The following is a 57671-nucleotide window of genomic DNA, read 5'->3' on the forward strand; positions in this document are numbered from 1 at the left end:
GAGACGGGACAGGATCTCCAACCCCATCCCCGCTACGTTCGTACTCACGCCGGGGATGCCAAGGGCTTGGTCGTAGGGCCCGATCGCGCCACTGCCGCTGGAGATGTAGAGGCTCACGCCGCGCAGCTTGTCGGCCAGCATGTACGGGTCGTGCGCCTCCCATTCCGGGCCCGTCTGCGGGCCCCACATGGCGGCGGCGTTGAAACCGCCCGCGTCGCGCATGGCGAATTCGATGGCTTGCGGCATACCCAGCGTCGTCGTGGTCAAGAAGCCGGAGTACGAGGCGGCGTGCCGCACGAAGCCGGGGTTACGGGCGGCGAGGAGCATCGCGGCCGTGCCGCCCATCGAGAGGCCTTCCATCCCCCGTACGGGCGTCGCGCGCCAATGACTCTCGAGCAGCGGCGGAAGCTCCTTGGTGAGAAAGGTCTCCCACTTGTAGGTGCGGCCGTTGTCCGACTCGAGCCAATCGGTGTAGAAGCTGGACTGCCCGCCGACCGGCAGCACGACGGTGACGTTCTTGTCGGCGAAGAATTCGACCGCCCCCGCCTCTTTCGTCCAGCCGTTCTCGTCGTCGGTCGCGCGCAGGCCGTCGAGCAGGAACAGGACGGGGAACCGGGCCTCCGGCCGGGCGTTCCAGTCCCGCGCCAGCAGCAACTGCACCTGGATCGGCACACCCATGGACGGCGAGGTCACCCAGAGTGCGACGCGACGATCGCTGAGCCACTGGACCTTCTCCAGCGCCGGCGCGGCCACAGCCGCCGTGGGCTCCGCGCCCGCGGGCGCCGCGACGGACGCGCTCGCGGCTAGGGGGATCACCAACGCGGTGGCGAGCAGCATGAGCCGCTCGCGTGCCGAACGAGCGACGAGACGCCCGCGTATGCCACAGCTACCGCGCGTAATCCCTGTCACAGAAGCTTTGTACTCCCGTTATAGCGACGATTACGGGAGACACGCGCTGCCCAGCAAACTATGTTCGCCCGCGCGCGATCATGGCTGCCCCCGAACGCAATTCAGGCCACACCGAAGCGGTGCGGCCTGAATGCGAAGGGGTGATCAGATCACCAGGCGCCGGTGGCGTCCAGGATCATGTTGCGCGAGGCGAACAGCTGGCCCTCCCAGTACTTCCAGGAGTGCGTGCCTGCGGCCGGGAAGTCGAACCGGGCGGGGATGCCCAGCGAGCTCAGGCGAGCCTGGAACGCGCGGGTGTTCACCAGCGACAGGGCCTCCAGCGCCATCGCGTTGCCGGTGTTGAACACGCCGACCGCCGAGTTCGGCTGGTCGAACTGACCCGGCAGACCGCTGGCGGCCGAGATGTACATCGGCAGGCCGCGCAGCTGCGGCGCGAAGACGAACGGGTCCATCCGCAGCCACTGCGGGCTCCACGGCGCGGCCATCGAGTCGACGTTGAAGCGGCCCGCGTCCAGCATCGCGATGCGGATCGCCTCACGCATGCCCGGCGCGGAGATGTTCAGGTAGCCCGAGTAGGAGGCGGCGAACTTGAACTGGTCACGGTGGTAGGCCGCGAGAGCCAGCGCCGCACTACCACCCATGGACAGGCCGACGACCGCGTTGTTGGTGCGCGAGACGCCGTAGCCCTCCAGGAAGGCCGGGAGCTCCTTGGTGAGGAAGGTCTCCCACTTGTAGGTGGTCTTCTGGCCGTTCAGGTTCGACGGTGCGTACCAGTCGGTGTAGAAGCTGGACTGACCGCCGACCGGCATCACCAGGGTGATGTTGTCGTTGCCGAACTGCTGCAGCGCGTTGGTCTCGAACGACCAGGCGTTGCGGTCGTCGCGGGCGCGCAGGCCGTCGAGCAGGTAGAGCGCCGCGTTGCCGCCACGCGCGGCCCACTGCACCTGGACCTTGATCGGGCCCATGCTGGAGGGGACCATCAGGTCCTCGAAGCCACCCGCGGGCGCCCGCAACACCGGCGCGTGCGCCGACGGCGCCGCGGTGGCGAGCGTCGGGGTCGCCAGGCCTGCGGCGATCGGTAGCGCCAAAACGGCGGCACCGACTGCCAGAATTCGACTACGCCAACCGCGAGCCGCGCCTCGCCGTACCGACTGTGTTCTCTTCGGCGCGGCCGCCCTGCCGAAACGCATGAATCCTGCTCTCTTTCTGCTGTTGTGGTGCCACTCGCCGCCCGAGGGGCGAAGCGGCACCCGTGTTGCCAACGAGACACGCGTCACGGACATGGTCCCGACAATCCGATACCCATGACGGCGCTACAACGATCTGGTCACACTTGCGCTCGCTGGACGATATTCGACGGCCCTCGCTTTAGCAAGATCCGTGGTCTTTCCACTGGCGAAATCCGTCCGTTTGCGCAAGGTAATGATGCGGTGACCTTATCGCGTTCTCGTGGTGATGTCGTGTTGGAACGCAAGATATTCGCGCCCCTGGCGAGAACTGTCACCGGTCCGAGATCTTCGCAATCCCGGCACCGCCACAGCGCTCCGGCTCCCGGACGCCGCACCTGGAAGGCGGGACCCCTACCCGCCCAGCCCGTGACCGAACCGAGATGGGAACCGAGATCTGCCGTGATAGCCACGGCGACGAACTCGAGCAAACAGCTCTCAACTCAGACGACCCTACAACAGCGATCTTTCAGCAAATGCACCGGAGGGTTGTCGCCACCGCCTCCACCCCGGCAACCGACTCCAAAGCCCGTAGCCCTCGGCCAGGAGCCCACCGCAAGATCCGGACCACGCCCTCCCGCGAACAACGGCGGTCGCCCCACAAAGCGCACAAATGTTCCCTCGGGCGCGCGATAAACCGCAAGATTCACCCCTATATCCCGGCCGAGTGCGAGTCTTACGAGCACCGTTCGCGGACTCGTGGCCGAGTGGACGAAGCGCATGCGCCGCAGGCGCGAGTCTCGTCCGCTCGGGCACGAGCCATAAAGGGGCCGCGAACACGCGGGGCCGCAGACCGACCCGGCCGCCGCGGATTCGACTCAGCCGATGTTCGCCGACATATCGGGGATCATTCGCATGGCCTCGTCCGCCCAGTTGTTCCAGGCGTGAATGCCGAACGGGGGGAACGAGTAGACGGCGTTGCCGCCGCCCAGGGTCGCCATCCGGACCTGGAACGCGCGCGTGTTCGCCAGCGCCAGGGTCTCCAGACCCATGCCGTTGAGGGTGCTGAAGCTCGGCGGGTCGGTGGCCGAGGGCAGGCCGCTGGCCGCGGCGATCCACAGCCGGGTGCCGTTGCGGACCAGGTTGGGCGCGAAGACGAACGGGTCCATCCGCAGCCACTGCGGGCTCCACGGCGGCGCCATCGAGTCGACGTTGTAGCCGCCCGCGTCCAGCATGGCGGCGCGGATCGCCTCACGCATGCCCGGAGCCGAGTTGTTCAGGTAGCCGGAGAACGAACCCGCGAAGCTGAACTGGTCCGGGTGGTAGGCCGCCATGGTGAGCGCCGCGCTGCCGCCCATGGACAAGCCGAAGGCGCCGTTGCGGTTGGGGTTGAACCCCAGCCGGTCGCGCAGCGCCCAGCGCAGGTTGTTGGTCAGGAAGGTCTCCCACTGGTAGCGGTAGCTCTTGCCCGGTCCGCCCGCGAACCCGTCCAGCCCGCCGGAACCGGTACTGGAGCCCGCGCCGGCCGGGATGCCGAAGAACTCGCTCGGCGCGAGCCAGTCGGCGTAGAAGCTCGACATGCCGCCGACCGGCATGACCACGTTGATGTTCTGGCTCGCCAGGACCTGGGGGATGTTCGTCTCGATCTCCCAGCCGTTCAGCGTCTCCGGCGCCCGCATGCCGTCCAGCACATAGACGACGCGATTGGTGTTTCCGTCCGCGGCGCGCAGAATCCGGGTCTTGATGGGACCCATGCCGGAGTCGACCCAGAAGTCGAATGCCGCGGGGTCGAACGCCGCCGATGCCGTGGCGCCGGCACCGCCGATGGCCGTGCCCAGCGGCAACAGCATCGCTACGGCGACGCCGAGGACGGACCGTCGCAACCACGAACCGGATGTTCGAGACCTTCCGGGCCCGCGCTTCCTGCGCGCACTACGCATCACATTGGACCTTTCACTCGGGCGGCCTAGTCGGCAAACTGCTAGCAATCTCCACCGGTCACTCACGCGGCAGCAAGCCACAGCGTCCACCGAGAAACGGACGAATCGAACTCGGTGCATGTTGAACGGGTATCAATCGACAACGAATGCCTTCATGTTGCTGGATGGTGATCCAGACCACAACTACCGAAGCCGTTTTCTCCGCATATTCGTTCGCTAAGTACCCGCAGTGGACCCGGTAAACGCCGAAAGACCGCTCTGCGCCGGTGGCGCGGAGCGGTCTTTCGTCGCTGTTGCCGGGTTACTACCCGATGTTCGCGGACAGATCCGGAATCATCCGGTAGACCTCGTCGGCCCAGTAGTTCCAGTTGTGCACACCCACGGCCGGGAAGTCGTAGGTGACGTTGTTCGCGCCCAGGGTGAGCATGCGAACCTGGAAGGCGCGGGTGTTGGCCAGCGCGAGCGCTTCCAGACCCATCGCGTTGAGCGTGTTGAAGCTGACGCCGTCCGCCCCGCTCGGCAGACCGCTACCGGCGGAGACCCACAGGCGCGTGTTGTTCGCCTTCAGGCGCGGCGCGAACACGAACGGGTCCATCCGCAGCCACTGCGGGCCCCACGGCGGCGCCATCGCGTCGATGTTGTAGCCGCCCGCGTCCAGCATGGCCACGCGCAGCGCCTCGCGCATGCCCGGCGCGGAGATGTTCAGGTAGCCGGAGTACGAACCGGCGTAGCGGAACTGGTCGGGATGGTAGGCCGCCAGGGTGAGCGCGGCACTGCCGCCCATGGACAGGCCGAACACGCCGTTGCCGTTGGGATTGAACCCGAGCCGGTCACGCAGCGCCCAGCGCAAGTTGTTGGTGAGGAAGGTTTCCCACTTGTAGGTGCTGGTCTTGCCAGGGCCGCCCGCGGAACCGGTCAGCAGACCGGAACCCGAGTTCGCCGAACCGGTGGAGGACGACCCCGCGCTGCCGAGGCCGAAGAAGTCGCTCGGGCCGTTCCAGTCGGCGTAGAAGCTGGACTGGCCGCCGACCGGCATGACCACGTTGATGTTCCACTTGGTCAGCTCGCGCACGACCTCGGTGTCGATCTCCCAGCCGCTCAAGTCGGTGCGCGCCCGCATGCCGTCCAGCGCGTACACCACGCGCCCGGTGTTGCCGTCGGCGGCGCGGAAGACGCGCGACTTGATCGGCCCCATTTCGGAATCGACCCAGAAGTCGATGCCGTCCGGATTGAACGCGGCGGAGGCCGGGGCGGCAGGGCCTGCCACCGACACCCCGAGCGGTAGCAGAACGGCCAGCGAAACCAGCATGGACCGCTTGAGCCAGGAACCTGCTCTTCGAGTTTTCAGACGACGCCCGATCACGCCTCGCATCAGTTTCAACCTTTCGTTTCACAAGCGACAGCGGCAAGCCGTCCACACGGTAACCCGCCGATGCCCACGACCCGTGGACGCCAGGCCGGGCATACGGTCGTAGCGTATATCGGTATCGACACGGTGGCGTTACCAAAAAGAGATAAAGCGAGGTACGCCACTCTGTCTACCTCGCACAATGGGGCTGCTGGGCCCACCGTGTCCGATGGGCCCAGTGTGATTTCAGGGATCAGCGAGGCGCGACCTGTTGCGGAAACGGATCGACCAGTCCGCACCGCTGGATCTCGTACTTCGGCACCCGGTCGATGCGGTACTTCGCGAACCGCAGCGCGTTGCGCACGTTGTGCCGGAAACGCTCGAAGGTGAGCGGATCGCGGTACGAGATCATCAGCGCCTGGGTGTCGGGGCAGGACATCGCGGTGCGCGCCTGGGTGACCCACTTCTCGTCCAGATACCAGGGCATCCACGGCTTCTTGTCCACCATGCCGGTGTCCACGACGACCCAGTCCGGGTACAGGCTCTTGTCATGCCCGATCCGGCCGTCGGTGAGCCGATCGGTGTGCGCGGCCAGCGGGTAGGCCAGGCCCATCGGATCGATCACGGGCACGTCCAGCGGTACGTTCATGCTGGTCATCCCGAGGTTCAGGAAGTAGACCGTGTGCCCGGCGCCGCCGGGAGGTATCGGCTGGGGCGGCGGAGCGATGTACCAGAACATGAACGACGGCGAGTTGAGCAGCAGACCGCCGTTCGGACTGTTGGTGATGTCGTCGACCATCGCGCGGATGCGCGGATAGTCCAGGTAGTCCTCGGCCAGGATCGGGTGGTCGTGCCCGGTGTTGAGCACGTAGTAGACGCGCTCGTCGACGATGCCGGTGGAGGTGATCTTGGTGCCGGTCTTGATCGCGGTGGTGTCGGCCGCGAACACCGCCCAGCCCGCGACCGCGACGAACGCGACGGCGATCGCCGCGAGGGACCAGTCGGCGGAGGTCGCGGCGCGCACCCCGCCCTGCGGCACCCGGATCGGAATAACCGCGACCGGCAGCAGCAAGAGGAACAACTGCGGCAGCAGCATCCGGCCGTGCATGAAGTCGCCGCCGACCCGCAGCGCGTACACGGTGAGGAGGAACCCGCTGACCAAGACCAGCGTGACCACCGCGCCCGGGGAGCGCAGCCACTCCCGCACCCGCCGCACCGACCAGCCGCGTGCCTCGTCACCGGAGGTACGACCCGCCCGTGTGCGTGCGGCGAGCACACCGGCGACCAGCAGCACCAGCAGCGGCGCCCACAGGAAGTACGGACCGACCAGGTCCCAGAGGTAAGTGAAGCCCTGCCCCCATTTGGCGCCGCCCGCGTCCTTCGCGACGGCGGTGTTCGGGTAGGGCAGACCGTAGTAGCCCATCCGCCAGATCTGATAACCCAGCGGAACCAGTCCGGCCACCGCGACGATCACCGCGCGCAGCACGATCGGCCGCAGCCTGCTCTCGGGCATCGGAGCGAAGAAGATCATCAGCAGCGCCAGCGCGCCGACCAGCGTCATCTCCGGACGGATCAGCGGGGCGAGTCCGGCGAGGAAGACCAGCCCGAGCAGGCCGGGCAGGCGCACCGATTTCGCCTGGCTCCAGCGCATCAGCTGCCACCACAGCAGGCCGATCCAGCAGATCACCAGGCCACTTTCCAGGCCCGATGTGACGTAGTCGCGGGCGGGCGGCAGCGCGATGTAGACCAGCACGCCCGCGGGCAGCAGCAGGCCGGTGCTCGTCCCGCCCCACAATCGCGCCGAACCGAGCATGGCGAACACGACCGCCGCGAGCGACACCGTGAGCGCGACGCCGAGCACCACGTACTCGAGCCGCGCCTGGGTCAGCCAGCTGAAGAACCAGACCAGGTAGGTCCACGCGGTGCTGGTGTTGGTTTCGACCCGCTCGCCAGCGTTGAAGACGGGGCCGTTGCCCGCCAGCAGATTGCGCACGGTGCGCAACACGATGAGACCGTCGTCGGCGATCCACCGTCGCTGCCAGCCTCCGACCGCGAAAAGGACAACGGTGAGCGCGATCCCACCGACGAACGTGGCTTCGGATAGACGCGCGAACCGCGACGCGGAGCGGGCCTGCGCATCGGCAGGCCGCTCCGCCGCGTATTCCGTTTGCTCCGCTACCAGCATCTCGTCAGGTGAGATAGACAGCGACACCTACCGCTCCGATCCAGGCAATTGCGAGGAACTGCAAGACGCGGTCCCCCAGCGCGATCTCTTCCGGCTCCCCGGCCTCGCCGCCGTCGACGTCGACCGCGTAACGCAGGATCGCGATCGTGAACGGGACCATCGAGATCCCGAACCAGTTGGTGTCCTTGATGCCGTCCTGCTGGAACGCCCAGAGACCGTAGAACACCACGACCGCCGTCGCGGCCAGCGTCCAGATGAAACGCAGGTAGGTGGGGGTGTAGTACTCCAGCGACTTGCGGATCTTGGCGCCGGTGCCCAACGCGATCTGCAGTTCCGCGTAGCGCTTGCCCGCCGCCATGAACAGCGAGCCGAACGCCATGATCAGCAGGAACCACTGCGACAGGTCGATGTCCGCCGCCGCGCCACCGGCCACCGCGCGCAGCAGGAAGCCGGAGGACACGATGCAGATGTCCAGCACGGCCTGATGCTTGAGCCCGAAGCAGTAGGCCAGCTGGATGCCGATGTACACCGCCATCACCACGGCCAGATGCCACGAGGCGAGGAACGATCCCGCGATCGACCCGGACAGCAGCAGCGCCGACAGCAGGTAGGCCAGGTTCACCGGGACGACGCCCGCGGCGATCGGCCGGAACCGCTTGGTCGGGTGCGCCCGGTCGGCCTCCACGTCGAGCGCGTCGTTGACCAGGTAGATGCCCGAGGCCGCCATGCAGAACGCCACGAACGCGATGCCGACGTGCGCGAGCACGTCCACATCGGTGACGGTGCCCGCGGCCAGCGGAGCGGCGAGCACCAGGACGTTCTTGACCCATTGCCGCGGACGGACTGCCTTGAACAGACCGCCGGCCAGCGTCTTGGGCGGGCCCTTGACTACCGCCTCGGCCAGGTCGGCGCCGGTCGGCTCTTCACTCATGTCAACCAAGGCTCTTTCTTGTGCGGTCACTGTCGAGTCTCTTTTCGGCGGCGAGCAGGGCGGCGGCCGACGCGGCGCCGAGCGCGGAACCGGCGAGCACGTCGGTGGGGTAGTGCACCCCGAGGACCACCCGGGAAAGCAGCATCGGGGGGACGAGCACCGCAGGCAAGGGTAGCCCGGTCAATCTGCCGAGCAACACGGCCGCCGCCGTCGTCGAGGTCGCGTGCGAGGAAGGGAAGCTGAGTTTGCTCGGCGTTCCCACGTTGACCTGCACCGACGGATCGTTCGGGCGGGGGCGGCGGACGATTCGCTTGATGACGATCGAGGCCGCGTGGGCGCCGACCGCGCCGACCGCGACCCCGGCCCACTGTCTGCGCCGCGGCTTGTCCACCAGCCAGCCCGCAGCGGCGATGCCTACCCAGCCGAGCGCGTGCTCACCGAAGTGCGACATGCCGCGCGCCGCGGACACCACGGCGGGTTTGCTGCCGAGGGTGGCCTGCACGGCGTTGATGACGGCGACCTCCCGCGGCGGCTGCTGTCCGGCCGTCTCCGGTCGCGCGGACACCGGGCCGCCGTGACCATTGGCGCTGTGCAACGGCGGCTGCGCCACCGCGTCGTCGGCGGCGCTCGCTCCCAGACTCACTGCTGCCCATCCTTCGTGTCGATGCCGAAGACCTTCTCCCACGCCGCGGTGCTGGTCAGCTGCGGGTGGGCGGCGCGGTAGCGCTGCTGCATCTCCGGGAAGCGGGCGGCCAGCTCCTTGCGCAGGCGCATGGCCTCCTTGAACAAGCCGAGCGCCTGGCGCGGGTCGCGCTTGCGGTAGACGACGCCGCGGCCGTCGGCCGTGGTGACGGTGACGCCGTCGACCTGCGAGAGCAGGAACCAGCGTGCGTCCAGAGTCGGGACGTTCAGCTGCGGGGTCTCGTGGTGCTCGGAGTGCGCGGGGCGGAAGTTGTGCACCACGCCCTTGGCCAGCCGGACCACCTTGGCGATCGGGTTGGCCGGCTCGCCGACCGCACCGACGCCGATGTGGCTGGCCAGCGGCAGTTCCGTGGAGGAGGGCAGGATCACCGCGTCCGGGTACTGCCTGCGCAGTTCGTGCACCGCGCCCAGCGCACTGGGCAGCAGCTGGAACAGTCGTTCCGGGCCGGCCAGGAAGTCGCGGATGGCGAGGTTCTGGATCGCGACCGTCGAGTACTCCAGGCACAGCAGGTGTTTCAACGTGGCCTTGATCGTGTTGACGACCATGCCGCGCCCGTTGCCCGGCAGGTGCAGCGAGGCCACGACCAGGCGATTGCGCAGGTGGAAGTACGCCTGCCAGTCGATGGCGTCGTCCTTGTCGCTCCAGGCCATGTGCCACACCGCCGCGCCGGGCAGAGTGACCGTCGGGTACCCGGCCGCGCGGGCGCGCAGGCCGTACTCCGCGTCGTCCCACTTGAGGAACAGCGGCAGCGGCTGGCCGAGCTCCTCGGCGACGCGGCGCGGGATGACGCAGGTCCACCAGCCGTTGAAGTCGACGTCGATGCGCCGGTGCAGCAGCTTCGAGTTGTCCCGGTCCTTGAGCGGGTACTTGGAGAAATCGTGGTCGTACTCGACGTTCGGCGCGGCAGTCCACATGAAGATGCCGCGATCGACGACCTCGCCCATGACGTGCAGGTGCGAGCGCTCCTGCAGGTTGAGCATCTGGCCGCCGACCAGCACCGGCGACTTGGCGAAGCGGGCGAAGGCCAGCGCGCGCAGGATCGAGTCGGGCTCGATCTCGATGTCGTCGTCCATGTAGACGATGTACTCGGCGTCGGTGGTCTTCAGCGCCTCGTACATCACCCGGCTGTAGCCGCCGGACCCACCGAGGTTGGGCTGGTCGTGAATGGACAGGCGGTCGCCCAGCGCCGCCGACGATTCCGCGAAGCCGGGTTCGTCGACGACCTTCTTGGTGCCCTGGTCCGGGATGATGACGGCCGCGATCTTCTCCAGCACCAGCGGGTCCGAACCGAGGGCGGCGAGGGTCTTCACCGCGTCGGTGGGCCGGTTGAAGGTGGGCATGCCGACCGCGATGCTGCCCTCGCCGGGCGCCTCGACCGGCGCGTACCAGCCGCCGGACAGCAGCGTGACCGCCGTGTCGGTGGTGATGTCGAACCAGATCCAGCCGCCGTCCTCGAACGGGGCCAGGTCGGTCTCGAATTCCACGACCACCGAGTCGGCGCCGGTCGCGACCGCGAATTCCTTGCCCTGCACGTGAATTCGCGAACCGTCGGCCTTCGAGCGGTACACGTCGACCCGGCCGTGGCCGGCCAGTTCCAGGCGCAGCACCACCGACGACAGGACGCTCCAGCGCCGCCAGTAGCTCGCGGGCAGCGCGTTGAAGTAGGTGCAGAACGAGACCTCGGACTCCGCGCCGATCGACAGCGAGGTGCGAGTGGCCGCGTGCGCGCGCCGGGCGTTGGTCGCCGATTCCTCGACGTAGAGCGTGCGCACGTCCAGCGGCTCACCCGGCCGGGGCAGGATGATGCGCTGCAGCAGCGACTTCGCGCGGGTCTCGGTGGTCATGTCTTCCAAAATGGATTGGGAGGTCATCGCGCTCCTAAGCCTCCTGGTCGACCAGCGGCGCGCCGTCGGCGAGGTGCGGTCGCAGCACATTGTCGAACATGCTCAGCGCGCTGCCGATCGCCATGTGCATATCCAAGTACTGATAGGTGCCGAGGCGGCCACCGAAGACGACCTTCGCGGCGGCGGTCTCCTGCTTGGCCAGCTCGCGATAGGCCAGCAGTTTCGACCGGTCCTCCGGGGTGTTGATCGGGTAGTACGGCTCGTCGCCGGTCTGCGCGAACCGGGAGTACTCCCGCATGATCACCGTCTTATCGGCGGGGTAGTCGCGCTCGGGGTGGAAGTGGCGCGGCTCGATGATGCGGGTGTAGGGCACGTCCGCGTCGTTGTAGTTCATCACCGAGGTGCCCTGGTAGTCGCCGACCGGAAGCACTTCGGTCTCGAAATCGATGGTGCGCCAGCCCAGCTCGCCTTCGCGGTAGTCGAAGTAGCGGTCCAGCGGGCCGGTGTAGACCACCGGCGCGTCCGGGCTCTCGGCGCGCAGCTGCTCGCGCACCTCGAACCAGTCGGTATTCAGGCGCACCTCGATCAAGTCGGAGGCGGCCATGTTCTCCAGCCACTTCGTGTAACCCTCGCGGGGCAGGCCCTCGTAGGTGTCGTTGAAGTAGCGGTTGTCGAAGGTGTAGCGGACCGGGAGACGGGTGATGTTGCCCGCGGGCAGTTCCTTCGGGTCGGTCTGCCACTGCTTGGCGGTGTAGTCGCGCACGAACGCCTCGTAGAGCGGGCGGCCGATCAACGAGATGGCCTTCTCCTCGAGGTTCTGCGCGTCCTTGGTCTCGATCTCCGAGGCCTGCTCCGCGATCAGCGCGCGCGCCTCCTCCGGCGAGAAGTAGCGGCCGAAGAACTGGGAGACCAGGCCGAGGCCCATCGGGAACTGGTAGGCCTGACCTTTGTGCATCGCGAAAACGCGGTGCTGATAGCCGGTGAACTCGGTGAACTGGGTGACGTAGTCCCACACCCGCTTGTTCGAGGTGTGGAACAGGTGCGCGCCGTACTTGTGGATCTCGATCCCGGTTTCCGGATCCGGCTCGGAATACGCGTTGCCACCGAGGTGGTGGCGCCGTTCGATCACCAGAACCCGTTTACCCAGCACGGTGGCGGCGCGTTCGGCAACGGTCAGCCCGAAGAATCCGGAGCCGACGACGATCAGATCGAACTGTGAGGCGGAATGGACGGAGTTACCCGGGGACGATGCGACGGTCACGGGAGCCCAGAGTATCGGAAGTCCCCGCCACGTCCGGGTGGAGTCGGAACTGTGCTCACCGGCACCGCTCGGCGTACCCGTTTTCACGCCATCGACCTCGGCATTTCGCCGGGCGCGCTCCAGCGTCTTCCGGCCCGTGCTCAGGCCGGGAAACCGACGTCGAGCTCGACCTTGTCCCGTTCGCTGTACAGCTTCCAGTAGTGGTCACCGAGCTCGTCGCCGGTGATGCGGACTATCTCGAGACCCTCCGGGATCACTTCCGGATGCTCGTCGACGATCTGCGCGGCCTTGCTGCCGTCGATCAAAGCGCCGATGTTGAGCAGTCCGACGTAGACGCCGGTGCCGCGCAGTTCCACCTCGAGTTGACGCAGATAGCCGCGCTGCGCGGCCAGCGCGATGCCGAAGTTGGCCAGGTAGGGCGCCACGAAGTGCTCGGACGAGCCCGACGAGAACAGCAACGCGCCGTCGCCCCGTTCCACCATCTTCGGCGCGAGCGCCCTCGTCACCAGGATCGGTGAGTGCACTTTCAGCGCCATCGGCGCATCGAGGGAAGGTATGTCCACCTCCAGAGTCGAGGGCAGCCGGTCGCCCATGTCGCCCGCCGCGCCGTGCATCGCCGCGTCGATCGGTCCGAAGGTCGCTTCGATCTCCGCGATCACCCCGTTGACCTGCGCGGCGACGGTCACGTCCGCGGGAAAGGCGGCGGCCTCGATGCCTTCGGCCGTCAATTCGCCGGCGTGCCGCCGCGCCTTCGCGGGGTCGCGCCCGATGACGGCCACCCGGAACCCTTCGCGCCCGAATCGGCGGCCCGTGCCGACGCCGAGGCCGGGTCCGTACCCGAAGATCGCGATGGTCTCGGACATTGCCACTCCTGATTAAGTTGAGCGATGGTTCAAGTTCACCGTCGACAATAGACTAAGTTGAACCCTTGCTCAACATATGTGCGCGCGCCGGATTTGTAGGATCGGGCCGTGGACAAGCCGTTGCGAAGCGACGCCCAGCGCAATCGGGACGCGCTCGTGACCGCCGCGCGGGCAGTCTTCACCGAACGCGGCCTGGACGCCCCGCTCAAGGAAATCGCCGCGCGCGCGGGCGTCGCCATCGGCACGCTCTACAACCGGTTCCCCACCCGCGACGACCTCATCGCCGCCGCGGTCGAGGACCGGATCGAAGCGGGCAGTCGCATCGCCGAGGACGCGCTGGCCATCGACGACCCGTGGGAGTCGTTCGTCTACCTGGTCGAGCAGGTCTGCGCGCTGCAAGCCGCCGACCGGCTGCTCAGCGAACTGGCCGTGCGGTCCGCGCCCAGCCGCGCCATCGCGCAGGCCCAGGAGTACGGCCACGGCCTGATGCGCCGGATCATCACCCGCGCACAGGAGGCAGGCGCGCTGCGCGCCGATTGGGTACTCGAGGACATCGCCTTCATCACGTGGTCGCACACCAGAATCGTCGAGGCGACCGGTCACATCGCACCCGAAGCCTGGCGTCGCCATCTCGGCCTCGTACTCGACGGCCTGCGCGCGGCAGCGGCCCATCCGCTGCCGGTGCCCCCGATCACCGAGGACCAGTTGATGCACGCGCTCGGGCGCGACGACCAGGACTAGTGGGCCGTTACGTGGGCCGAGTCCGCGCAGAGCGAACTCTGAACGCACGTCAGTGTGGCGGTCGCGACTGCGGTGCGGGTGTGTGCTGGCCGATCGGCAGCGAGCCCTACCGCTCCGTCCCGACAGAAATCGAGCCGAGAGCGACACACGCACAGAGCAATGAACGGCTCTCGACGACCGGACGACCGGCGGCCGGTACGCACGCATGCGTACCGGCCGCCGGATGGTTGTTCGCTACAGCCGCTGTTCGGCGTAGACCTTCATCGCGTCGCGCACGAACTCGGCGGTGCCCGCGCCGTGCACGTCGTAGTTCTGCGCGAAACGCGGGTCGGCCACGTACATCTCGCCCAGGTTGACGAACGCCTCCTTCACCACCGGACGCCCCTGCCAGCCGATGCCGATCCAGTCGTAGTGGCGCTGGACGATGGCCTGCACCTGCTCGGCGTCGGGCGCGAGCCCGTCGGCGCGCGCTCGGCCGTAGTCGGCGGCGATGTCGAGATGGGTCTGCTGGAAGGCCTTCTTGTCCGCCTCGGATATCGAGCGCCACCAGCGGTCACCGCTCTCGTAGGCGTCCTTGCCCCAGCGTTCGATCACCTCGTCCTTGTACTTCGTGTGGTCGAAGCCGTCGAAAACTTCCGCAGCCACGAGTTGTTCACCTCTTTCCGTCTTGTGCAGCGTGGTTTGCACCGACTCGATCTGCCGCCGGATCCGATCCTGTTCCTGCCGTAGCAGTCCCAGGTGCGTACGCAGCGCGGCGGCGGTGTCCTGCTCCCCCGCAAGGACTTCGGCGATGACCGGAAGGCCGAGGCCCAGCTCGCGCAGCAGCAGGATGCGCTGCAACCGCACGAGGGAGCCCTGGTCGTAGTAGCGGTAACCGTTGGCCCCGATCCGGCTGGGCGGCAACAGCCCCAGCTGCCCGTAGTGACGCAGCGTGCGACTGGTGGTACCGGCCGCTTTCGCCAGATCCTGAATGGACCATTCCCCGGTCCCCATCACCTGTCCCTCCACCTTGCTCTCGTCGGTGTAACCAGCTTGCAAGTTGACGCTACGTCAAGGTCAACTGCTTTCGCGGGGAAGTTTCACCTCGACCGAAATACCGGTGTGGGCCCGGCCCCGGACAAGCGCAGGCTCAGGACGAGCCGGGGCTTTTCGGCGTGCCGACCGTCCGGTCGAGCGGGACGTCGCCGAGAGCGGTCCCCGGACCGAGTTGCCGCTCGAGTGCCCGCGCGGGGTTGCGGCCATCCCCGCACCGTCCAGCGTGCTCACACCATCGGCCGCGGCGGCTCCAACCGGCTCAGCCGCACTGCCGGATGCACCACCACCAGGCAATCCCGCAACGTCGGCCGATCAGCCGCCATCGGTCGCGGCAGCTCCTGGCCGAGGTGTACCACCGGGTCCGGCCACGCCGGGCGCAACCACACCGGCGGGCGCACTGGCACCGGGCGAGTTCGCACGACCGAGCGCGCCGGCCTGATCGGTTGCACGAACGCCACCGACTTGGGGCGAAGCGATCCCACCGGACGCAGCAGCGCTGGGCAAAGCCGCGCCGCCAGGTGGCGCGCCGGGGGGAACGGCCTGCGATTCAGCCGCTTCGGGAACCTCTTGCAGCATGCGGGAGTAGTCCACGACCTGCGCGCCCAGTGTGGGCGTCACGATGATGACGCCGTTGGTGTACATCCGGTAGGTGCCCGCACGCTGCGGCAGGATCATCTCCGGTCCGAGGGGCGTACCGATACTGCTCGCGGCACCGCCGATGCGTCGGTACTCGGCATCGACAGCTGATTCGGTGACCACCGCCTGCGCACGCGGATCCACCGGCGAACCGGGGACAACCACAGCCTGCGCACGCGGATCCACCGGCGTGCCGGGGGTGACCGCCGCCTGCCCGCGCGGATCCACAGCTGCGCCGGGGACGACCACAACCTGCGCACGCGGATCCACCGGCGTGCCGGGGGTGACCGCCGCCTGCCCGCGCGGATCCACAGCTGCGCCGGGGACGACCACAACCTGCGCACGCGGATCCACGGGGGTACCGGGGGTGACCGCCGCCTGCGCACGCGGATCCTCGACCGGCGCGGTGGTGACCAACTCCTCCGGCGCGGGGCCGACGTCCAGGGTGTGAATGTCGGTGGGTTGTCCGCCGCCGGGCGCGGCGGAATATTCCGTCCGCAGGATCCGGCCGTCGCGCAGCAGGACCGCGCCTCTCGTAGCCACGACGGCGGCCGCGGTCCGCGGATCTTCCTGCGCGGTACCGGAATACCTCTGGCAGGCGGTCGTGTCGCAGGTCTGCGCGTACGGATAGCGCTGTTCGGCGAGGGCGTAGGAGCGCGCCGCGATCGCCTGGGCCCGCAGCGCCTCTGCCGCGCCCTTGTCCGCCCAGTTGGGCTGCACCTCGGCCGGGACCACGCCGAGCAGATAGTCCTCGACGTCCACCTGGTTGACCGTGCGGGCCGCGCCCTCCTCGAGGGCGAGGCCCAGCGCACCGCGATACGCCGGACCACCACACAGCGTGAGATGTTCCGCCGCAGGGCGGTTGGGCCGGGGATCGACCGGATGGATCCAAGGGTCGTCGGTCAGCGCCTGCCACAGCACAGCACCGTCGCAGCCCACCGTGACGACCACGTTCGCGCCACCGCCGGGCAGCGCCGTCAGGTGCGCCGCCTGGCCGGGCGCCACCTCCCGGCCCGCCACCCGCGCACCGGCAACCGCGAAGACGTCCAGCGGCGAGTCGTCCCTGGCTTGGAGGCGAACCCGGACGGCCGTGGGTCCGACGGTGGCGAGCGTCGCGCCGGGGTAGTAGTGCGCGAGGATGTGTTCGGCTCCCCACCCCGCCCGGGCGTTGTCGAAAGCGCCGAGCTGGCTCATGCCACGCCCATGCCCGGGCCCGGCCAAGGGGTGATACGGAGCATCGACCGGCCTGCTCGCGACGGCGAAGAACGCGCTGGCGATCAGACCGACTCCGATCAGCATCGCGGAAGCCGGTCCGGTGCGCCGCAGCTTCCTTCCTGGTCGCTTGCCGCTCGCCCGGCGTCGAGAAATCGTTTTCACCAGCATTTTCCCGCCCCCCGCAGGCGCACATCAGGATGCATGAGTTCGCTCCCAGGGTTTCCAGGGCCGGTAGTTATCCACCTTTTACACAAGTTTTCGAGACGCGCTAGCAATCAAGCAGCTACATTCAGGCAATCACATAATCCTCAACCAGAGGTTTAGCCGTGTGACAAATGTGGCTATTGTGACCATTGGTACATCAGGAAGTAACTCGGAATCCCCCGTGATCACTGGTTCGACCTGATTGGAGACGCTCGTGCGGTACCGCAAACCGAAACGTTCCTACGTGCTCCCGGTTGTCACCACCCTCGCGGTCGCGGCCCCGCTCGGCACGCTGACGCTCAGTGATTCATCCGACTACCGCACCGCCACCAACAGCGAACCGGCCGCCGTCCCGGCCGAACTGGCCGAGGTCGCACTCACGCACGCGCCCGATATCGTGTTGCCGCTGCGCGAACTCACCGGACTGGCCCTGCCTGATCTGCATCTTTCCGATCTGCGCATGCTGCGGGCCGCCGCGTCCATTCCGATTCCCGACGGACCGCTACCACCGGGCGCGCGTCAACCGGAAGGAATACGACTACCCAGCTCGAATTCCGGCCAAACCTCCGAACCGGAATTCGATCCGAATCCCACGCCCGATCATCCGAATTCCCCTGCTCAGCCGATTTCCGAACGCGCCACCGGCAGTGTGCGCTTCATCGCGGATCCCGCCCGGCTGCAGCCCGGCACCACTCCCGACACTCCCGCGCTGTCCCCAGGCGCCGTGCCTCCCGAACTGATAAGCCAGGTGGGGGCCCAGGTGAAAGAACTCTCCAGCGACACCTCGTTCAGCATGGTCGCCCTCACCGCCCGGGAGCTGACCGACACCAAGGCCACGATCCGGGCCCGGCAGCCCGACGGCACATGGGGGCCCTGGTACGACACCGAACCCGTCGACACCCACCGCACCGACCGCTCCGGCCCCGGCGCGACCGACGGCACCGAGCCGATCTACGTCGGCGACACGACCGCGGTCCAAGTGCTGGTCACCCGCAAGCAAGCGACAGCGGGCACGATCCAGCCGGTGGCGCAGCCTGTCGCGACCGACCCGGGCGATCCGGCCCGGCAACCGGCCGCACGCTCCGACGACTCGGCCCAGCAAGTCGCGGACCTGACCGCCGTCCTCATCGATCCGGGCCGCGGCGCCACCGACGGAGAACTGCGCGACGTCGCCGCGGCGCTGCCCGGCGGCGGGCCCAGCGTGATCACGCGCGCCCAGTGGGGCGCCGACGAATCCATCCGCTGCGACGAGCCGACCTACGACGACACTCTCGGCGGCGTCACGGTGCACCACACCGCGGGCCGCAACGACTACAGCAAGTCCGAGTCGGCGGGCATCGTCCGCGCGATCTACACCTATCACGCGAAGACGTTGGGCTGGTGCGACATCGGCTACAACGCGCTGGTCGACAAGTACGGCCAGGTCTTCGAGGGACGGTTCGGCGGTCTCGACCGCCCGGTGCAGGGCGCGCACGCGGGCGGGTTCAACGAGAACACCTCGGGCGTCGCGCTGATGGGCAACTACGAGTCCGAGCAGCCGACCGAGGCGGCGATCGAGGCGATCGGCGCGTTCGTGGGCTGGCGCACCAAAGTGGCCGGGCTCGACCCCAAGGGCTCCACCACGATGGTGTCCGAAGGGACCTCCTACACCCCGTACGCCCAAGGCGAGTCCGTGCGGTTGCCGGTCGTCTTCGCGCACCGCGACGTCGGCAACACCACCTGCCCCGGGGACGCCGCGTACGCGCTGATGGATCGGATCCGCGATATCGCCGCCGGCGCTCCGGGCGCGCCCAGCGGCGGCGACAGCCCGCCCCCGGCAACCGGCGAGGTCGACGTGTCGGCCCTCGCGGCACTCACCACCAAGTTGCTGAACATGGTGCAGGACAACATCATCGCGAAGCACTGGTCGCAATCCGGCGGACCGAACGGCCCGCTCGGCGCCGTCCGGTCGGACGTGCTGCCCACCGTGCAGGGCCAGCAGTACGCCAAGTTCTCCAACGGCTACGTCTACACCGCGGCGGACGGGCAGGTCGTCGAGGTGCTCGGCACCATCCTGGACCGCTTCCTGCAGCTCGGCGGCGACACGGGTGTGCTGGGGCTCCCCCTGCACAATGCCTACCCGGTCCCGGACGGCCTGCGGGCCGACTTCGAGCACGGCTCCCTGATCCTCAACCAGCTCACCGGCCTGGTCACGACGGTGTGGAAGACCTACAACGACACCTACCGGGAGGAGATGAGCCGCAACCCGGTCGCGGCGCAGGTGAGCGCCCCGATCCCGCCCAATGCCCCGGCTCCAGCAGCCCCGGCAAAGGCGGCCCCACCGATCGGGAATCCAGCCGCCCCGGCAAACGGAACTCCAGCCGCCCCAGCGAACGGAACTCCAGCCGCCCCAGCGAACGGAACTCCAGCCGCCCCAGCTGACGCCGCCCCGGCAAACGGAACCCCGGCCGCCCCGGCTCCGAACAGCGCGCCGATCCCAGACGGCGCTCCGGCCTCAGCCACCCCCGCACCGTCGAGCGGCATGGCACCCGAGGCGAGCCCGTTCCCCCAGGTACCGGGCGCACCCGCCGCGATCGGTACGGCCCGGTCGGCTCCACAGCACCCGGCCGCGGTACAGCCACCACACGGGGCGGCCCCGGCCGACGCCGCTCCCTCGCCATCACCCGAGGGCTGATCCTGGACAAAGTCCCCCGTGGACCCCACTCGGAGCTCGCCCACGCGCGGGCTCCGAGTTGTTCCGGCACCTTCGACCCGAGACTTCCCGGCCCGAAGACGTGGCTACCGCAACACGACTCACACCCACCAACGTTCGAGGACGCGCGCGACGCCGTCGTCGGCGTTGGATTCGGCGATCTCGTCGGCGGCGGCCAGCGCCTCGGGGTGCGCATTGCGCATCGCGACGCCGTGACCCGCCATGGTGAGCATGGGGACGTCGTTGGGCATGTCGCCGAACGCGACGATGGTCGACTCGTCCACGCCGAGCCGCTGGGCGACCACCGCCAGGCCGGCGGCCTTGGTGATACCGGGCGCGGACAGTTCGATGAGCCCGTGCTCGGTCGAATAGGTGATGTCGGCGCGCTCGCCGATCAGCGGAGCGAGCACCGCGCGCATGTCCGAGCTGCGCGCCCCGGGCAGCCGGATCAGCATCTTGATGGCGGGCGCGTCGATGACCTCCTCGCGGGCGACCGAAGTGTCGTCCGGGTTGAGCCAGGCGTGCTCGTACTGGGGCGAGCTGACGAATTGCGGTGTCACCGCGTCGTGCGCGCTCTCGCCGACGCGTTCGGCCGCGAGACCGCAGCCGGGCAGCGCCCGCTCGGCGACGTCGGCGAGCCAGGCGAGCGTCGGCACGTCCAGCGTCATGCTGACCAGCACCCGGTCGGCGGCGCTGTCGTAGATCACCGCGCCGTTGCCGCACACGCACAGCGGCGCGTAACCCAGGCCTTGCACCACCGGATCGATCCAGCGCGGCGGACGCCCCGTGGCCAGCACGAACGGAACACCGTCGGCGATCAGGGCGCCTACGGCCGCCTTGGTCCGCGCGGAGACCCGCTCGTCGTGATCGATGAGCGTGCCGTCCACATCGGTGGCGACCATCTTCGGCTTGGGCAGGTGCAGGGGCGTCACCCATCCATCCTGCCGGACAACGCCGAGTATCGCGCCCGGGCCCGTGGCCGGATAGGCCCCGGACATGCCCGGATGTCGGGTGGCACGCGCGCCGCCGACCACGTCCTTATGATCGGGGGCTAATACCGACGCTGGCCCGGCCAGCCGAAAGACCAGAGGACTGATGACCGGCTTCCTGCTACGACGCGCGCTCAACTATGTCGTGCTGTTGCTGCTGGCTTCGTTCCTGACGTTCAGTTTGGCGTCCCTGACGTTCCGGCCGCTGGACAGTCTCGAACAACGCAATCCGCGCCCGCCACAGGCAGTGATCGACGCCAAGGCCGAGGAGTTGCACCTCAACGACCCGATTCCGGAGCGCTATCTCACCTGGCTGGCGGGCATCCCGCACGGTGATTTCGGCACCACGCTGGCCGGACAGCCGGTGAGCGAGGAACTGCCGCGGCGGGTCGCGGTGAGTCTGCGGTTGCTGGTCGTCGGTTCGCTGGTCGGCACGGTGCTCGGCGTGCTGATCGGTGCGGCGGGCGCGATCCGGCAGTACAAGTTCAGCGACTACTTCACCACGGTGGTGTCGCTGCTGATCTTGAGCACGCCGGTGTTCCTGCTCGCGACGCTGCTGAAATACGGTGCGCTGGAGATCAACTCGCTCGCCGGGTCGCAGATCTTCCTGTATACCGGCGAGACGTCGGCGAACAAGATCGAAGGCTTCGGACCGCAGCTGCTCGATCGCGTCCAGCACCTGATCCTGCCCACTGCCGCGCTGGCCCTCGGCGCCATGGCGGGCTACAGCCGCTATCAGCGCAACGCCATGCTCGACGTGCTGCAGAGCGATTTCATCCGCACCGCCCGCGCCAAGGGGCTCACACGCAGCAAAGCACTGTACAAACACGGTTTGCGCACGGCGCTGATCCCGATGGCCACGCTGTTCGCCTACAGTCTCGGCGCCCTGATCACCGGTGCGACCTTCACCGAGAAGATCTTCGGCTGGCACGGCGTCGGTGAGTGGCTGGTCGACTCGATCAACGCCCAGGACCTGTACGTCGTGGTGACGGTGACCGCGTTCGCCGGACTGGTCGTGCTGGTGTCGGGTCTGCTGTCCGACATCGTGTACGCGATTCTCGATCCAAGGGTGCGTGTGGGATGACGGAAGCCGAGATCATCGTCCAAGGCGCCCCCGAGGTCACCGCGACCGGGCGGCGCAAGCTGGTGCTGCGGCGCTTCCTGCGCAACAAGCCCGCCGTCGCGGGTGGACTGATCCTGATCGCGCTGTTCGTCGCGAGCTTCGCGTTGCCGCCCTTGCTGCCCTACGACTATCAGCAGCTGGACTACACCGCCCTGCTCCAACCGCCGAGCCCGGACCATCCCTTCGGCACCACGCAGATCGGTCAGGACGTGCTCGCGCAGACCCTGCGCGGACTACAGAAATCACTGGTCATCGGCCTGTGCGTCGCGTTACTGTCCACCACGATCGCGGCCACAGCCGGTTCGCTGGCCGGCCTGCTCGGCGGCTGGACCGACCGCGCGATCATGTGGCTGGTCGACCTGTTGCTGGTGGTCCCGAGTTTCATCGTCATCGCGCTGTTCGCGCCGCGCACCAAGGGTAGCGGTTCCATCCTGCTGCTGATCCTCCTGCTGTCGTGCTTCGGCTGGATGATCTCCGCGCGCATCGTGCGCGGCCTGACGCTGAGCCTGCGTGATCGCGAATTCGTCCGGGCCGCGCGGTACATGGGGGCGCCCACCCGCACGGTGATCCTCAGCCACGTCATCCCGAACATCGCCTCGATCCTGATCATCGACACCACCCTCACCGTCGGCTCGGCGATCATGGCCGAAACCGGTCTGAGCTTCCTCGGTTTCGGTGTGCAGCCGCCGGACGTGTCGCTCGGTTCGCTGATCGCCGCGGGGACGAAATCAGCGTTGACCTATCCCTGGCTGTTCCTGTTCGCAGGTGGTCTGCTGATCATCACCGTGCTGTGCGCCAACCTCGTCGGTGACGGCCTGCGCGACGCGTTCGACCCCGGCGCGAAGCGGGCACGGTCGAAGAAGAAGGCGAAAGCATGACTAGCGCAGGAACAACCGAGAAGACGGTCGAAACGACCTCGACCGCGCCGCTGCTGGAGATCACCGATCTGCGGGTGTCGTTTCCCAGCGAGGAGGGCCGGATCGACGCGGTGCGCGGCGTCACCTACACGGTGTCCGACGGCGAGGTGCTCGCCATCGTCGGTGAATCCGGGTCGGGCAAGTCGGTGTCTTCGCTGGCGGTGATGGGACTGCTGCCGGAGCAAGCGCGGATCACCGGCTCCATCCGGTTCCGCGGCCGCGAACTGCTCGGCCTCGGCGATCGCGACTTGTCCAAGCTGCGCGGCAGTTCCATCAGCATGGTGTTCCAGGACCCGCTGTCGGCGCTCACGCCGGTGTACCGGGTGGGCGATCAGATCGCCGAAGCCCTGCTGGCGCACGGGAAGATGGGCAAGGGTGAGGCCGCGAAACGCGCGGTGGAATTGCTCGACCTGGTGGGCATCCCGGACCCGGAGGTGCGGGCCAAGGCGTTTCCGCACGAATTCTCCGGCGGCCAGCGCCAGCGCGTGGTCATCGCGATGGCGATCGCGAACGATCCGGCGCTGATCATCTGCGACGAGCCGACCACCGCGCTGGATGTGACGGTGCAGAAGCAGATCCTCAACCTGCTGCGCAAGGCGCGCGACATCACCGGCGCGGGCGTCATCATGATCACCCACGACATGGGCATCGCCGCGACACTGGCCGATCGCGTCGCCGTCATGTACGCGGGCCGGATCGTGGAAACCGCCACCGCCGCCGAGCTGTTCAACACACCGCGGATGCCCTACACCGTCGGTCTACTCGGCTCGATCCCGCGGATGGACGGTCCGCCGCGGCGGCCGCTGATCCCGATCGTCGGCGCGCCGCCCGCCATGCACGCGCTCCCGCCGGGCTGCTCGTTCGCACCACGCTGCCCGGTGTCGATCGAGGAGTGCAGGGCGGCGGAACCTCCGCTGGAGGGAGTCGAACCCGGGCATACGGCCGCCTGCATCCGCACCACCGAGGTCGGCACCGACGAGCTGTTCGAGGCCTATCGCCGCGAGATCGCCGAGCCGGACGCCGAGGCCGAGGTGGAATCGGACGTGGTCTTGCGGGTTTCGAACCTGGTGAAGGTATTCCCGCTCATGTCGGGCGTGGTGCTGCGCCGTCGCAGAGGCGAGATCAGGGCGGTCGACGGCATCAGTTTCGAAGTGCGTCGCGGGCGCACCTTGGCACTGGTCGGCGAGTCGGGCTCCGGCAAGTCCACCACGCTCACCCAGATCCTCGATCTGGTCTCTCCGCAGGAGGGCGCCATCGAGATCATGGGCAGCGACGTCGCGTCGCTGAGCAAGGCGCGCAAGCGCGAGATCCGCCGGAAGATGCAGATCGTCTTCCAGGACCCCACCGCCTCGCTGGACCCGCGCCTGCCGATCTTCGACGCGCTCGCCGAACCGTTGCGCATCGACGGGCGTCCGCGGGCCGAGATCGCCCGTCGCGTACCGCAATTGCTCGAGCAGGTAGGACTGCGCCCCGAGCACGCCGACCGCTACCCCGCCGACTTCTCCGGCGGCCAGAAGCAGCGCATCAGCATCGCCCGCGCACTCGCGCTGGACCCGGAACTGCTGGTGCTCGACGAGCCGGTCTCCTCGCTGGACGTCTCGATCCAGGCGGGTGTACTGAATCTGTTGCGCGACCTGCAGACCGAGCGGGGGCTCTCGTATCTGTTCGTCTCGCACGACCTGTCCGTGGTGCGGAACCTGGCCCACGACATCGCCGTCATGTATCGCGGGAAGATCGTGGAATACGGCTCCGCGGAGCAGATATTCGCCGAGCCGCGACACGAGTACACCAGGGCGCTGATCGACGCGGTGCCGGTTCCAGCAGTCAGTCGATAGTCAGGAGAGCGCGATGCGGATCCGTTTCGACCGAACGCGGTGGACGGCGGGCTTGGCGGCTGTCGCGCTGATCGCCGCTGGCTGCGCGACCGGCGCCGACGAATCGGCCGCCGGACTGTCCGACGCGCTCGGCACCACCAGCGACGTCAATCCCAAGAACCGCGACGAGGTGCGTGAAGGCGGCAATCTGCGCCTGGCGGTCACCAGCTTCCCGGCGAACTGGAACACCCTGTCCAATGACGGGAACGACGGCGAGATCGCCGATATCGAGCGCCCGCTCATGCCGCGCGCGTTCGACGTCGACGCGGCAGGCAACCTCTCCGTGAACAAGAACTTCTTCACCGACGTCGCGCTGACCGGCACCGAACCACAACAGGTCACCTACACCATCAATCCCGCGGCGGTCTGGTCCGACGGGACGCCGATCACCTGGGAGGACATCGCCGCGGAAGCGCACGCCCTGAGCGGCCGCGACAAACGCTTCCTGATCGCGATCACCAACGGCTTCGAGTTCGTCGACAAGGTCGAGCGCGGTGTGGACGACCGGCAGGCGATCCTCACCTTCAACCATCCCTACGGCGAATGGCGCGGACAGTTCGCGGGCAACTCCTCGCTTTTCCCGAAATCCGTGACAGCGAACCCCGAATCGTTCAACAAGGGACTCGTAGACCGGCTCGGCCCCAGCGCAGGCCCGTTCGTCGTCCAATCCACCGACCGCGTCCAGGGCCGGATCGTGCTCAGTCGTAATCCGAGGTGGTGGGGTGAGACACCGAAGCTGGACACCATCACCTACAGCGTGCTGGATCAGGCGGCCTGGACCGGCGCCCTGCAGAACAACGAACTGGATCTCGTCCGGCTGGCCTCGATCGACGAGGTCAAGACCGTCCGCAATACCAACGGGCTGGTGATTCGCCGCGCGCCCGGTAACCGCTGGCGGCACATCACCTTCAACGGCGCGCCCGGCTCCATTCTCGCGGATGCGCGCGTGCGCGTTGCGATCGCCAAGGCCATCGACCGGCAGGGCATCGCGACCGCGACGCAGAACGGTCTGGTCGAGAGCCCGAAGCCGTTGAACAACCACATCTTCCTGCAGGGGCAAGATGGCTACCAGGACAATTCGGCGCCGGTGGCCTACGACCCCGACCAGGCGGCGCAGGAACTCGACGCGCTCGGCTGGAAGCTCAACGGTGAAGTCCGCGAAAAGGACGGCCGCAAGCTGGAAATCCGCGACGTGATGTACAACGACCCGCTGTGGGTACAGATCGCGCAGATCATCCAGCAGAATCTGGCCCGGATCGGCGTGCGGCTCACCATCGACACCAAGCCCGGGGCCGGTTATTTCACCGACGTCATCATTCCCGGTGATTTCGACGCCGCACAGTTCATCTTCTCCGGGGATGCCTTCGCGATGAGCTCGATCCGGCAGATCTACTACTACGACCCGAACGATCTGCAGGGCAACTTCGGCCGCATCGGTTCCCCCGAATTGAACGCGCTGATCGAGCGCACGCTGACCGAACTCGATCCGAAGAAGGCGATCGAACTGGCCAACGAGGTCGACCGCAAAGTGTTCGAGGAAGGCCATTCCCTGCCGCTGACCCAGTCCGACGGTAGTTTCGGCGCCCGCGCGGACCTCGCCAATATCGGTTCCCCCGGGCTGGCGTCCTACGACTACACCAAGATCGGATTCGTGAAATGAGACCAGCACAGCCAACCCAGAACCGCCGGAGGCGGACACGCAACGTGATGGTCCGGGCCCTCACCGTGGGCACGGCGCTCGCGCTGCTGGTCGGCTGTGGCTCGGGCGGTAGCGAGGTGAAGTCGGGTTCCAACGCGCTGGGTTCGACCAACGACATCAATCCCCGGGAGCCGGGTGAACTGCGCGACGGCGGCAACCTGCGCCTGGCCATCACCAATTTCCCCGCGACGTTCAATCCGCACCACGTCGACTCCGACGGTGACCTCGCCGAGGTGGTCGACTGGGCATTGCCAGGGCCGATCACCGGCAACGCCGCGGGCGAGCTGTCGATCGACCACAACTTCTTCACCGACATCGCACTGACCGAGACCGAGCCGCAGCGGGTGGTCTACACCATCAACCCCAAGGCGGTCTGGTCCGACGGCAGCCCGATCACCTGGGAGGACCTGCGGTCCCAGGCCGAGGCGCTGAGCGGCCGCAACACGGAATACCGGGTCGCCGCGACCCAGGGCTACAGCAGGCTGGCAAAGGTCGAGCGCGGCGTCGACGACCGCCAGGCAATCGTGACCTTCGCGCAGCACTACGCGGAGTGGCGGGGCCTGTTCGGTCAACTGATGCCGAAGGAGTCGACCGAGACGCCGCAGGCATTCAACGAGCGCGACCGCAACGGTCTGGCCAAATCGGCAGGGCCGTTCGTGGTCACCTCTGTCGACCGAGCACAGCAACGCATCGTGCTCAGCCGCAATCCGAAATGGTGGGGTGAAACACCCAAGCTCGACACCGTCACCTACAGCGTGCTCGACTATTCGGCCCGCCTCAACGCCTTGCAGAACAATGAACTCGACGCCATCGATATCTCGGGCATCGAGGAGGTCAAGTCCGCGACCAATTCGCCGGGCATCATCGTGCGCCGCGCCTCGCGTCCGTACAACTCGCACATCACCTTCAATGGCGCGCCGGGGTCGATTCTGGCGGATCCACGCCTGCGCGTCGCGATCGCGAAGGCGATCGATCGCCAGGGCATTGTCACCGCGCTGCAGAACGGCATCGTGGAGAATCCCAAGCCGCTGAACAATCACATCTACCTCGACGGGCAGAAGGGTTACCAGGACAACTCCGCGGTGATCGCCTACAACCCCGACGAGGCCGCCCGCATGCTCGACGAACTCGGCTGGAAGCTCAATGGCGACGTCCGCGAGAAGGACGGACGACAGCTGGTGATCCGGGATGTGATGTTCCAACAGGACACCTGGGTGCAGATGGCCCAGATCATGCAGCAGAACCTGGCGCGGGTCGGGGTGAAACTGGTGATCCAGACCTTCCCCGGCAACGGCCTGTTCACCGACGTCATCGACCCGGGCAACTTCGACATCGCCCAGTTCAGCTGGCAGCGAAGCATCTTCCCGCTGGGCGCGCTGCCGCAGATCTACGCGTACGACCCGGCGAACACGCTCAGCAACAAGGGACGGATCGGGTCACCCGAACTGAACGAGCTGATCGAGCAGATCATCTCCGAACTCGACCCCGAGCGGGCGATCGAGCTGGCGAACAAGGCCGACCGGATGATCTTCGAACTGGGTCACTCGGTGCCCATCGCGCAATCGCCCGGCAACGTGGCCGTCCGTGCGGGGCTGGCCAATTTCGGCGCCTTCGGCCTGGCTTCCACGGACTACCTGCGGGTGGGCTTCGAGAAGTGAGGCTCTTTCCGTAGGACGCAACGAGCAGGAAGGATCACCATGCGGATTACCTCTGCGTGTGCCCGGCTGGCATTGTCTCTGGTCGTCGTCGGGCTGACCGTTACCAGTTGCGGCGGCGACAATGCCGCGGTGCCGGGCACCAGCACGGTCGGCAGCACCAACGACATCAATCCGAGGGACCCCAGCGAACTGCGCGACGGCGGCAATCTGCGGTTGGCGCTCACCAACTTCCCGGAAACCTTCAACTACCTGCATGTGGACGGCGGCACCGAGAGTGTCTTCTCCATAGTCGAAGCGACGATGCCCACCGCCTTCGTCAGCGACGCGGCGGGACAACTGAGCATCGACCACGACTTCTTCACCGATATCAAGCTGACCGGGACCGGCCCTCAGCAGGTGGAGTACACCATCAACCCGAAGGCCATGTGGTCCGACGGCTCCCCGATCACCTGGGAAGATTTGCGGTCTCAGGCGAACGCCCTGAGCGGTAAGGACAACGCGTTCCTCGTCTCGGGCACCGGCGGTTTCGAACGAGTCGGCAGGGTCGAGCGCGGTGCGGACGACCGGCAAGCCGTGGTGACCTTCGACCGGCCCTACAGCGAATGGCAAGGCCTGTTCAATCCGCTCTACCCGAAGTCGGTCACCGCCACGCCCGACACCTTCACCAACGCGGCCAAGAACGGGTTGCCGGTCAGCGCGGGCCCCTTCGTGGTCAGCTCCATCGATCGCAGCCAGAATCGCATCGTGCTCGGGCGCAATCCCCGATGGTGGGGCGATACGCCGAAGCTGGATTCGGTCACCTTCAGCGTGCTCGACCACTCGGCCTGGCTGCCCGCGATCCAGAACAACGAGCTCGACATCGCCTACATGTCCGGCATCGAGAACGTCAGCGCGGCGCGCAATGCCGCGAACGTGGTCATCCGGCGCACGCCGGAGCCGACCTGGTCGCACATCACGTTCAATGGAGCGCCCGGTTCCCTGCTCGCCGACCCGCAGCTGCGGGTCGCCATCTCCAAGGCGATCGACCGGCAGGGCGTGGTCACCGCCTCCCAGCACGGCGTCGTCGATGATCCCAAGCCATTGAACAATCACGTCTTCGTGGCGGGGCAGAAGGGCTACCAGGACAACGCAGCGCCCATCGCCTACGACCCCGACGAGGCGGCCCGCATGCTGGACGCGCTCGGCTGGAAACTCAACGGCGACGTGCGCGAGAAGGACGGCCGTAAGCTCGAATTGCGCGATGTGATGTACCAGCAGGACCAGTGGGTGCAGACCGCGCAGATCGTGCAGCAGAATCTGGCGAAAGTCGGCGTGAAGCTGAGCATTCAGACGGTGCCGGGCACGGGACTGTTCACCAATGTCATCGACCCCGGCAACTTCGATCTGGCCCAATTCAGCTGGAACGGTAGCGTTCTCCCGCTGAGCGGGCTGCGGCAGATCTACTACTACGATCCGGCCGATCTGCAAGGCAACAAGGCACGGATCGGCACCCCGGAACTCAACGCGCTGATCGACCGGACCCTCTCCGAGCTCGATCCGGACAAGGCCATTCAGCTGGCCAACGAATGCGATCGGATGATCTTCGAAGAGGGCTACTCCGTTCCACTGCACCAGGCGGCCGGCACCTACGCCGCCCGGACCGATCTGGCGAACTACGGTGCGTTCGGCCTCGCCTCGCGCGACTACACCAAGGTCGGCTTCCTGAAGTGAGCGCCGGGCCGGGCCATCCGCTGGCCTATCCGCTCGTGGTGACGATCGGCGCCCTCGCGGTCTGTGCCGCTTGGGCGCCGTTCGGCACTGTGGATCAGGTGGCGGCCATGGTCGCCGTCGCCCTCGGCATCGTCGGATACACCGCGTACCGGCTAGGCATCGCCTTCGGCGTGCTCCCGTTCTGGCGTTCGGGCGCCCCGCGCACCGTGCGGGTCACCCGGATCCGCCAGCAACATCGCCTGGACAGCCGGTCGTGGTTGCAAGTCGACGGCAGCGGACGGCCGCGGTGGCTTCCGGTGTACTTCGAGCCAGCGCTGATCGTCCTCACCGAGACCGAAGCGGAACTCACCGACCGCACGATCCGCGTCGCCGGACGACGGCTCTACCCCTCCGGCCGCCTCCGCGACGCCGAACCGCCCGGTCGGCTCGTCGACAATCCCAGCCGCCCCGATCCGGACGCGCCCGCTCATACCGCGAAGGCAACCCGACTGGGCCGTCGCCTCCTGCTCGACGCCCAATCCACCGTCGCCGCACCGATCGTCGCTTTCTTGTGGGTCTATATCGACGGCGGCGGCTTCCCCGTCTTCCTGGCGGCCACCACCATCGGCGCCGCGTGCGCGATCTGGCTCTCCGCCGTCCAGGGCTCCGATCCCAGCTGACATCCGCCCCCGCGTGGATCGCCGACTGTCCAGCTCGGCCCGACGGTGGGGCGAATCGGCTCCGCCCCACCGTCGGTGTTGTCACGCCGTCGGTGCTAGTCGATGCCGAACGGTGCGGCGTAACGAACCGTGCCGCGCGGTAGCGGGTGAGCAGGGTTCAGCGTCAGCGCCATCAACGCCTCGTCCGGGACGTCGATGGTGAGGCCGATTCCGTGCTCGGACGCCCGGCGGAACCCGAAGCGCGGGTAGTACGCCGGATGACCGAGCACGATGACGAAACGCTCGCCCATCCGCGCCGCGGCCGCGAGCGCGGCCCGGATCGCGGCGGAACCCGCACCGGTCTTCTGGTAGTCGGGCAGCACAGCGCACGGGCCGAGGCACAGCGCGGGCGTCGTGTTCACATGGCAGCGCGTCAGCAGCGCGAAGGCGACCGGGGTGTCGTCCGGCAGCGTGCTGACGATCGACAAACCGTCGATCCATGCGGGGTCGTCGCGCAGTGCGTCGACCAGCTCGGCCTCCTCGGCTCGCTCGAAGGCCGCGACGTTGATCTCGTGGATCGCGGGGATATCGGCATCGGTTTCGGCGCGCACGCGCCAATCGATGGTGGAACTCAACTCGGATTCTCCGTGCTCTTGATGGTCGGGCCCGGTCACGGACACAGCACCACCGTCACGCGAGCCGAAAGGCTCGCAACACGAACGCCGGACGAAGAGGGATCAGACCGGGACCCGAGACGTCGGGACAGTCCGGGCGTCGCGTCTGACGGCGATCTTCGGCGCGGTCATCCCGCCCCACCTCCTGCATGTGACTCCACCTGGATACGGACGAGCGATGCTAGCTCGCGCGATACCAGGTGGGCCACCGAATAAAGCCTTCCGCTCACGACAGCAGCGAATTGGTCTGACCACTTGACCTTCTGACCAAGCAGGCGCACAGTGGACGCATGGCGTTGCAACCTGTGGTCAAGCGGTCGGTGTCGGCGGATGTGTTCGAGCAGATCGCCGCGGATGTGCTCAGCGGTGAGCTGGCGCCCGGGGCGACTTTGCCCAGCGAGCGGCAGCTGGCGGAGGCGCTCGGGGTGTCCCGGCCCGCGGTGCGGGAGGCGCTTCAGCGGCTGGCCGCGGCCGGGCTGGTGTCCGTGCGGCAAGGAGACGCGACCACCGTCCTGGACTATCGGCGCGGTGCGGGACTCGAGGTTCTTCCCAGGTTGCTGGTGCAGGCGGGGGAACTGGACCCCGCGGTCGCGCGCAGCATTCTGGAGGCCCGGCTGCACAACGGGCCGAAGGCGGCGGAGTTGGCCGCGCGCCGGGTAGGCACGATCGGCGCCGACGGGATTCGCCCCCTGCTGGAGGCATCCGTCGAAGCGCTTGCCGCCGAACAGGACCCGATCGGGCAGCAGCGGCACGCGATGGAGTTCTGGGATCACGTCGTGGACGCGGCCGACTCGATCGTGTTCCGGCTGATGTTCAACATGTTGCGCGCCGCCTATGAACCGGCGCTCGCGGCGCTGGCCCCGATCATGTCCGCCGAGGTGGGCAACGTCGAGGCATACCGCGAACTGGCCGCCGCCATCGCTGCGGGCCGGCCGCAGAAGGCCGCCACCACCGCTCGGGCGCTGCTCGAGCCGGCGACCACCGTCCTGATCGAGGTCCTCGGCGGACCGCCGGTCACGCACAGCTAGGAACGAACATGACGAAATCCAAAGCCTCCGAACGCGCCTCGGTCGATGCGGACGCGCGGGCGCGGGTCCGCCGGGACGAGCGGGCGTTGCGTCGCGGGCTCACCCTGGGCCAGGCCTTCGAAGAATTCGTCCGGCACCCCTCCCCGTGGCTGATCGGGATTACGCTGGTCGGCGCGCTGATCGCGCGCGTAATCGTCGGCGACTGGCAGCCGACCGATCTGCTGGTCCCCGCCGTGATGCTGGCGTTCTTCCCGGTCTTCGAATGGATCGTGCACGTCACCGTGCTGCATTGGCGGCCACGGCGGCTCGGCCCGCTCGCGCTGGACAGCGAATTGGCCCGCAAGCACCGCGAGCATCACGTCGATCCGCGCGACATCCCGCTGATCTTCATTCCGACGAGAACGCTGGCGGTGCTGGTCGTGGTGTTGCTCGCGCTGGCGGCGTTCGCCTTCCCCCGCGTCGGCCTCGGCCTGACCTTCCTGATCACCATCACCTTGCTCGGCCTCGGCTACGAGTGGACGCACTACCTGATCCACACCGACTACAAGCCGAAAGGCTCGCTCTACCGGGCGGTGTGGCGCAACCATCGCCACCACCACTACAAGAACGAGCACTACTGGTTCACGGTCACCAGTTCGGGCACCGCCGACCGCCTCTTCGGCACCTACCCCGACCCGGCCACGACCGAGACCTCACCTACCGCGCGCAACCTGCATTCGGCCTGACCCCAGCAGGTGCCGCCCCGCGACGTCAGCGGGGCGGCACCGGTGCGCATGTCCACCTCCGCACCACCCGTACGCGGCATTCGGACTGCGGCTGAGGCCGCCCCGCGACGACTCCACCGGGCGGGCACGCCGGTCAACACGGCAACAGCCCCGACCGCCACAGTCGGCATGCCGATGCCGACAACAGCGGGGTTCCGGCGACGACTGCCCCGGCGCCGCTCAGTGCACAGGGTGGTGCTTCGAGAAATCCGGCGATCCGCGCCCGGCATCGCCCTGGATCGAGCTGCCCCGGCGCGGCGGTTTCGCGGTGAAGCGCCCGTCTCACCCGCTTCATCGGTCCTCGGCAAAGTTTCGAACCCTCCCGGGAGCAGGCCGCAACACGACGCGGAGTATGCGCGATCGCCACGGTCGAATTACCGAGTACACGATGGCGCACCGCCGCACACCGGCCGGTGGCTCTGATTACGTTGCGAGCAGACGCTCCGCGATGGCGCGGGCACGAGACGCCGCGTCCGGAGTGCCCTCGCGGACGGCGGTGACGATCGCTCCGTCGACCAGCAGCGCGAGTTCGGCGGCCAGTGCGGCGGCGTCGGGCCTGCCCGCCTCGGTGAGCAGTTCGCTCAGGTACTCGATGACGCGGCGCTTGTGCCGATCGGCGACCTGATGCGCCGCGCTGCCGCGATCGGCGACCTCGACCATGGTGTTGATGAACGCGCAGCCACGAAAGTCCTTGCGGGCGAACCGTTCGGCCAGGGCGTCGAAGACCGCGAGCGGCCGGGCGGCGGGGTCTCCGTTCTTCGCCTCGACCGATTCCCGCAGCCAGCTCAGCCAGCGGCGGTCGCGGTCCTCCAGCACCGCGACGACCAGTTCGTCCTTGCTCGCGAAGTGGCGGTAGAAGGAGGCACGGCCTACGCCGGACTCCTGGAGCAGGCGATCGACGCCGACGGCGCGAATTCCTTCGGCATAGAACAGCTCTTCCGCGGTGGTGAGCAAACGCTGCTTGGCCTGGGTTGGCATGACGCCACGATACCAGAACGGAACTGATCAGTACCATCTTGCTTGACGTAGACGGAACCAGTCAGTACCGTCTTGATTCGGAACCAATTGGTTCCGTCTTGTCCGAGCTGGAGGCTTCGATGTCCCGCCTGCCCCTTGTGTCCCCCGACTCCGCCGATGCCGAGCAAGCCGACCTACTCGGCGAGGTGCAGCGCCAGCTGGGCCGGGTCCCGAATCTCTATGCCGCCATGGCGAACAGCCCCGCCACCCTGCGGGGATACCTGGACCTGCGCGACGCCCTCACCAAGGGAAAGCTCTCGGCCCGCGTGCGTGAACAGCTCGCCTTGTTGGTCGCAGACGAGAACGGTTGCGACTACTGCACCGCCGCGCACACCATGCGCGCCGAGCGGATGGGCTTCACCGAGCAGGCGATCACCGACACCCGCGCGGCGCGCGCCGACGACCCGCACGCCGACGCGATCCTGCGCGTCGCCCGCGACGTACTCCGCTCCCGCGGCCGGATCGGCGACGCCACGCTCGTCTCGGCACGCTCTCGCGGGGTGAGCGACGCCGAATTCGGCGAGATCGTGGGCCACGTCGCGCTGAACATCTTGTCCAACTACTTCAACCACGTCGCCGAGCCGGAACTCGACTTCCCGCCGGCGGCGCCGACGAAAGGTGCCGGAATGGAAGCGAAATGGCGGCCCGCGAGCAAGGTCGTCCTGGTCGAGGGCTACTCCCTGCAGGACAGGGAGGGGCGGACCACACGCACCGTCGATGACGTCCGGATCGCGATCGAGGGCGGGTTCCTGCACGTCAAGGTGTCCGACTCCGCCGACGTGCAGGTGGTCTCGGCGCCCGCCGTCGCGCTGGTGACCTACCACTGAGCCCGTTTCACCCGGCCCGGTCCTCGAATCATGTCGAGGGCCGGGCTTTCTGCTGCCCGGACTTGACATCTTTATACCCTAGGGGGGTATGGTAGTAATCGTATTCAGGGACGACCACAGGAGGACACCGACCATGAGCACCACCACCGTGACCGTCACCGGCATGACCTGCGGCGGCTGCGCCGCCTCGGTCCGCACCGAGATCGGCCGTCTCCCCGGTGTCGATTCCGTGGCCGTCGAGCCGGTCGGCGGGCTGGTGACCGTCCAGAGCGCGAGCCCCATCGAGCGCGCGGAACTCACCGCCGCCGTGGCCCGCGCGGGCTACGCGGTCGCCGACTGAGGACGGAGCACTCCGATGAACGCATCCACCAAGTTCGGCGGCTTCGCCCTCGGCCTCGCCGCCGTCTTCGGGCTCGCCCTCGCGGCCGGTTCGGTGATCGGGCCCGAGCCCGCCGAACCCACCGCCCACGACGGGAACGCGCACGACGCCGACCTCGCGCAGCGCGAGGCCCACGCACTACCTGGAGGAATGATGGCCACCGACCGCGGCTACACCCTGCGGCTGGACACCGACCAGACCAACGCCGCGGGGAACGTACCGCTGCGCTTCGCGATCCTCGACCGCGACGGAAAGCCCGTAACGCGGTACGTGCGCAGCCACGACAAGGACCTTCACCTGATCGTCGTGCGCCGCGATATGGCCGCCTTCCAGCACGTGCACCCGGCGCTCGACGGCAACGGAACATGGAGCGTCCCGCTCGACCTCACCCGCGCCGGTGACTACCGGGTGTTCGCCGACTTCACCCCGGAGGGCGGCGACAACCTCACACTCGGCGCCGACCTGCGGGTGGCGGGCCGCTACGACCCCCAGCAGTTGCCCGCGGCGGCCGCCACCGCGACCATCGGCGACTACACGGTCACGCTGGACGGCGCTGTCGTCCCGGGCCGGGCCTCGAAGGTGACCCTGTCGGTGAGCCGGGCGGGCAAGCCGGTGACGGATCTGCAACCCTACCTCGGGGCTTACGGCCACTTGGTGGCCCTGCGCGCCGCCGACCTGGGCTATCTGCACGTCCATCCGGAAGGCCACCCCGGCGACGGCGTGACCGCGGCCGGACCGGGCATCACCTTCGCCGTCACCGCGCCGAGCGCGGGCGACTACCGCCTGTTCCTCGATTTCCAGCACGAGGGCGTGGTCCGCACCGCCGAATTCACCCTGACCGTCGCGCCGGGTACCCCCGCCGTAGACGCCTCGAACCACAGCGAACACACTGGTCAGCAGCCGGCGCCGGACGGCCACGCGCACTGACCCGACGACCGTCCGCGCACAGAACGGAGCACCACGATGACCACCGCGACTCAACCGCCGCCCTCCGGGCAGGTCGAACTCGTGATCGGTGGAATGACCTGCGCGTCCTGCGCCGCCCGGATCGAGAAGAAGCTGAACAAGCTCGACGGCGTCACCGCGACCGTGAACTACGCCACCGAGAAGGCCAGGGTCGAGGTCACCGGTGACGTCTCGCCGGACGACCTGATCGCCACCGTCGAACAGGCGGGTTACACCGCCACCCTGCCCACTCCGCCGAAGCCGCGGGAGGACGCCGCCGAGGAAGATCCCGCCGCCGCCCTGCGCACCCGCCTGCTGGTCTCGCTGGTGCTGTCGGTGCCGGTGATCGCCATGGCGATGATCCCGGCCCTGCAGTTCACCAACTGGCAGTGGCTGTCGCTGACCCTGGCCGCGCCGGTGGTGGTGTGGGGTGCGCTGCCGTTCCACCGCGCGGCATGGACCAACCTGCGCCACGGCGCGTCGACCATGGACACCCTGGTGTCGATGGGGACGCTGGCCGCACTGGGCTGGTCGCTGTACGCGCTGTTCTGGGGCACCGCGGGCACGCCGGGCATGACGCATCCGTTCGAGCTCACCATTTCGCGGATGGACGGCACCGGCAGCATCTACCTCGAGGCCGCGGCGGGCGTCACCACGTTCATCCTGGCCGGACGATTCTTCGAGGCGCGCGCCAAGCGGCGCGCGGGTGCGGCGCTGCGGGCCCTGCTCGAGCTGGGGGCCAAGGAGGTCTCCGTCCTGCGGGACGGAACCGAGCAGCGTATTCCGGTCGAGCAGCTGCGGGTCGGCGACCGGTTCGTGGTGCGGCCCGGCGAGAAGATCGCCACCGACGGCATCGTGACCGAAGGTTCCTCCGCCGTCGACGCCTCGATGCTCACCGGTGAATCGGTGCCGGTGGAGGTGGGCCCGGACGACGTGGTGGTCGGCGCCACCGTCAACGTCGGCGGACGGATCGTGGTGCGTGCCACCAGAATCGGTTCCGACACCCAGCTGGCGCAGATGGCGAAGCTGGTCGAAGACGCGCAGACCGGCAAGGCGCAGGCTCAGCGGCTGGCCGACCGGATCTCCGGGTTCTTCGTGCCGATCGTGATCGCGCTGTCGGTCGCGACGCTCGGATTCTGGCTCGGCACCGGCGGTTCGGTGGCCGCGGCGTTCACCGCGGCGGTGGCGGTGCTGATCATCGCCTGCCCGTGCGCACTCGGACTGGCCACGCCGACCGCGCTGATGGTCGGCACGGGGCGCGGCGCGCAGCTGGGCATCCTGATCAAGGGCCCGGAAGTGCTGGAGTCGACCCGGCGGGTGGACACGGTCGTGCTGGACAAGACCGGCACGGTCACCGCGGGCAAGATGACGTTGCTCGAGGTGATTCCCGCCGAGGGCGAGGAAGTTTCGCGGATTCTGGAACTGGCCGGAGCACTGGAGGATTCCTCCGAACACCCGATCGCCCAAGCCATCGCCAAGGGAGCCCGCGAGCGGGTGGGCGCGTTGAAGCCGGTCGAGGATTTCGCGAATGTCGAAGGTCTGGGCGTGCAGGGCATGGTGGACGGTCACGCGGTGCTGGTCGGGCGGGCCCGGCTGCTCGCCGACTGGTCACAGCACCTCGACGAAACCTTGACCGAGGCGATGCGCGCGGCCGAAGCCGAGGGCAAGACCGCTGTCGCGGTGGGCTGGGACGGCGCGGCCCGCGCCGTGCTCGTGGTGGCCGACGCGGTGAAGTCGACCTCCGCCGAGGCGATTTCCCAGCTGCGCTCCCTCGGGCTCACCCCGATCATGCTGACCGGCGACAACCGGGCCGCCGCCGAGGCGATCGCCGCGCAGGTCGGCATCGACGAGGTGATCGCGGAAGTGCTGCCACAGGACAAGGTCGACACGGTCAAGCGGTTACAAGCCGAGGGCAAAGTGGTCGCGATGGTGGGCGACGGCGTGAACGACGCCGCGGCGCTGGCCCAGGCCGATCTGGGCCTGGCCATGGGCACCGGCACCGACGTGGCCATCGAGGCAGGCGATCTGACCTTGGTCCGTGGCGATCTGCGGGCGGCGGCGGACGCGATCCGGCTGTCGCGCCGCACCCTCGCGACCATCAAGGGCAACCTGTTCTGGGCCTTCGCCTACAACGTGGCCGCGATCCCGCTGGCCATGGCGGGCCTGCTGAATCCGATGCTCGCGGGCGCCGCGATGGCGTTCTCCTCGGTCTTCGTGGTGAGCAACAGCCTGCGGTTGCGCGGTTTCCGCTCGACGGCGAACTGAACACCGGATGGGACGGCACGCGCAGTGTCGTCCCATCCGTGCGTCAGCGGCGAACCTCTCGCCACACTCTGCTCCGGGGCCACCGGCCCAGCACGAACGAAGGAAACCATGATCGTCCGTTCACTGCAAGAGATCATCGGCACCGAGCGCGAAGTGCGGGGCCCCGGGTGGAACAGCCGTCGCCTGGTGCTCGCCCGGGAGAGGGCCGGCTTCTCCGTGAACGACACCGTGGTCGACGCGGGCGCCGAGCTCGAGATGTCCACCGAGGAGGACCAGTGAGCGACAGCGCTCCCGAGCCCGACCACGAAGGTGAGCCGCTCCGCGGATTCGCCAGCGACAACAACGCCTCCGTGCACCCGGACATCATGGCGGCGCTGACCGCCGCCAATGTGGGTCACCAACCCGCCTACGGCGCTGACCTCCACACCGCCCGGCTGCGCGAGCTGATCAAGGACTATTTCGGCGAACGCGCCGAGGTCTATCCGGTCTTCAACGGCAGCGGCGCGAACGTGGTCGGGCTGCAGGCCATGTGCGACCGGTGGAGCGCCGTCATCTGTCCGGAGTCCGCGCACATCAACTTGGACGAGTGCGGCGCACCCGAGAAAGTGGCCGGGCTCAAGGTGATCCCGGTACCCACCCGGGACGGCAAGTTGACGCCGGAGCTGCTCGACCGGTACGCGTGGGGTTTCGGCGACGAGCACCACGCCCAGCCCAAGGTCGTCTCCCTCACCCAGAGCACCGAGCTCGGCACCCTCTACACGCCCGAAGAGATCGCGGCGATCGGCGCGCTGGCGCACGAGCGCGACATGCTGCTGCACGTGGACGGCGCCCGGCTGGCCAACGCGGCGGCGGCGCTCGGCCTGCCGCCCCACGCGTTCACCACCGACGCCGGGGTGGACGTGCTGTCGTTCGGCGGCACCAAGAACGGTCTCATGTTCGGCGAGGCGATCGTGGTGCTCGAGCCCGACGCGGTGCGCGGCATGCCGTACCTGCGCAAGGCCGCGCTCCAGCTGGCCTCCAAGATGCGGTACGTGTCGGCGCAGTTCGTCGCCCTGCTGGAGGGGGATCTGTGGCTGCGCAACGCCCGGCACGCCAACGCGATGGCGGCCCGGCTGGCAACGGCCGTCGCCCGGGTGCCCGGAGTCGAGATCGTGCGGCCGGTCCAGGCGAACGCCGTCTTCGCGGTACTGCCCCGGGAGGTCACCGAGCGACTGCGGAAGCGGTTCCGCTTCTACATCTGGGATGAGCGCACCGGCGAGGTCCGCTGGATGTGCTCGTTCGACACCACGGAGGCCGATGTGGACGCCTTCGCAACGGCAATCGCCCAGGAAATGGCCGCTCAGCGACCGGCTCACTCAGAACGATGACAAAACACCGGACGGGACGGCACACGTAGTGTCGTCCCGTCCGGGCATCCGCCAGGAGGTCTCCATGTCGGCAATCACCGAAGGCGCGGCGCGGCTCGCGCGGCATCCGGTGACCAGATGCCTCGCCGCGTGCTTGCTCGCCGCCGCCGGCCGAGCCCTACGCTCGAGCACAGCGAATTCCGGCAATGCATGCGCATAACGCCATGGGCGAGCATACCCCTGGCACACCGAATCCGAAACGGATAGAGCTCAGCCGCGCAGGGTGGTGACCGTGACCAGCGAGGGCTGGAGGAACGACCCGTAGACCTCGATCGACACTCCACCGGTCGGGGATTCTCCCGCCCACCGGGCATGCTCGGTGATCCCCTCGCCGAGCAGCGCTTTCGCGCCCGGCGACCAAGCGACGGCCACCTGGCTCAGCGCCGGTCCGAGATTCAGGTTCGCGATCGCCGCGGATTCATTGTTGTCGAAGTAGACCTCCGTGCCGCCCGGGAAAGGGTTTACCGCCACGGCGGACGCGCTCGCCCCACCGAACGCGGCGGCAGACCCGCCTGCCACAACCGCTACCAAGACCGTCATGACCCGTTGACGCATCGAATTTCCTTTTCGTGTAAGCACACCAGCTGTTCAGCCGGTCATGTCACCTTTGCCGAGCGGGCATCGTTCGGCAATTCGATGTGGCGCTGATCACACTCAGCTTACGGTGTGCTGCCGACGGCCGCGAACGTATTCGCGTGATCGGCGGCCCATTCGGCGAAAGTTCGTACACGGCCGAGAATTTCGATAACGTCGGCGGTGACGATCGCATTGTGCCCAGCACGCACATACGCCTGCCCCGCCAGCGCACCTTCGGCGAATTCGACGGACATTCCGGACGCGAGCATATATGCGCGCGCTTCGGTTTCGGGAATATCGGTCACATCCACCGGGCGGCCGGTGACGGTGGCCAAAGTCGCGGCCAGGTCGCGCGTGGTAAGCAATTCCGGGCCGGTGAGGGTGTACACGCGGCCCGCGTGGTCGGCGGAGATCAGCGCCTCGACGGCGACTCCGGCGACGTCACGGGGATCGACGACACCCTGTGCGGCGTCGCCGGTCATATTCGGCACCGGCTGTCCGGCCCGGATCGCGGCGGCCCAGCTCAGGGTGTTGGAGGCAAAGGAGCTGGGACGCAGGATGGTCCAGTCGACACCGCTCTCGCGCGTGGCCTGCTCACCCGGCAGATGCCAGGTGCCGACGCGGCCGAGTCCGCTGTCGCCGGTGCCGATGGCGGAAAGTTTGACGATGCGGCCGACCCCGGCGTCCCGTGCCGTGGTGATCAGCGCACGGTCGAGCTCCACGTACTCCGGGCCCAGCACGCCGACGATGAACGCGGCCTCCGCACCGGCCATCGCCTTCGCCATGGACGCGAGGTCGGTGTAGTCGCCACGCACCACTTCGACGCCTGCGGGGACGCGGGCCCGGTCCGGGTCGCGGGTGACGGCACGGATTGCGGTCTCGCGCTCGCTCAGCTGCCGGACGATTTCACTGCCGATGGTGCCGGTCGCACCGGTGATCACGATCATGCGAATCACCGTGCCGGGCGTTCGCGCAGGTCTCTAGGAAATTCCGGCACACCTGACGGGCACCGGGCTGCCTACAGTGGATGCGGTGACCACCCTGTTGCTCCCGGCCGTCGTGACCGCCGAGTCGGTCGAGACGTCCGAGGCCGCGCCGGAGTCGCTGCGGCCGTGGCTGGCCGAACTCGGCCGCATCCCGACCGTGCTCGACCTGTCCGACCCGTTCGCGCACGTGCCGCAGACCGCCACCACGATCGTGCTGCGCACCGAGCACGGCGAGATCGGCGACCACCGTGTCGCGCTGGTCGTCGGGCCGCAGACCAAGGCGAGCTACTCGCGCGCGAGCAAACCCGCGGGCTGTGTCCGCTTGCGGCTGGCCCCGGGTGCGGTCCCCGCGCTGCTCGGCGTTCCGGCGTCCGACCTCACCGATCGCGTACTGCGACTGGACGACCTGCCCGGTCCGGTCGCGCACCTGGCCGCCGAGCTGATCGAACTCGACCACGACGAGGTCGTGGCATACCTGGAGAACGAGCTGCCGCGCCGCATCCCCGACGATCCGGTCCGGCGCGCCCACCGCAGACTCCTCACCACCGCCGTAGCCGTCATCGCCGCCGACCACCCGCTCTCCGTCACCGAGTTGGCCGCGCGCCTCTCGGTCAGCGAACGCCAACTCCGAGCTCTGTTCACCCATGGCATCGGCGTCTCCCCCAAACACTTCGCACGCATCAACCGAGTCCGCCAGGTCCTGTCCCGAACCGACGGCACCCCGTTGGCCGATATCGCCACCGGCACGGGCTATTACGACCAGTCCCATATGACAGCCGACTTCCGCAGCCTGATGGGCGTCCCGCCCACCTCATACCTCCGAGGTGAGATCCCGGCCCCTTCCCCATGCCGAGCGCTCACCCGTCTCCGCTGAAAGGGGCACCATCGGTTTCGTTTCCGTCGAATTGATTCGCAACGTCAGCTGACCGACCGCCCTCTCCCGGGGCGTGCGCTTACCCGCTACCGCGGACTCGGTGTGCGGCACGCTCGCAATACAGCCGTTCGCAGGGGAGGCGGGGTAAGCCCTCTGCGCCGTCCGGGAGGATTTCGACCGCGTCGGGGTAATGGGCGTGCCGCCATTCGCGCGCGAATGTCACAGCCGCCGTGACGCATGCGGCGAAATCCATTCGAAGACCGTGCAGGAATACGCTCACGTGGACGTCGTCCGATGGGTTCGTGCAGGGATCGCCGCACATCAGGCACCTGATCCCGGTGCGGGCGTCGCGCGATCACTTACTATTTCAGCGACGTTCGATTCGATGCGGCGGAAGTACCGGTAATCCTCGCGGCTGACGATCACCGCCGCGACGCGTGTCGCGCATGATGAATAGTCGCAGTCGTAGTGCAACGCGAGCGCCTTCCTGGCGTTAGCGGGACTGGATACCGCCCACTGCGGATTGTCGTGCGCCAGCCGGGACCGCAACCCCTCGACGCGGAGGAACCACCGAGCGCGAGCGACGTCATCCGACATGAGTTGTTCCCGACCTGCGCCGAGTACGCGGCATCTGATCCGCCCATGCCCGAACGGCCTCGACCACCAAGTGACCCGATGGGCGAAAGGCATTGCGCGGCGGCACGACCCAATGCCGGATCGCTCCCACCGCAGCGGTGGGCGAAGGCAGCGCGATCGTCGCCCCGGACCGCGCGACCGCCACGTCCAGCCGGAACAACTCGGCGAACAACCGCACGTCATCGGGCAGATCAGGCTGCGTGAGAAAGGTCCACCGCCCCGAACGCGGATGCCCCACGATCGGCCCGAGTGCGACACCTCCGCTCTGCATGTGCGATTTCACCGCCTGCCCGAGGCGAGTTGGCATCGTCATCGCCCCCACCGATCCCGCGCGCATGACTATTCGCCCGAGTTCCGGCGGATCGACCACAGCGGGGAGGCCGCACTCGCGCCGGTAGAACAGGCACCGCGACAACGGTGTATCTCCATGCGTTTCCATCTGTTCCCCTCTCGCAACAGAAAGACGGTTGACGAGCGCCCGGTTCCGCCGACCCACGAAAGCAGCCGACCCTCCAGAGCACGCGCGCAGCACAGCAGTCCCCCGCCACGCATGGGTGATCCAATGAGTGATTCGCGAAAACTGTCTCGTTTCCCCAGGTGACCACCCATACTTGCTGTTCGGTGGCACCCGTGGCGCCGCAGCAGCGTCATCCATAGCTCGGGGGTGGGGCCACCCACAAATGCAGTGCTTGCCATCTACCAGAAGGGGACAGCAGCCGTGGTCAAGCCGCTCACCAGGGGGAATTCGCAGCGCAACACCGTTTCGTCTTCATCTATTGCGCGAAGTCCGGGCGTACCACATCGGCAACTGGGCCGCGTCTTACGTGCGATGCGCCTGGAGTCCGGCCTGTCGATCCTGATGGCCGCGAAGGCGATCAGTCGGGGGTCCGGCACATTGCAACGGCTCGAGACGGGCAACGCGAACAAGATCTCCGATTCCGACATCGATAACCTGTGTCGGCTCTATCGACAGCCTGAGCGGGCAAGTGAGCTGAAAGCGCTCGCTGCTCAGCGAATGGAGCCGAGTTGGTGGGACGAGTACACCGACCAGGTTGCACCTAGTTTCGGGGTGTATCTCGGCTTGGAGTCTGCGGCCGAATCGGTGACCATCTACCGGCCGGATATCGTGTCCGGCTTGTTCCAGACGCGCGAGTACGCCGAGGCATTGGACCGGGTGTACTTCGTTGATGATTTGCCCGAAGAGCGCGAGCGGCGTCTTCGCGTACGACGGGAGCGCCAGAACCTCATACTGCGCACAGTCTCTCCCCTCCACGTCGACCTCGTGATCGATCAAGGAGTTCTGCGGCGAGTAGTCCACGGTCCCAGAGTGATGGCGAGACAGTGCCGCCACCTCGCAGACTTGCCGCCGAACGTATCGGTGAGAGTGCTGCCCGACACGGCAGGCTACCCAGTGGGTACGACGGCCGGGCCGTTCACGATCCTTGATTTCGGTACCAGCAGCGATGGCAAGGCGCTCGAGCCGCCTGTCGTGTACATCGAGAGTTACGCGGGCAGTATTCATCTCGAAAGGCCGGACAGCGTGCGCCGTTATCGCAACGCCTTCCAAAAGATTCAGCGAGTAGCGTTGGGGCGAACCGAAAGCAAGCGCCTGCTACGACAGGTGGCAAAGGAGTACGCGCCATGAGCATGGACCTATCCGGGACACGCTGGTTCAAGAGCAGCCACAGCGGCGGCAAGGACGATTGCGTCGAGGTCGCGTACCTGGAAGGCGGCATGGTCGGCGTGCGGGACTCCAAGAACCCGGCCGAAGCAGCGCTAGTGTTCACATCTGGCGCGTGGGACGCATTCACCGCGGACGTACTCCACGGCGGTCCTAAGGGGTCGTGATCTGAAGTCCGGTACGGTGGCGTGATCCGTCGCCGCCGGGCTTCCTCGCACTGCGTGGATACACGCGCTTCGGCTCAGCACTCTTCCATCCGAACGAGGACAGAGATCGGCAACCGCCGCGACTACTATCGAGATCCGCATGCCCCAGGCCGAACAACCTAGTGCCGGGTGGCTCCGCTCTGATCGTCGACAGCATCGGGGCGATTCTCATGCAGCGCCGAGCCAACTTCGGCAACTGGTCCCTGCCCGGCGGCACCATTAGCACATCCGCCTCCGCGCGAGTCGGCAAATGGGCCGGTCCGCATCGGCAGCAGGCTGTGCAGCGTCCGCGGACATGGCGTGCGGCCGGACCAGGCGGCAATTCGATACGAGGCCGATCACACGTCGACGGATGCGGCCATTCGTGCCCGGAATGCGGGGGGTGCGAACGTTTCCGCGTGGGCGCGGATGACGTGGGGGTCGTAGTGGGCGGTGTCGAAGTTCGCCATTGCCGTGGCCAGGCGGGTGACGATGTCCGGATCGGCGCCCGGAGCGATGTGTTCGCCTGTCGTGCCGGGTCTTACCGTGTCGAGCGCGCCGCCCGCGCCGATGGCGATCACCGGAGTACCGCAGGCCATGGCTTCGACCGGGACAATGCCGAAGTCTTCCACGCCGGGCATGAGCAGGGCTTGGCATCGTCGGTACATGTCCCGCAGAGTGTCGGTAGAGGTGGCGCCCAGAAAAGTCGTCTCAGGTCCGGCGAGAGCTCCGAGCTGAGCCCGGAAGCGTCCGTCGCCCAGCACGACCAGCCGTTTCCCGGCGAGTTGGGCGGCTCGGATGGCGAGATCGGCGCGTTTGTAGGGAACGAGGCGACCGGCGTAGAGAAAGAAGTCCTCGCGGGCGCGTGTGGGATCGGGGGTGAAGCGGTCGACATCGACGGGCGGATTGATCACGGTGGCGGGCACGCCCCACCAGTCGCGGATCCGGTCGGCGACGGCGGTCGAGTTGGCGATCACCCGGGCCAGGCGAGGCGCGGCTCGCAGCTCGGCGTGGCGGGCCAGTGCGCCCAGGGCGCCGAGAGCGATCTGGCCGGCCTGTCCACCGGCTTCGCGGATACGGAACTCTCGATCCCAGGCCCATCGGGCAGGGCTGTGCACGTAGGCGATCACGGGCGCGTCGGTGGCCAGTGCGGCCTGGGTGGCGAATGAGTGGTGGCTGACGACCACCGCGTCATAGCCCCGCAACGGCATACGTCGCAGGGAACGGGGGACGAGCGGCAGCAGAGGGGCGTGCCGACCGCGGGTCAGTATGTGGGCGCGGGATAGCCAGCTGTCGTGGACGTGCTGGACGGGCGGCCGGATTCCGCTCGGCATGGCAATCGGCGCGTAGATGTCCGCGCCGGGCCAGGTGCGGGCGAACTCGCCAACCACGGCTTCGGACCCGCCGAATTCGGTGAACCGTTCGTGGACGATGGCGATGCGGGGTGCGGTCATCGGGATGCGCTCGTTTCGATCTGTCGCGGTGCTGCGGTGCGGCGAAGGGCGGGAGCTACCGGTCGTCCGCGCAGCAGTCCGTCGACGGTGCCGCGTTCGAGGGCGGTGCGGTACACCTGTGCCGCCTCCGCGCAGGCCGCCAGGGTGGCGGCGATCGCGTCGTGGTCGTGTGCCGCCGAGGTGACGAAGGATTGCCCGAGCACTCCGCGTTGGAGCAGTTCTTGCAGGAACAAGGTGCGGAATGCCTGGCTGGGTTTTCCGTGGGAATCGAGGGTTTCGAAGATGAGGCAGGAGGAGCGACCGCGGGCCCGGAGGTGGTCACCGATGCCCAGTTCGTCTGCTAGCGAGGCGAATCCGGTCGCCAGTGCGGCGCCCGCCGTTTCCATGCGGGAGATCGGATCGCCGGTCCGGTAAGCCGCGGCGACCGCGCGGAAGGCCGCGAGCCCGCTGGTTTCCGGGCCGTGCGTGGTGGACAGCAGGAATACGCGGTCGGCACCGGTGCGCAGGCCGCCCAGCTCCAGATACTCACGTCGTCCGGCGAGGGCCGAGATGGGGAATCCGTTACCCATGGCCTTGCCCCAGCAGGACAGGTCGGGAGTCACGCCGTAGACGGACTGCGCGCCGCCGGCGGCCCAGCGGAATCCGGTGATCATCTCGTCGAACACCAGCAAGGTGTCGTGCCGATCGCACAGCGCGCGTACCGCTTGGAGGTAGCCGGGCTCGGGTTCCGCCGTTGCGGTGGCCGCCTCCATGACGACCGCGGCCACGCTGTCGCCCGCCAGGACCGCGGCGAGAGCGTCGACGTCGTTGAAGGGGAACCGGACGGTATCGGCGCCGACATGATCGGGGATGCCCGCCGACATCGGTGTCGTCGCGATGAACCAGTCGTCGACCGAGAAGAACGGCTGCTCGCAGACGGCGATCCGCTCGCGGCCGGTCACGGCCCGGGCCAGCCGGACGGCGGCGGTGGTGGCATCGGAGCCGTTCTTGGCGAACTTGACCATGTCCGCACCGGGAACGAGGTCCAGGAAGTCCTCGGCGGCGAGCAATTCCAGCTCGGTCGGCCTGCTGAAGTTCACTCCGTCGGCGATCGTGGTCGTCACGGCATCGAGAACCGGTGCGTAGCCATGGCCGAGGGTGACCGAACGTAAACCCATTCCGTATTCGACGTACTGGTTGCCATCAGCGTCCCACACGCGGCATCCTCTGCCGCGCACCAATATCGGCGCCATCTGCTCGGGATACTGGTCGGCTCCGCGGGCGTAGGTGTGAGCGCCGCCGGGCACCAGCTCGTGCAGCCGACGTTGCAGCACATTGCTTCGGGCGAACCCGTGGTGCGGTGGGACGTCGGCGTGCAGATTCATCTGGTGCTCCGTGTGCGGTGCGGGCGGGATACCGGCGGGAAGCCGGGATAGCAGAGCGGAAGTGTCGGACCGGGCTACGCTCCGGCGCCGAGCGGGTCGCGGGACCGGCCGGAGGCGTTGTGGTCGTGCGTCGGGGCGCACCCGGTCGCCGAACTCACGGACTCGGCCCTCGACGGGTCGGCACGTCATCCGGGGGCAGCCGTGCCGGCCGGATGACTGTACGCCCAAAGGTCGTGATCGCCGCGGGGGCCGAAGACATCGAGGTGCCCGCGCATCCGCCCCTCCTCGGCGAACCCGGCCGCGGCGGCCGCGGCCGCCGCGGCCGCGTCGGATACCGGGATCGCGGTGGCTATGCGGAGGATCCCGAGCCGTTCGGTCGCATGGTGCACCAGCAGGCGGAGCACGCGTGCCCGGAGTTCCGGGCGGGCCGAGGCATCGGTCCAGATGCTCAGCCGGATGTTGCGATCGAACATGTCCAGCCCGTGCAGCCGGGCTTCACCGACGAAGCGGCCATCGTCCAGGATCGTCAGCGTCAGCCCTGGCCGGGAACGCAAACCCGTTCTCGCTTCGGCGAGTTCGGCCAGCCAGTGGCGCACGGAATGCCGGCGCAGCCAGGCGGCGGGTGATATGTGCGGATCACGTGCCAGCGTCGCACGGTTGCGGATACGGGCCGCGCGGCGCTGCCGGAAGTCGGAGACACGGCGTGATCGCACCAGCACACCGCCGCGGTCATCGGAGTCGGTGACCGCGATGGCGGCGCTGCCGCGCAGCCACCGGAACACCCGCCGCAATCGGGATAGCTGGTACCGCAGATGCGCAACCGCGATGCTCATGGGGGGCGGCCCGTGCGGGTCGGCAGAGGCGGCGGGCAGTCGCGTCGTCGTCGGGTGGAGGCGTTGCCGGGCCACATAGTCGGAGGTGAACCCGTGGTCGGGCCGATCGGCGCGGGTCACCGCCCACAGCTCGTGGTCGCGGCGTGCGCCACCGGCATCGAAATAGGCGCGCATCCGGGCTTCGTATCGCAGGCCCGCCGCGGCCGCGATCTTGGCCGCGGCGATGTTGCCGGGCGCGATCGGTGCGCTGATTCGCATGAGACCGAGGCTGTCGAATCCGAAGACCGTCATCATGGTCAGGACGAGGGCGCCGATGCCGCCGCCCGCGACGGCGGAGCCGATCCAGATGCCGAGCTCGGCGCTGCCTGCCGCCGCGTCGATCGAGGCCAGTTCGACCTGTCCGGCGAACCGACCGGCCACCTCGATGACCATGCTCATCCGTCGCCCGGCGCGGGCGTCGGCCCGGTTGTCGAGGCATTCCCGCACCCAGTGGCGGGCGGTGTGGCGGGCGGGCCAGTCCTGTTCCGAGCTGACCCAGTAGGGCTCGATGATCGCGCGGTCACGGAGCCGGATCCGCCGCCACTCCGCGAAATCGTCGAAGCGCGGCGGCCGCAACCGCACCGCCGTACCGACGGGACCGGTGATGGCAGGCTGCGCTTCGATGCGGCGGTGCCGTCGTCGGGTCATCCGCCGGGACGCTTCCTGCCGAGCGCTACCGTGCTCAGCTTCCCGTCGTCGGAGACGGTAAGCCGCCAGTATCCGCCGTCGGGCGCCTTGAGCACGGGACCGTTGTCGGCGTGCTCGCAGACCCAGGTTCCGTCGGCGGTCACCGCGGCGCGGACGGCGCCGTCGCCGCTCTGTGCCTGGAACACGTCCGCGCCGTGCGGCCCCGCTTGGGACACCACGGTGCCGGTGAAGCGCGGCGTGCGCATGCCCTTGCGGCCGATGACGTTCCAGCCGGTCGGAAACGTCTCGACGGGAATGTCGTCGGTGATCCCGGAGATCAATCCGACCGCGGTGCCTTCCGGACAGCCGACGGGATCCACGCGCACCGGGATGCCCGGCGGCCGCGACTCCGCGTCGAAGATCACGTTCGCCAGATACGGCTGTCGGCAGTAGTTCAGTTCGATCCCGACCGAACGGGCCGCGACCTTCGCGTTGACCATGCCGAACTGCGCTGGTCCGCCGCGCCCGTTCGCACCGACCGACAGGGCGACCTCGGCTCCTTCGAACCACACGTTGGTCAGCCACCAGTCGTTGGCGGCGCCGTCGACCCGCAGGTGGCGGTCGGTGGTGAGCGGATTCTGGTCGGAGACGAATTCGACGTTGGTGAGTGCCAGCCCGGCGTTGTGGTCGTTGCCGGTGCCGAGGACGCCGGTGTGATTGCTGGTGAACTTCGAGGAGGTGACGTAGTTCTGGATACAGGATGTGGTCAGTCCGATCCCGAAGTTGTTGATATCGCAGTTGATGAAGGCGGTGCCGCCGGTGTTGTCGCGCAACACGACGCCGCGCTGGGTCAGGTACTGCGGATGGTTGTCGCTGAGGTGGTTGCCGCGCAGTACCACCGCGTCGAAGGAGCAGCGGAAGCATTCCGACAGCTCGACCGCGGTCGAGCCGGGACCTGTGGTGAAGATCCCCAGCCTGGCGAAACGGATTCGGCTGCGCTTGCGCAGCCGCACCAGAGTGCCGTTGCCCGCGTAGACGATAGTGGTGACGTCGGCGCCGTCGCCGAGAATCGTGGCATAGTCCGGCAGATCGGGCATCGACTCGACCCGGTAGTGCCCGGCGGGCAGGTAGAGCACCAGCGGCCCGATCGGATCCGCGGCCACGGCTGCGGCCAATGCCTTGGTGTCGTCGGCGATTCCGTCTCCGACGGCTCCGAAATCCCGGATGTTGCGCGCTCGGGGCGCATCGGTGGTGGGCGACCGGAACTGCGGGTCGTCCGGCTCGGCTGTGCCGCAGGCGGCGGTGAGCGGAATCGCGGCCGCCGCACCCAGAGTCGCGGCGAGCAAACGGCGCCGCCGGAGAAAGTCGTCGCTCATACTTTCAACCTTTCCACCAGCCGGTCCACCGCCGAACCGGGTGTGCGGTGGCTGACCATACCGGTCAGCCCGGCCGTGCCGAACGCGGTGAGGGCGGCACGCAACTGTGGTTCGGTGAGGCTGCCGAGATCGGCGACGCCGAGGACGGCATCGGATAAGGGCGCCACGGCGACCGCGTCGGCGGCGGAGCCGACCGGCGCGGTCTCGATGACCACGCGGTAGTAACGCTCGCGCAGATCGGCGATGAGATGAGCGAAGTGCTCCGAGGCGATCAGGTCGGAGGTGTCCGGCTCGATGTGCCCGATCGGCAGCACCGCGACCCCGGTCCCGCCCCAGTCGTCGGTGATCGCCCGATCCAGTGGTACGCCGCCGCGCAGCAGTGTCGTCAGGCCCGGACCTGGCATGGCACCGGAACTTCCGCCGCCGGAGGTGTCGGCGTCGACGAGGATCACCGGATGACCGGCATCGGCGAAGGCCAGCGCCAGGGTGTTCGCCACCTTTGATTGCGATCGGTCGGTGAGGCTGGTGCATTCGATGATCTGGGCGCCCCGCAGGTGATTGCGCAGTCGTCGGGCCGCCTCGGAGGTGGATTCTCCGTGGTCGAAGGCGGCGACCACCGGGACCGGCGCGACCTCGGCGAGGTTGCTACTGGTGCGAATACGACGGTCGGTGCGTTCACGCAGAAATGCGGCCGCGAAGCCGAGCAGCAGTCCACCGAACAAGCCCATGGCGACGAACCGGCTCGTGCCGGGGCCTGACGGAGCGGCCGGTAGCCGGGCACGGTCGACGACCGAGACGCGAGCGGCGGGAGCAGCGCCTGTTTCGATGGATTCGAGACTGTCGACCAGAGCACGGAACTGGGCGACCGTGGCGTCGGTGAGATCACGCGCCCGCTGCGCGGTGGGCGCGGAGACCGCGATTTCCAGGATCGTGCTGGCGGGCGGCGACGAGGCGGTGATCCGGCCGCGGAACTCGTCCGGCGATTCCGTCAGCCCTTGATCGTGGACGACCCGCTCGGCGACCGCGGCGCTGGTGGCCAGTTCGAGATAGGACCGCACGCGCTGCTGGGCCGCCAGGCCGCCCTGGTAGGAGTCGTTGACCGAGGTACCGGTGGCCATCGAGACGTACATGGTGCTGCTGGCGACGTATGTCACGGCGCGGGAGGAGGCGTACCAGACGCCGGCCACCGTGACGGTCAGCGCGATCGCGGCGATCAGCACCCACCGCCGCCGAACGATGTGCCAGATATCGATCAAACCCATGGACTGCGACCTCATGTCTTCGTAACTGCTGAAGCGTGCGCCGGTGCCGGGAGCGGCGGCGGGCGGCGGCGGAATTCCGTGACGATCAGATGGACGAACCAGGCGAGCACGGCCGACTGCGCGAATTTGCCGAGATTCTCGAAGCTGCCGAGGATGCCGCGTTCGAACAGGGTGGAGGCGCCGGTGATCGCCAGGCCCAGCACCAGGACGGGGAAGTACCGCGAATACAGCGATCGCTCCCAGGCGAGCAGCAGCACGAAGGTGAACACGACGGCGACGACCACGCCCGCCTCGCCGCCGAGCACATAGCCTTCGTTGACGTTGCCCTCCGCCAAGGACACCGACACGGTGCTCATATCCACCGACGCGCCACGCACGTCGTTCGCCCAAGCCGTGCCGGATTGGAGCTTCTCGGCGCCGAGCACCTGCGCCGGGATCAGGCTGAGGCTCGCGTGGTGCAGTACTTCGCCGGGGGACAACCAGCCGCGTGGGCCGACGAAGTAGGCATCGGTGGCGGCTTCGAGTAGGTCGAAGCGCCGCAGCATACTCAGGAACGGCCGGACGTCCGCCGGGTAGCGGGAGTCGACGAGGGTGGCGTCGAGCGCGGCCGTGCCGGAGTTCTTGAACGACTGCAGCCAGCCGAATCCGGCGACGCCGAGCACGCCGATCAGTGCCACACCGATCGTGGTGCGCCGGTTCCAGCCGAGCATCGAGAACCGTACGGCCAGCGCGAGTGCGGCGGCGAGGATCGGTGTCTTGGACTGCACGGCCGACGACCAGTACAGTTCGCCCGCGAAGAGCGCGCCGAGCACCAGCGCCGTGGTCTGCGGCCGGGCGGGCCGGAGGAAGACGATCATCCCGAGCGCCGCGATCCCGGCGAACGTGGCGACAAAACTGAGCAGGGGATTGCCGCTGCTCACCTCACCGGCAGCGCCCAGCGATCCGGTGGCCACAGAGGCCGCCCGCCCCAGAAGCCCGAGCGCGTAGAGCGCCAGCAGAGTCGGCATCACGTCGGGATCCGCGACCGCGGCCGGGACGGAGCGAGGCGGGTGCCGACGCCGCCAGAGCGCGTAACCGATCACCAGCAGCGCGTAACACCACAAGCCGAACACGACGTGGTCGAGCACCAGACCGATGCCGCGGTCGTACCCCAGACCAGCCAGCCGGGGGTCGGAGATGTTGTCGCCGTAATGCGGGTCCGGCTGCACCCCGAGCAGCACCAGCGGCCGCGCCACGTAGGACAGCGACCAGAAAAGGGCCTGCGCGATGAAGAACACGCGGGCGATGCCCGGAACCCACAGTGCGGCCACGGCGACCGTGATCAGTGCGGCCGCGACGGCGGCTACATCGGTGTAGGCGTTCAGTTCCCGACCTCCGCGGCGAGGCCGACGATCTGCCGGGCGCGATCCACGTAACGATGCCCCGCGGCGGTGATCCGCCGGTGCCCGGCCGCCGCGACCTCGGCCGCCCGCTCCGGGTGGGCGGCAACCCAATCGAGAATCGAGACCAGCTCGTCGGTGCCGTCGAACAGGAAGCACTCGACGGTGTCGCGCAACAGGTCGGCGTGTTCGCCGGTGCGTTCACCGACGAACAATCCACCGGCGGCGGGCACCTCGAAGCTACGGCAGGTGTGGGTGTCGCGGTTGCCGGAGTTGAGCAGCACCAGATTGGCTGTCACCTCGGCGATCGCGGCCGAATACGCGGGACCGTACACCGCGCCGCCGACGACGGCGCGGGTGGCGCGCAACTCCGGAACGCGGCGCCAGCCGGGGCCGCGGACCAGCAGGCGCGGTCCGTAGCGGCGTGCCAGGGACACCAATTCGGCGCGGCGGTCGGGCCGGCACACTCCGATGAAACCGACCAGATAGTCATCGGCGCCGCGGCGGGCCGCCGGATGATGCCAGGCCGGGTCGTAAGCGCTGAGCACGAAACCGGCGGCCCGGGCGCCACGCGCCCGCAACTCCGGCACGTTGTGCTGTTTGGTGGTGACGATCAGGTCCCAGCCGGGTTCCGCGGCCAGGTAGGCGTCGGTGAGGTTCTCGGGGTTGGACACGTCGTCCGGGCTGTAGTGCACGTGCAGTGCGGCGGGTACGTCGAGCAGTCGCTGCTGGTCCAGATGGATCCCCTTGAACACGAACAGCATGTCGGGCCGGAACGTGGCAGCGTTGCGTTCGATCTGGGTGTGTACTCGTTCGATCGTGCGCCGGTCGCGCCGACCGGTCGCCTTCGCGTACACCCACGGTGGCGACAACCTGGCCGGGAGCGTCACCGGTGTGGAGTCGACCACGAGGACGTCATGGCCGGCTTGCCGGAAGCCGTCGGCGAGCGAACGTGCGTTGCTGCCGAGCCAGTCGTCGCCGACGAACAGAATTCTCATGGTCAGGTTTCCTTCCTGGGCACGACAGGCAGCGGCACGGTGTCGGCTTCGGCGTGGTCGCGGCGGGCCAGGAACCGCATCCGCAGCAGATGCCAGGTGGCGACGGTGATTTCGGCCAGCAGCAGGCCGTAGACCAAGGTGTGCACCGAGCGGGTCCAGACGGTCAGCAGCAAAGCGCCGATGGCGACGAGAGTGCCGAGCAGCGCCCCGATCAGGACTCCGGTGGTGTCCTGGCGCACCGGCAGGATGGCCGTGGTGATGAACGAGGTGACCGTCGTGGCGGGCAGGATCAGCACCTCGATCCGCAACAGACCGGTGGACGCGGCGAATTCGGTACCGAAGACCAGCCGGATCAGCAGGGGCGCGGATAGCCAGATGCCCGCTGAAGCGAGCGCGGCGACGGCGACGGTCACGGCCAGCGCCTGTGTGCTGTACCGCCAGAACCCGAGATGGTCGCCGCGTCGGGCCATACGTGGCAACAGTGCGAAGCCGATGGCGTCGAGCAGTGATTGGACCGCGCGCACCAGGCGGTCGCCGGCCGAGTACAAGCCCAGCGAGACGGCGTCGAGCACGGCCGAGTACAGCGTCGCCGCACCCTGCCCGTAGCCGGTGACCAGCAACCGGGAGACGAACACCGGCACGCTGCGGCGCAGCACGACGCCGTAATAGCGGGGACGGGCCGGCGCCCCGTACCGGCGCCAGGCATCCCACCATGTCAGTGCCACCGTCGGCACCGAGGACAGCAATAGGCACAGCAAGGCGACGTGCGGATTCGGCAGTTGCGGAAGCAGGCCGACCAGCAACCCGAGGTAGCACAGCCGCCCGACGCTCTGGTAGGCGGTGGAGGTGCCGAACCGCCCCTCACCGATCAGCAGCCAGTCCTCCGACAGGGACCAGAAGCCACCGACGAACAGGCCGAGCAGCACCATCTGCGCGGCCTCGGGCACGCGCACGGCAAAGGCTACGGCGAGCGCGACACCGAACAGCGTCGCCGTGGCGAGACGGATGGCCAGATAGTCGCCACGCAGCTGGTTCATCTCCCGCAACCGGGTGTCCCTGCGCCCGTTGATCTCCGGAACGCGGGCGGACAGGAACTGCGTGACGCCCAGATCCACGACGAGCGAGCCGATGAAGTAGGCCGACATGCCGATGGCGAGCAGGCCGAGGCCGTGGGCGCCGAGTACCCGGGCGATCAGCGGCACGGTGACGACCGTGACGATGTACTGACCGTATCTGCCGAAACTCACCAGTGCGATATCGCCGAGTACCTCGAACCGGCTCGGCTTGCTGTGCGCGCCACCACCGCCCGGCCCGCGAGCCCCGTCGGCGCGACGGTGCACCCCGCCGGGACGCCGGGGCAGTTCGACCCGAGGGAAGACGTCGGTGGTCAGCGTGGCGAGGTAATCGGGTTCGGTCACGGCGGCGCCACCTCGTCGAGGAAGCGGGTGACCACGCGTGCCGTGGTGCCGATGTCGAAGTCGCGGGCGCGGTCGGCGCCCGCGGCGGCGATCCGGGCGCGCGCGGCCGGATCGCCGAGCAGTTCGGTGAGAGCCGCGGTGAGCGCGGCTTCGTCACCGGCGGGCACCAGGCGACCGGTACGCCCGTCGGCGATGATCTCGGCCGGGCCGCCGGGCACCGTCGCGATCACTGCGCAGCCTGCGGCCATGCCTTCCACAACCACCTGCCCGAACGGCTCGGGCAGCACCGAGCAGTGCACGAGCACGTCGGCCTCGGCGAGATACCGGTGGGGGTCGTCGACGTGACCGGTGAACGTCACGGCCAGGCCGAGTTCGTCCGCGAGTTGTTCCAGGTACCGCCGGAAGGGTTGTTCATCGAAGAACGTCCCGCCGACGAGGTACACCGCCGCGGGCCGGGTCGGCACCGCCGCCAGGGCACGCAGAAACACGTCCTGGCCTTTCCAGGGGCTCAGCCGTCCCACGACGACCACGACCGCATCAGCGGCCGCGCGGGTGCGGGGCGGCGGCGGTGTGGCGGGCAGGGCGACGCCCGGGTACGCGACGACCACCGGGATGCGCGCGGGCAATGTCTCCCGGGTGCCCTGACTGTTGGCGAGCAGTCCCCGGCAGAACAGAGCGGCCAGCAGCCGGATAGTGGTGGCAGGGAGCAGGCCGAAGTAGTCCCGGGATACTCGGTCGTGGACCTGCCAGACGAGGGGCACCCGGGCGCGGCGGGCCGCGACCGCCCCCAGCACCAGCGCCTTGGTGCTCTCGGCGACCAGCACCCGGGCGCGCAAGTCGCGGACCGCACCCCCGACCGCCCAGCCCAGCCGCAGCAACGCGAGAAACCCGCTGATCAGCCGCAACGGGCCGGACCCGATGGTCATCGCCCGGCTGTCGAATCGGCCGGTCACGACACGGGTGTCGATCCCCGCGTCGCGGGCACGAGCCAGCACCGGGCCGTCCTCGGTGCACACCAGCGCCACTTCGGCGCCATGCGCGCGCAGCGTGCGCAGCAGCCGCAGGGTGGCCAATTCAGCTCCGGACGGCGCGGCGGTGTGGCCGAGGAAGACCGCGGGCCCATTCATCCGAACTCCCGATATAGCGCGGCGTGCCGCTGGGCGGCCGCATGCCAGCTGAAGGTCTCCGCGTGGGCGCGGCACTGCTCCGGCGTCGGCCGGCAGCCGGAGATCGCCGCGCTGATCCGAGCCGCGAGCGCGGCGGGGTCGCCGGGCGGCACGATCAACGAGGAATCCAGGCCCCGCACGGCGTCGGGCAGACCGCCGCACCGAGTGACCACCGGCGCCCGGCCCGCGGCGAGCGACTCGAGGGCGATCAGGCCGAATCCCTCCAGGGCCACCGTCGGCACCACGGTGAGCGCGGCGGAGGTGTAGCGGGCGGCGAGTTCCTGGTCGGGAATCCGGCCGGTGAACTCGACGCTGCCGTCGAGCCCGCCCTCGATGGCTCCGCGCCGGAGATCCGCCTCGGCGCTGCCGGTTCCGACGATGACCAGACGAGCCTCCGGGTGCTCGGCGAGCACCCCGGGCCACGCGCGCAGCAACACATCGATGCCCATCCGGCGCTCCAGCCGCCGCACACACAGGACGACCGGCGGGGACGCGGGGACCGGGGCGGCTCGGAACCGGGTGAGATCGACTCCGGGCGCGATCACCTCGACGCGATCGGACGGGATGCGGTAGTCGTCGCACAACACAGTGCGGAAGTGATCGGAAAGCACGACGAAACGATCCGCGCAAACGTAACGCAAACGTTCGATGAGGTATTTGGCGAAAGCCGCGGCGGGATGCTGTCCGTGCATTCGGCTCTCCGCCGCCCACGGACCGTGGAAATGCACGACCAGCGGTAGCCGTCGACCACGCCGGTCTCTGGCGGCCGGGCCGTAGAGGCAGAAGTGGCGATCCACGACGGTGCCGGGGTCCAACGCGTCGCGAGCGCAGAACGCGGTGCGGGCGCGGCGCAGTGTCGACCCGCCGACCGGCCCCCAGGACCGGGTACCGGCAACCGTCCGGTCGGGCGGGCCGAAGGCGGCGGCAGACAAAGAAATCCCAGGAACTTCCAGCAATGCGCCGTGCAAATCCGTGAAGTATCGGCCCAGGCCGCCGGGCGCGGCGCCGAACCATTCCGATCCGGTCATGTGCACCTGCACCGCGTCGGAAGCGCTGATCATGACCCGGCCCCCTCATCCCGCATGCCGCACCCGTGGAGTCGTCGGCCGAACTCGTTTACGGCCGGGAAGTATAGGGCTGACCACCGGTTTCGGCCTTCCCACGCAGATGCGCGGTATCCGATATTCGGCACCGGTCCGCACGGGTTCGGATGCCGACCCGGAGCGAAATA

Annotated in this window: 49 protein-coding genes (1 of these 49 only partly in view); 20 read left to right on the forward strand and 29 right to left on the reverse strand. The window is 68.3% G+C overall.

Going from position 1 to position 57671, the window contains the following annotated elements; genetic code table 11:
* The 10 genes from NNI01S_RS08265 to NNI01S_RS08310 form a co-directional block, all read right to left on the reverse strand.
* On the reverse strand, positions 1-837 hold the 5' portion of the coding sequence (locus NNI01S_RS08265) for an alpha/beta hydrolase-fold protein (protein WP_063019154.1). 960 nt of this gene lie to the left of the window's left edge; the window shows 837 of its 1797 coding nt (coding positions 1-837); the start codon lies at positions 835-837; the stop codon falls past the left edge of the window.
* Between the two features lie 221 nt (positions 838-1058).
* Positions 1059-2099: an alpha/beta hydrolase gene (locus NNI01S_RS08270; RefSeq protein ID WP_084488634.1), complete on the reverse strand. Its 1041-nt coding sequence runs from the start codon at positions 2097-2099 to the stop codon at positions 1059-1061.
* A gap of 854 nt (positions 2100-2953) precedes the next feature.
* A complete protein-coding gene (locus tag NNI01S_RS08275; protein ID WP_063019156.1) occupies positions 2954-4015 on the reverse strand; it encodes an alpha/beta hydrolase in 1062 nt (353 codons plus the stop codon).
* Positions 4016-4319: 304 nt separating this feature from the next.
* On the reverse strand, positions 4320-5387 hold the full coding sequence (locus tag NNI01S_RS08280) for an alpha/beta hydrolase (protein ID WP_063019158.1): 1068 nt from the start codon (positions 5385-5387) through the stop codon (positions 4320-4322).
* 229 nt (positions 5388-5616) lie between these two features.
* Positions 5617-7548, reverse strand: coding sequence for an arabinofuranosyltransferase AftB family protein (locus tag NNI01S_RS08285; RefSeq protein WP_084488635.1), 1932 nt, complete (start codon positions 7546-7548; stop codon positions 5617-5619).
* A gap of 4 nt (positions 7549-7552) precedes the next feature.
* The gene (locus tag NNI01S_RS08290; protein ID WP_063019160.1) at positions 7553-8479 is read right to left on the reverse strand and encodes a decaprenyl-phosphate phosphoribosyltransferase; all 927 of its coding nucleotides are present in this window, start codon (positions 8477-8479) and stop codon (positions 7553-7555) included.
* A gap of 1 nt (position 8480) precedes the next feature.
* A complete protein-coding gene (locus NNI01S_RS08295) occupies positions 8481-9044 on the reverse strand; it encodes a phosphatase PAP2 family protein (RefSeq protein ID WP_063019442.1) in 564 nt (187 codons plus the stop codon).
* A 74-nt stretch (positions 9045-9118) separates the two neighbouring features.
* Positions 9119-11053, reverse strand: coding sequence for a glycosyltransferase (locus tag NNI01S_RS08300; protein WP_063019162.1), 1935 nt, complete (start codon positions 11051-11053; stop codon positions 9119-9121).
* Positions 11054-11060: 7 nt separating this feature from the next.
* Positions 11061-12287 (reverse strand): UDP-galactopyranose mutase, encoded by a 1227-nt coding sequence (glf, locus tag NNI01S_RS08305; protein WP_063019164.1) that lies wholly within the window; start codon positions 12285-12287, stop codon positions 11061-11063.
* Positions 12288-12427: 140 nt separating this feature from the next.
* On the reverse strand, positions 12428-13150 hold the full coding sequence (locus NNI01S_RS08310; RefSeq protein ID WP_063019166.1) for an SDR family NAD(P)-dependent oxidoreductase: 723 nt from the start codon (positions 13148-13150) through the stop codon (positions 12428-12430).
* Positions 13151-13258: 108 nt separating this feature from the next.
* Here NNI01S_RS08310 and NNI01S_RS08315 point away from each other — a divergent pair, with 108 nt between their 5' ends.
* The gene (locus tag NNI01S_RS08315) at positions 13259-13891 is read left to right on the forward strand and encodes a TetR/AcrR family transcriptional regulator (RefSeq protein ID WP_157114651.1); all 633 of its coding nucleotides are present in this window, start codon (positions 13259-13261) and stop codon (positions 13889-13891) included.
* Positions 13892-14125: 234 nt separating this feature from the next.
* Here NNI01S_RS08315 and NNI01S_RS08320 read toward each other — a convergent pair whose 3' ends face one another.
* Positions 14126-14884 (reverse strand): MerR family transcriptional regulator, encoded by a 759-nt coding sequence (locus tag NNI01S_RS08320; protein WP_063019168.1) that lies wholly within the window; start codon positions 14882-14884, stop codon positions 14126-14128.
* 354 nt (positions 14885-15238) lie between these two features.
* A complete protein-coding gene (locus NNI01S_RS33315; protein ID WP_157114652.1) occupies positions 15239-16861 on the reverse strand; it encodes a SpoIID/LytB domain-containing protein in 1623 nt (540 codons plus the stop codon).
* A gap of 334 nt (positions 16862-17195) precedes the next feature.
* Between NNI01S_RS33315 and NNI01S_RS08330 the strand changes: the two genes are divergently transcribed.
* Entirely contained in the window at positions 17196-19655 is a 2460-nt protein-coding gene (locus NNI01S_RS08330; protein ID WP_063917368.1) for an N-acetylmuramoyl-L-alanine amidase, read from the forward strand.
* A gap of 119 nt (positions 19656-19774) precedes the next feature.
* Here the strand turns inward: NNI01S_RS08330 and NNI01S_RS08335 are convergent, their stop codons facing one another.
* Positions 19775-20575 carry a Cof-type HAD-IIB family hydrolase gene (locus NNI01S_RS08335; protein ID WP_063019448.1) on the reverse strand — a complete coding sequence of 267 codons (801 nt, stop codon included), beginning with the start codon at positions 20573-20575 and terminating at the stop codon, positions 19775-19777.
* 193 nt (positions 20576-20768) lie between these two features.
* Between NNI01S_RS08335 and NNI01S_RS08340 the strand changes: the two genes are divergently transcribed.
* The 7 genes from NNI01S_RS08340 to NNI01S_RS08370 are packed head-to-tail and all read left to right on the forward strand — an operon-like array spanning position 20769 to position 30302.
* Positions 20769-21746, forward strand: a complete 978-nt coding sequence (locus NNI01S_RS08340) for an ABC transporter permease (RefSeq protein WP_063019170.1) — start codon at positions 20769-20771, stop codon at positions 21744-21746.
* Positions 21743-22663, forward strand: coding sequence for an ABC transporter permease (locus NNI01S_RS08345; RefSeq protein WP_063019172.1), 921 nt, complete (start codon positions 21743-21745; stop codon positions 22661-22663). The genes NNI01S_RS08340 and NNI01S_RS08345 overlap by 4 nt, the downstream gene beginning before the upstream one ends.
* Positions 22660-24537, forward strand: a complete 1878-nt coding sequence (locus NNI01S_RS08350; RefSeq protein WP_063019174.1) for an ABC transporter ATP-binding protein — start codon at positions 22660-22662, stop codon at positions 24535-24537. The genes NNI01S_RS08345 and NNI01S_RS08350 overlap by 4 nt, the downstream gene beginning before the upstream one ends.
* Before the next feature lie 13 nt (positions 24538-24550).
* Positions 24551-26236, forward strand: a complete 1686-nt coding sequence (locus NNI01S_RS08355; RefSeq protein ID WP_063019176.1) for an ABC transporter family substrate-binding protein — start codon at positions 24551-24553, stop codon at positions 26234-26236.
* 47 nt (positions 26237-26283) lie between these two features.
* Positions 26284-27933: an ABC transporter family substrate-binding protein gene (locus NNI01S_RS08360; protein WP_063019178.1), complete on the forward strand. Its 1650-nt coding sequence runs from the start codon at positions 26284-26286 to the stop codon at positions 27931-27933.
* A 39-nt stretch (positions 27934-27972) separates the two neighbouring features.
* Entirely contained in the window at positions 27973-29643 is a 1671-nt protein-coding gene (locus tag NNI01S_RS08365; RefSeq protein ID WP_063019180.1) for an ABC transporter family substrate-binding protein, read from the forward strand.
* On the forward strand, positions 29640-30302 hold the full coding sequence (locus NNI01S_RS08370; RefSeq protein ID WP_174554374.1) for a hypothetical protein: 663 nt from the start codon (positions 29640-29642) through the stop codon (positions 30300-30302). Before NNI01S_RS08365 ends, NNI01S_RS08370 begins: the two co-directional genes overlap by 4 nt.
* A 95-nt stretch (positions 30303-30397) precedes the next feature.
* Here the strand turns inward: NNI01S_RS08370 and NNI01S_RS08375 are convergent, their stop codons facing one another.
* Positions 30398-30916 (reverse strand): GNAT family N-acetyltransferase, encoded by a 519-nt coding sequence (locus NNI01S_RS08375; RefSeq protein WP_063019452.1) that lies wholly within the window; start codon positions 30914-30916, stop codon positions 30398-30400.
* Between the two features lie 329 nt (positions 30917-31245).
* Here NNI01S_RS08375 and NNI01S_RS08380 point away from each other — a divergent pair, with 329 nt between their 5' ends.
* Together NNI01S_RS08380 and NNI01S_RS08385 are read left to right on the forward strand one after the other, a co-directional pair.
* On the forward strand, positions 31246-31983 hold the full coding sequence (locus NNI01S_RS08380) for a FadR/GntR family transcriptional regulator (RefSeq protein ID WP_063019182.1): 738 nt from the start codon (positions 31246-31248) through the stop codon (positions 31981-31983).
* 8 nt (positions 31984-31991) lie between these two features.
* Positions 31992-32708, forward strand: a complete 717-nt coding sequence (locus NNI01S_RS08385; RefSeq protein ID WP_084488637.1) for a sterol desaturase family protein — start codon at positions 31992-31994, stop codon at positions 32706-32708.
* 462 nt (positions 32709-33170) lie between these two features.
* Here NNI01S_RS08385 and NNI01S_RS08390 read toward each other — a convergent pair whose 3' ends face one another.
* Positions 33171-33725, reverse strand: a complete 555-nt coding sequence (locus NNI01S_RS08390) for a TetR/AcrR family transcriptional regulator (RefSeq protein ID WP_063019185.1) — start codon at positions 33723-33725, stop codon at positions 33171-33173.
* 119 nt (positions 33726-33844) lie between these two features.
* On the opposite strand from NNI01S_RS08390, the gene NNI01S_RS08395 reads away from it, so the two are divergent.
* The 6 genes from NNI01S_RS08395 to NNI01S_RS08415 all read left to right on the forward strand — a co-directional run bounded on the left by NNI01S_RS08395 (position 33845) and on the right by NNI01S_RS08415 (position 39547).
* Positions 33845-34591, forward strand: a complete 747-nt coding sequence (locus NNI01S_RS08395) for a carboxymuconolactone decarboxylase family protein (protein WP_063019456.1) — start codon at positions 33845-33847, stop codon at positions 34589-34591.
* A gap of 133 nt (positions 34592-34724) precedes the next feature.
* Positions 34725-34931, forward strand: coding sequence for a heavy-metal-associated domain-containing protein (locus NNI01S_RS08400; RefSeq protein ID WP_063019187.1), 207 nt, complete (start codon positions 34725-34727; stop codon positions 34929-34931).
* A 15-nt stretch (positions 34932-34946) separates the two neighbouring features.
* Entirely contained in the window at positions 34947-35897 is a 951-nt protein-coding gene (locus NNI01S_RS08405; protein WP_063019189.1) for a DUF8832 domain-containing protein, read from the forward strand.
* Positions 35898-35933: 36 nt separating this feature from the next.
* Positions 35934-38180 carry a heavy metal translocating P-type ATPase gene (locus NNI01S_RS08410; protein WP_063019191.1) on the forward strand — a complete coding sequence of 749 codons (2247 nt, stop codon included), beginning with the start codon at positions 35934-35936 and terminating at the stop codon, positions 38178-38180.
* 108 nt (positions 38181-38288) lie between these two features.
* A complete protein-coding gene (locus NNI01S_RS33320; protein WP_084488638.1) occupies positions 38289-38459 on the forward strand; it encodes an ectoine synthase in 171 nt (56 codons plus the stop codon).
* Positions 38456-39547, forward strand: a complete 1092-nt coding sequence (locus NNI01S_RS08415; protein WP_063019193.1) for a threonine aldolase family protein — start codon at positions 38456-38458, stop codon at positions 39545-39547. Before NNI01S_RS33320 ends, NNI01S_RS08415 begins: the two co-directional genes overlap by 4 nt.
* 249 nt (positions 39548-39796) lie before the next feature.
* Here the strand turns inward: NNI01S_RS08415 and NNI01S_RS08420 are convergent, their stop codons facing one another.
* Together NNI01S_RS08420 and NNI01S_RS08425 are read right to left on the reverse strand one after the other, a co-directional pair.
* Positions 39797-40141 carry a hypothetical protein gene (locus NNI01S_RS08420; protein ID WP_157114654.1) on the reverse strand — a complete coding sequence of 115 codons (345 nt, stop codon included), beginning with the start codon at positions 40139-40141 and terminating at the stop codon, positions 39797-39799.
* Between the two features lie 104 nt (positions 40142-40245).
* Positions 40246-41109 carry an NAD(P)H-binding protein gene (locus tag NNI01S_RS08425; protein ID WP_063019458.1) on the reverse strand — a complete coding sequence of 288 codons (864 nt, stop codon included), beginning with the start codon at positions 41107-41109 and terminating at the stop codon, positions 40246-40248.
* Positions 41110-41194: 85 nt separating this feature from the next.
* On the opposite strand from NNI01S_RS08425, the gene NNI01S_RS08430 reads away from it, so the two are divergent.
* Positions 41195-42022 carry an AraC family transcriptional regulator gene (locus NNI01S_RS08430; RefSeq protein ID WP_169812941.1) on the forward strand — a complete coding sequence of 276 codons (828 nt, stop codon included), beginning with the start codon at positions 41195-41197 and terminating at the stop codon, positions 42020-42022.
* Between the two features lie 321 nt (positions 42023-42343).
* On the opposite strand, the gene NNI01S_RS34375 is transcribed toward NNI01S_RS08430, so the two are convergent.
* Entirely contained in the window at positions 42344-42619 is a 276-nt protein-coding gene (locus tag NNI01S_RS34375; RefSeq protein WP_157114656.1) for a hypothetical protein, read from the reverse strand.
* On the reverse strand, positions 42609-42971 hold the full coding sequence (locus NNI01S_RS08435; protein ID WP_245676029.1) for a hypothetical protein: 363 nt from the start codon (positions 42969-42971) through the stop codon (positions 42609-42611). The genes NNI01S_RS34375 and NNI01S_RS08435 overlap by 11 nt, the downstream gene beginning before the upstream one ends.
* A gap of 372 nt (positions 42972-43343) precedes the next feature.
* Here NNI01S_RS08435 and NNI01S_RS08440 point away from each other — a divergent pair, with 372 nt between their 5' ends.
* A complete protein-coding gene (locus NNI01S_RS08440; protein WP_245676030.1) occupies positions 43344-44303 on the forward strand; it encodes a helix-turn-helix domain-containing protein in 960 nt (319 codons plus the stop codon).
* Positions 44300-44506 (forward strand): DUF397 domain-containing protein, encoded by a 207-nt coding sequence (locus NNI01S_RS08445; protein WP_063019210.1) that lies wholly within the window; start codon positions 44300-44302, stop codon positions 44504-44506. The genes NNI01S_RS08440 and NNI01S_RS08445 overlap by 4 nt, the downstream gene beginning before the upstream one ends.
* Before the next feature lie 377 nt (positions 44507-44883).
* Here the strand turns inward: NNI01S_RS08445 and NNI01S_RS08450 are convergent, their stop codons facing one another.
* The 10 genes from NNI01S_RS08450 to NNI01S_RS08495 all read right to left on the reverse strand — a co-directional run bounded on the left by NNI01S_RS08450 (position 44884) and on the right by NNI01S_RS08495 (position 57468).
* Entirely contained in the window at positions 44884-45978 is a 1095-nt protein-coding gene (locus NNI01S_RS08450) for a glycosyltransferase (protein ID WP_063019212.1), read from the reverse strand.
* Entirely contained in the window at positions 45975-47342 is a 1368-nt protein-coding gene (locus NNI01S_RS08455) for a glutamate-1-semialdehyde 2,1-aminomutase (protein WP_063019213.1), read from the reverse strand. Before NNI01S_RS08455 ends, NNI01S_RS08450 begins: the two co-directional genes overlap by 4 nt.
* A gap of 185 nt (positions 47343-47527) precedes the next feature.
* Entirely contained in the window at positions 47528-48862 is a 1335-nt protein-coding gene (locus NNI01S_RS08460) for a GNAT family N-acetyltransferase (protein WP_063019214.1), read from the reverse strand.
* A complete protein-coding gene (locus tag NNI01S_RS08465) occupies positions 48859-50217 on the reverse strand; it encodes a glycosyl hydrolase family 28-related protein (RefSeq protein WP_063019215.1) in 1359 nt (452 codons plus the stop codon). Before NNI01S_RS08465 ends, NNI01S_RS08460 begins: the two co-directional genes overlap by 4 nt.
* Complete coding sequence (locus NNI01S_RS08470) at positions 50214-51479, reverse strand: Wzz/FepE/Etk N-terminal domain-containing protein (protein WP_063019216.1); 1266 nt, start codon at positions 51477-51479, stop codon at positions 50214-50216. The genes NNI01S_RS08465 and NNI01S_RS08470 overlap by 4 nt, the downstream gene beginning before the upstream one ends.
* An 11-nt stretch (positions 51480-51490) precedes the next feature.
* Positions 51491-52789 carry a hypothetical protein gene (locus NNI01S_RS08475; protein WP_157114657.1) on the reverse strand — a complete coding sequence of 433 codons (1299 nt, stop codon included), beginning with the start codon at positions 52787-52789 and terminating at the stop codon, positions 51491-51493.
* Between the two features lie 50 nt (positions 52790-52839).
* Positions 52840-53856, reverse strand: a complete 1017-nt coding sequence (locus NNI01S_RS08480) for a CgeB family protein (RefSeq protein ID WP_063019218.1) — start codon at positions 53854-53856, stop codon at positions 52840-52842.
* A 2-nt stretch (positions 53857-53858) separates the two neighbouring features.
* Positions 53859-55112, reverse strand: coding sequence for a lipopolysaccharide biosynthesis protein (locus NNI01S_RS08485; protein WP_063019461.1), 1254 nt, complete (start codon positions 55110-55112; stop codon positions 53859-53861).
* Positions 55113-55270: 158 nt separating this feature from the next.
* Positions 55271-56401: a glycosyltransferase family 4 protein gene (locus NNI01S_RS08490; RefSeq protein WP_063019220.1), complete on the reverse strand. Its 1131-nt coding sequence runs from the start codon at positions 56399-56401 to the stop codon at positions 55271-55273.
* Complete coding sequence (locus tag NNI01S_RS08495) at positions 56398-57468, reverse strand: glycosyltransferase family 4 protein (protein WP_063019462.1); 1071 nt, start codon at positions 57466-57468, stop codon at positions 56398-56400. Before NNI01S_RS08495 ends, NNI01S_RS08490 begins: the two co-directional genes overlap by 4 nt.
* Positions 57469-57671 lie beyond the last annotated feature (203 nt).

It is taken from the genome of Nocardia niwae NBRC 108934 = DSM 45340 (assembly GCF_001613465.1).
Taxonomy (GTDB): Bacteria; Actinomycetota; Actinomycetes; order Mycobacteriales; family Mycobacteriaceae; genus Nocardia; species Nocardia niwae.

Coding starts and splice junctions, on each gene's coding strand:
- NNI01S_RS08380 (WP_063019182.1), top strand. CDS start 31,246: ATGGCGTTGCAACCTGTGGTCAAGCGGTCGGTGTCGGCGGATGTGTTC.
- NNI01S_RS34375 (WP_157114656.1), bottom strand. CDS start 42,619: ATGTCGGATGACGTCGCTCGCGCTCGGTGGTTCCTCCGCGTCGAGGGG.
- NNI01S_RS08385 (WP_084488637.1), top strand. CDS start 31,992: ATGACGAAATCCAAAGCCTCCGAACGCGCCTCGGTCGATGCGGACGCG.
- NNI01S_RS08285 (WP_084488635.1), bottom strand. CDS start 7,548: ATGCTGGTAGCGGAGCAAACGGAATACGCGGCGGAGCGGCCTGCCGAT.
- NNI01S_RS08355 (WP_063019176.1), top strand. CDS start 24,551: ATGCGGATCCGTTTCGACCGAACGCGGTGGACGGCGGGCTTGGCGGCT.
- NNI01S_RS08445 (WP_063019210.1), top strand. CDS start 44,300: ATGAGCATGGACCTATCCGGGACACGCTGGTTCAAGAGCAGCCACAGC.
- NNI01S_RS08495 (WP_063019462.1), bottom strand. CDS start 57,468: ATGACCGGATCGGAATGGTTCGGCGCCGCGCCCGGCGGCCTGGGCCGA.
- NNI01S_RS08425 (WP_063019458.1), bottom strand. CDS start 41,109: ATGATCGTGATCACCGGTGCGACCGGCACCATCGGCAGTGAAATCGTC.
- NNI01S_RS08320 (WP_063019168.1), bottom strand. CDS start 14,884: ATGGGGACCGGGGAATGGTCCATTCAGGATCTGGCGAAAGCGGCCGGT.
- NNI01S_RS08405 (WP_063019189.1), top strand. CDS start 34,947: ATGAACGCATCCACCAAGTTCGGCGGCTTCGCCCTCGGCCTCGCCGCC.
- NNI01S_RS08400 (WP_063019187.1), top strand. CDS start 34,725: ATGAGCACCACCACCGTGACCGTCACCGGCATGACCTGCGGCGGCTGC.
- NNI01S_RS08435 (WP_245676029.1), bottom strand. CDS start 42,971: ATGACGATGCCAACTCGCCTCGGGCAGGCGGTGAAATCGCACATGCAG.
- NNI01S_RS08480 (WP_063019218.1), bottom strand. CDS start 53,856: ATGAGAATTCTGTTCGTCGGCGACGACTGGCTCGGCAGCAACGCACGT.
- NNI01S_RS08410 (WP_063019191.1), top strand. CDS start 35,934: ATGACCACCGCGACTCAACCGCCGCCCTCCGGGCAGGTCGAACTCGTG.
- NNI01S_RS33315 (WP_157114652.1), bottom strand. CDS start 16,861: ATGCTGATCGGAGTCGGTCTGATCGCCAGCGCGTTCTTCGCCGTCGCG.
- NNI01S_RS08345 (WP_063019172.1), top strand. CDS start 21,743: ATGACGGAAGCCGAGATCATCGTCCAAGGCGCCCCCGAGGTCACCGCG.
- NNI01S_RS08300 (WP_063019162.1), bottom strand. CDS start 11,053: ATGACCTCCCAATCCATTTTGGAAGACATGACCACCGAGACCCGCGCG.
- NNI01S_RS08270 (WP_084488634.1), bottom strand. CDS start 2,099: ATGCGTTTCGGCAGGGCGGCCGCGCCGAAGAGAACACAGTCGGTACGG.
- NNI01S_RS08465 (WP_063019215.1), bottom strand. CDS start 50,217: ATGAGCGACGACTTTCTCCGGCGGCGCCGTTTGCTCGCCGCGACTCTG.
- NNI01S_RS08470 (WP_063019216.1), bottom strand. CDS start 51,479: ATGGGTTTGATCGATATCTGGCACATCGTTCGGCGGCGGTGGGTGCTG.
- NNI01S_RS33320 (WP_084488638.1), top strand. CDS start 38,289: ATGATCGTCCGTTCACTGCAAGAGATCATCGGCACCGAGCGCGAAGTG.
- NNI01S_RS08490 (WP_063019220.1), bottom strand. CDS start 56,401: ATGAATGGGCCCGCGGTCTTCCTCGGCCACACCGCCGCGCCGTCCGGA.
- NNI01S_RS08290 (WP_063019160.1), bottom strand. CDS start 8,479: ATGAGTGAAGAGCCGACCGGCGCCGACCTGGCCGAGGCGGTAGTCAAG.
- NNI01S_RS08360 (WP_063019178.1), top strand. CDS start 26,284: ATGGTCCGGGCCCTCACCGTGGGCACGGCGCTCGCGCTGCTGGTCGGC.
- NNI01S_RS08350 (WP_063019174.1), top strand. CDS start 22,660: ATGACTAGCGCAGGAACAACCGAGAAGACGGTCGAAACGACCTCGACC.
- NNI01S_RS08335 (WP_063019448.1), bottom strand. CDS start 20,575: ATGGTCGCCACCGATGTGGACGGCACGCTCATCGATCACGACGAGCGG.
- NNI01S_RS08280 (WP_063019158.1), bottom strand. CDS start 5,387: ATGCGAGGCGTGATCGGGCGTCGTCTGAAAACTCGAAGAGCAGGTTCC.
- NNI01S_RS08365 (WP_063019180.1), top strand. CDS start 27,973: ATGCGGATTACCTCTGCGTGTGCCCGGCTGGCATTGTCTCTGGTCGTC.
- NNI01S_RS08460 (WP_063019214.1), bottom strand. CDS start 48,862: ATGACCCGACGACGGCACCGCCGCATCGAAGCGCAGCCTGCCATCACC.
- NNI01S_RS08310 (WP_063019166.1), bottom strand. CDS start 13,150: ATGTCCGAGACCATCGCGATCTTCGGGTACGGACCCGGCCTCGGCGTC.
- NNI01S_RS08455 (WP_063019213.1), bottom strand. CDS start 47,342: ATGAATCTGCACGCCGACGTCCCACCGCACCACGGGTTCGCCCGAAGC.
- NNI01S_RS08340 (WP_063019170.1), top strand. CDS start 20,769: ATGACCGGCTTCCTGCTACGACGCGCGCTCAACTATGTCGTGCTGTTG.
- NNI01S_RS08275 (WP_063019156.1), bottom strand. CDS start 4,015: ATGCGTAGTGCGCGCAGGAAGCGCGGGCCCGGAAGGTCTCGAACATCC.
- NNI01S_RS08390 (WP_063019185.1), bottom strand. CDS start 33,725: ATGCCAACCCAGGCCAAGCAGCGTTTGCTCACCACCGCGGAAGAGCTG.
- NNI01S_RS08450 (WP_063019212.1), bottom strand. CDS start 45,978: ATGACCGCACCCCGCATCGCCATCGTCCACGAACGGTTCACCGAATTC.
- NNI01S_RS08420 (WP_157114654.1), bottom strand. CDS start 40,141: ATGCGTCAACGGGTCATGACGGTCTTGGTAGCGGTTGTGGCAGGCGGG.
- NNI01S_RS08395 (WP_063019456.1), top strand. CDS start 33,845: ATGTCCCGCCTGCCCCTTGTGTCCCCCGACTCCGCCGATGCCGAGCAA.